We start from the raw sequence: 43,469 nt of genomic DNA, 5'->3' as shown, positions 1-43,469 counted from the left end.
CAGGCGGCGGCATGGGCGGCGGCATGGGTGGCATGGGCGGCATGGGTGGCATGGACGGCATGATGTAATGTCCTGCGGCCCGGCGCGCAGGCGACGGCGTCGCCGGGCCGCATATGCCGCGGCATGACGGACAGGCCAAAAGCTGTTCGTGCATCAGCGGCAGCCCCGAGAGCCACCTTCCACGGAAGGTGGCTTTTTTTCGTCTGTACACAATGAGTATGGCATCACCCGTGACGCCAACCATGTTGTCGGATTACGGCTTCGCCTAATCCGACCTACGCGGGATCGATGTGGGTGGCGCCGATTGCCGCCACCCCGGTTTTGCTTTACGATGGCCGCCATCCTCCACTCCTGCCTGCCATCATGCCGCCACGCGCTTCGTCTTCCAAAACCGCCATTACCGCCGGCATCCTGGCGGGCCTGCTGGCCGCCGGACTGGGCGCATACTACGTGTATAACCCGCCAGCGGGTACGCCGGCGACGCAGCAGGCGCCCGGGGCGCAGCCCGAAGACAGGGCGGTCGATGCGCTGATGGCGCTGCCGGAAATCAAGGCCTGGTCGGCGCATATCGAAAAAGCCTCGGGCGGTCGCTCGCATGGCGCCGTGATGGAGTCCGACCCGGAGCAGCGCCTGGTCGATGGCCAGGCCTATTTTCAGCTGAGTTTTTTTGAAAACGCGCCGGACGCGGCGCACCGCTGGGAGAGTTTCCTGGTCACGCCCGACGGCAAGCGCATCCTGGTCGAAGATATCGTCAACGGCGACTACATGAGCCTGGAACGCTGGCGCAAGGAAAGCAAGCCCATGGAGCGCGTCGGCAACTAGACTTTCGCCGGCAGCGCTGGCGCCATGCCACTCACGCGCGACGCCCACCACACCGTCAGCAGCGACAGGCCGGCCGCGATCCAGCCATTGATGCCATAGCCGCTGATATGGCCGGCCGCATCGGTATGCAGGGTCAGCCCGCCCAGCCAGGCACCGAGGCCATTGCCCACGCTTTGCAGCGCCGAGTTGGCGCTGAGGAATGCGCCGCGCTGCTGCGGCGCGGGTATCGTCGTCAGCAGCGCCTGCAACGGGATGGTGCGGCCCGATACGAACACCATAAACAGCGGAAACACCAGCATCAGCGCCAGCAGTGGCAGCTGCGGCAGATGCGTAACGAGCAGCATCGGCACGATGGAAAACAGCGCCATCCAGCGGTACACGGTCTGCTTGCCGGCACGGTCGGCCCAGCGCCCCACCATGCGCGCCGTCACCAGCGTGGCGCAGCCGCCTGCCAGGTAGACCCAGGTCACGTCGAGCGGGGCCAGGCCCTGGTTAGCGACCAGCATCGGCGAGATAAACGGAATCAGCAGCATGCCCGCCGCCATATTGACCACAGATAAAACAAACGCCTGCACATGGCGCGGTTCGCGAAACAGCGCCAGCAGGTTCGGCAGCACCTGGCGCAGCGGCGTGGGCGTGTTGGCCAGGTGGGCGGTCAGCGACGGCAGCACGCGCGCCGCGCCCAGCCAGATCAAGAGTGACAACACCACCAGCAGGAAGAACGGCGAAGCCCAGCCGAAATGCGCGGCCAGCACCACGCCGACCGGCACGCCGCCGACGGCCGCCATGGCAAACGAGGTCATGACGACACCGGTGGCCGCGCCGCGCCGCTCGCCTGGTATCACGTCGCCGATAATGGCCATCACGATCGCGCCCAGCACGCCGCCGGTCAGGCCGGCAAACGCGCGCGACCACAGCAGCACATGAAAATTCGGCGCCAGCGCGCAGGCCAGGTTGGACACGGTAAACAGGCAGAACATGGTCAGCAGCAGGCTCTTGCGATCGAAACGGTCGATATAGGTGGCTGCCAGCAAGCCGGACAGTCCCGCGCACCAGGCATAGGCCGAAACGGCGCCGGAAACCGCCGCCGGACCGATATTGAACGCCTGCATCAGCTGCGGCGCCAGCGGCATCATCACCATGAAATCCATGATGACCGTAAATTGCGTCAGCGCCAGCAGCCACAGCATCCAGCGTTCGCGCAGCGGATCGAGCAGGGGCGCGGGATGGACAGTGGCCGTCATGCCAGCTCCTCGATATCGCGCCGCGCCTGGCGCAGGATGGCGCGAATCGCGTCCAGCCTGGCCTGCCCGCTTTCCCCCGCATGCGCGCGCGTGATCACCACCGTTTTCAGTTCATGCATCAGGTGGCGCAGATCATCATCGTTGCCGGCAGGCCTGACCACGCGTGCGGTGATGGCGTCGACATAGGCGCGATTGGCGTCCAGGAACGCCAGCCCTTCAGGCGTAATGCTGTGCAGCTTCTTGTTGCCGTCCAGCGTAACGGCCACGTGACCCTGCCCTGCCAGGCCGCGCATCAGCGGATAGATGGCGCCCGGACTCGGCGCATAAGCGCCGCCGGCGCGCTGGGCAATTGCCTTGATGATGTCGTAGCCGTGGCGCGGCTTGTCGGCGATCAGTTGCAGCACCAGGTAGCGCAAAGTGCCGGCATCAAACATTTTCGGGCCGCGCGCGCTGGCGCCGGCGCCGCCGTCATCGCAGGCCTGGGCCGCCAGTACAGGGTATGGATGCAGCAAGGGAGACATGGCCGACCTTAAGATATATCGCAATAAGATATATCTTATTAAAACGGCGGCCATAGCGCAAGGTTTACTTTCCGCCAGCAACGCCCGATACTCATCGTCATGCCCATCCATCCAGTCCGCTCTCTCACTCCCGACGATGCGCCCGCCTACCGCGTGCTGCGCCTGGCCGGCATCGCCGAACTGCCGGCCGCCTTCTGCACCACCTACGCGCTGGAAAGCAGCTTGCCGCTGGCGCAGATGCGCCAGCGCCTGCAGCCCACGCCACTCCAAAGAATATTCGGAATTTTCGACGATACGCAGTTGATTGCCATGGCCGGCCTGCGCCGCGAACCGATCGCCGTGGTGCATGACAAGGCCAGCCTGTGGGGCGTGTATGTGGCCCCGCACGCGCGCGGCCAGGGGCTGGGCCGGCAACTGGTGCAGGCCGCCATCGGGCATGCCTGCGCCATCCCGGAACTGGCTACTGTGCGGCTGGCCGTGGCGCACGACAACCAGGCGGCGCTGACGCTGTACCTGGACTGCGGTTTCGTGTTGTCCGGCGAGGCCCGGCAGGACACGATGCTGCACCTGCAGTTGCTGCTGCCGCGCCCGGCTATAGCGGGTGCTGAAAGCAATGTCTTTATGAAAATCAATACCTTACAAATTCCTGCGAAATAGGGCAAAGGCCGTTTTTTCTGTTGCCAGCAAACGCGGCAGGCCTTAGCATCGCGGCTTATAAAAAATCACCTGGGAGAGCCAATGTCAACGGCCGAGACACAAACCGCCACGGGCAAGATGCCCCGGCAGATTCCGTACATCATCGCCAACGAAGGCTGCGAACGCTTCAGCTTTTATGGCATGCGCAATATTCTGACGCCGTTCCTGATCAGCACGCTGTTGCTGATGATCCCGATCGACCAGCGTACGGGCGAAGCCAAGCATGTGTTCCACACCTTTGTCATCGGCGTGTATTTCTTCCCGCTGCTGGGCGGCTGGCTGGCCGACCGCTTCTTCGGAAAATACAACACCATCTTCTGGCTCAGCCTCGTGTATTGCGCCGGCCATGCCTGCCTGGCCATCTTCGAGGACAGCGTCAACGGCTTCTATTTCGGCCTGTTCCTGATCGCTTTCGGCTCCGGCGGCATCAAGCCGCTGGTGGCTTCGTTTGTCGGCGACCAGTTCGACCAGACCAACAAGCACAAGGCCAAGCTGGTATTCGACATGTTCTACTGGATCATCAACTTCGGCTCGTTCTTCGCGTCCTTGCTGATGCCGATGTTCCTGCGCGACTACGGCCCGTCGGTCGCGTTCGGCATTCCCGGCGTGATGATGCTGGCCGCTACCGTCGTGTTCTGGATGGGCGCCAAAAAATACGTGCACGTGCCGCCGGCGCCGCCGAATCCCGATTCGTTTACCCGCGTCGCCCGCACCGCGCTGCTGGCCCGCGTCGAAGGCGGCTCGCGCCCCGGCCTGTACGTCGCCTATGTCGGCGTGCTCGGCGCCCTGTATGCGTTCTACAGCATTCCGGAATGGGGCTTCGTGATTTCGGCCTGTACCGCGCTGGTGCTGCTGCTGGCGTTCGGCAGCATCGGCACCGCCATGCAGCTCGAACGCGCGCGCGGCATCCACCCGGACGAAGCGGTCGAAGGCGTGCGCGCGGTATTGCGCATCCTCGTCATCTTCGCGCTGGTCACGCCGTTCTTCTCGCTGTTCGACCAGAAGGCCTCGACCTGGATCGTGCAGGCCAACACCATGGAAAAACCGAGCTGGTTCCTGCCGGCGCAGATGCAGGCGCTCAATCCGATGCTGGTGATGCTGCTCATTCCGTTCAACAACCTGGTGCTGTACCCGATGCTGAACCGCTTCGGCTGGGAAGCGACCGCGCTGCGCCGCATGACGGCCGGCATCGGCTTTTCCTCGCTGGCCTGGATCGTGATCGGCCTGTTGCAGCTGGCGCTCGACAGCGGCAGCGCCGTCTCCATCATGTGGCAGATCCTGCCGTATGCGCTGCTGACGTTCGGCGAAGTGCTGGTATCGGCCACCGGCCTGGAGTTTGCCTACAGCCAGGCACCCGTCTCGATGAAGGGCGCCATCATGAGCTTCTGGAACCTGTCGACCACGGTGGGCAACCTGTGGGTGCTGATCGTCAACCGCAGCGTGATGAACGAAGGCGTGATCGGCAAGATCGCCGAGAGCGGCATCAGCGTCACCGCCTTCCAGATGTTCTTCTTTGCCGCCTTTGCCGCGGTGGCCATGCTGGCCTTCGGCCTGTATGCCAAGCGCTACAAGATGGTCGACAATTACCGCAAGGCGGTGGTGCCGGGCAAGATGTAAGCCTTGCATGCGGCGCCGATTGTCGGGTTACGCCTGGCGGCTAACCCGACCTACGAGCGCATTTTTACATCGCAAGCAGGTCGGATTAGCCCGAAGGGCGTAATCCGACAACGCTGCTGACAATGTCATCGGATTATGCGCGGCGGTGCCACGCCAATCCGACCTGCGCGTCCTTTACGTCGTTACCGTCGGCGCATCGCGTCCCGTACGCTGCCTGATCTGCGCCAGTTGTTCGGCAATCGCGATCAGCCCCGCCAGCGCTTGCTGGGTCGGGATATCGTGCTGCGCCGGGTCGGCTTCATAGCGCTCCAGGTACAAGCGCAGGGTGGCCCCCTCGGTACCGGTGCCGGACAGGCGCAGCACGATGCGCGAGCCGTCCGTCATGATGATGCGCAAGCCCTGCTTGTGCGACACGGAACCGTCGACCGGATCGGTATAGCTGAAGTCGTCGGCCAGCGAGACTGTGTACTGCCCCAGCTGCTGTCCCGGCAAGCCGGCCAGCTGGGCGCGCACGGCGTCCATCAGCTGCGTGGCGGCGGCGCTGTCGATGCCTTCGTAATCGTGGCGCGAATAATAGTTGCGGCCATAGGTGGCCCAGTGCGCGCGCACGATCTCTTCCACCGACTGTTTTTTCGCTGCCAGCAGGTTAAGCCAGAACAGCACGGCCCACAGACCATCCTTTTCACGCACATGGTTCGAGCCGGTGCCATAGCTTTCTTCGCCACACAGGGTGGCCATGCCGGCGTCAAGCAGGTTGCCGAAAAACTTCCAGCCGGTCGGCGTCTCGAAGCTCGGGATGCCCAGCGCGGCAGCCACGCGGTCGGCCGCACCCGAGGTCGGCATCGAGCGGGCGATCCCTTTCAGGCCGGCGCGGTAGCCGGGCGCGACCGTGGCGTGCGCGGCCAGGATCGCCAGGCTGTCCGAGGGAGTGACGTCGAAACGGCGTCCGACGATCATGTTGCGGTCGCCGTCGCCATCGGACGCGGCGCCGAAGTCGGGCGCATCGTCTGCGGCCATGCGCGCAATCAGTTCGGCCGCGTTGACCGGGTTCGGGTCCGGATGGCCGCCGCCGAAGTCTTCCAGCGGCAGGCCGTTGATGACGCTGCCTTTTGGCGCACCCAGCCGGTCTTCCAGGATGGCCGTGGCGTACGGCCCGGACACCGCATGCATGCCGTCAAAGCAGATGCGCAGCCCGCCCGCGAACAGGGCGCGGATGGCGTCGAAGTCGAACAGTTCCTGCATCAGCTCCGCGTAGTCCGCCACCGGATCGATCACTTCCACCACCATCTGCTCGATGCGCACTTCGCCCAGGGCATCGAGGTCGATGTCGGCCGCGTCGCTGATGCGGTATTCGGTGAGTTCTTTGGTGCGCGCGAAGATGGCGTCGGTGATTTTTTCAGGCGCCGGGCCGCCGTTGGCGATGTTGTACTTGATGCCGAAGTCGCCGTCCGGACCGCCCGGATTATGGCTGGCCGACAGGATCAGGCCGCCGCTGGCGCCGCGCTTGCGGATCACGCAGCTGACGGCCGGCGTCGACAGGATGCCGCCCTGCCCCAGCAGCACGCGCGCGTAGCCATGTGCGGCCGCCATGCGCAATACCGTCTGGATCGCGGTGCGGTTGTAATAGCGCCCGTCGCCGCCCAGCACCAGCGTCTGGCCATGGCAGTCGCCGAGCGTGCCGAACACGCTTTGCACGAAATTTTCCAGGTATTGCGGTTCGCTGAACACGCCGACTTTCTTGCGCAGGCCCGACGTGCCCGGCTGCTGGCCGGCGATGGGCGCGGTATTGATGATTTGAATTGCCATTTTGCCTCCATATTGATGCGCCATGGTAGCCGAACCGGCGATGCGGGCAAAGCGCCGCACGACTGTCACCGTGCAACAGGTCGCACAGGACCGCTGATCTTTCCGCTACCAGGCAGATTGCTGCAAAAACAGTATGCAATTGCAACATTCATCGCTTGCACGGGCTGCAACGCCGCAATACAATAAGAATCGTTCTCATTTACATTCAGATTTTGACAGGACTCATGCCCTGCCCCTGCGCCAGATGATCCGATGATGCCTTGCCAGCTTGCCTCTCTGCCGGTATTCGCTCGCCCAACCACCATAACAACTAAACAAAAGGGATACACCATGACCATTGCTTCCATCGCACGCCTCTCCGTTCTCGCTACTGCCCTCATGGCCGGCTCCCTGCTGTCCGGCGCGGCCGGTGCCCATCAGATCTGGCTGGAACAGAACGACAAGGCCGCCAGCATCTATTTTGGCGAGTTCGGCGACAACCTGCGCGAAGCGTCGCCTGGCCTGCTCGACAAGTTCACCCTGAAAAACGTTACCTGGATTTCCGCTGGCAACAAGAAGCCGCTGCAGGCCAGCAAGACCGCCAGCGCCTTCGTGCTGAACGGCAAAGTCGCTCCTGGCGAAACCATCATCGTCGAGGAAACCGGCTATCCGGGCTGGGAAAGCAAGAAAGATGGCAAGGTGCTGTTCTCGATCTGGACCCCGGCCGCACGCATCGTTGCCGACCATAGCGCCCAGGCGCCGGCCCTGACGCTGGACCTGCTGCCGACCGGCACGCCGGGCCAGTTCAAGGTCACCTACCAGGGCAAACCGCTGCCGAAAGCCAAGGTCGGCGCCGTGGTGCAATCGGGCTGGATGCGCGAAGCGTACAGCGACGAGCAGGGCCTGGTCAGCTTCCCGCTGCCGTGGAAAGGCAGCTACGTGCTGGAAGTGCATCACGAAGACAAGACCGGCGGCGAGCGCGATGGCAAGAAATATGACAACGCAAGTTTCGTCACCACCCTGAGCCTGGTGCAGGCGCAAGGCGTGGCGCCATTGCCGGCCGCGCCTGCCGTGCCGCCTAGCAAAGATCACGGCTAACACCATGCAAGCGCCTGCCACCACTTTCAGAATGCCGCGCCTGCGGCTGTCCGCCGGGGCGATGTATCGCCTGGGTGTTGCCTCGCGCGGCGTGGCCGCGATTGTCGGCGGCTATGTGCTGGCGGCGCTGGTCACCATGCTGCTGTCGGTGAGCCTGCCGATGGCGCGCTCCGAAGCCGTCATGACGGCCACCTTGCTGTCGTTTACCATCTACACCTGCGCCGTGCTGTGGGTCTTCGCCACCGGTACGGCCCTGCGCGCCTGGCTGGGCCTGTTGATCCCGAGCGTCGCGATTGCCGCCATCCTGCAAGCGATGGGCGCCTTGTCCTGGAGTCTCGCATGAAAGAAGGTTTCCGCCAGTCGATGGCATGGCTGCACACCTGGTCGGGCCTGCTGGTGTGCTGGGTGCTGCTGCTGGTATTTTGCGGCGGCACGGCCAGCTACTACCGCAGCGAAATCACGCTGTGGATGCAGCCCGAACTGCACGCCGCCGCGGCCAACCCGGTCAGCAGCGTAGTGGCAGCCACCGCCGCCCAGGCCGCGATGACCGAGCGCGCGGCCGGCGCCACGCGCTGGTTCATCACCCTGCCCGACGAACGCAATCCGGCCACCCAGCTGGGCTGGAGCAAGCCGTCGAAGCCGGGCGAAAAAAAGAAAGGACGGCGCGGCAATTTCCACAGCGAGCAAGCCGATCCGGCCACCGGCGAGGTGCTGTCCAAGCCCCGCGAGACGCGCGGCGGCGAATTCCTGTACCGCCTGCATTTCGACCTGCACTACATGTCGGCCATCTGGGCCCGCTGGATCGTCGGCTTCTGCGCCATGTTCATGCTGGTGTCCATCATCAGCGGCATCATCACGCACAAGCGCATCTTCAAGGACCTGTTTACCTTCCGTCCCAAGAAGGGCCAGCGCTCGTGGCTCGATGCGCACAATGTGACGGCCGTGCTGGCGCTGCCCTTCCACCTGATGATCACGTATACCGGCCTGGTCACATTGATGTTCCTGTACATGCCGTCCGGCGCCACCGCTGCCTACAAGGGCGACAAGGATGCGTTTTTCTCCGAAGCGTTCCCGCGCGCGGAAGAGCGCAAGGCCGCCGGCGTGGCCGCGCCGCTGACGGCGTTCGCGCCGCTGGTGCGCCAGGCCGAACAGCAATGGGGCGGCAAGGTCGAACGCATTTCCGTCAACGCTCCCGGCGACGCCAATGCCATCATCAGCCTCTCGCGCGCGTCGGGGCGCGACATGTCGACCCGCCAGCCGTCGATGGATTTTGACGGCGTGACCGGCAAGCTGCTGTCGTCGAATGGCGAAGTGGTCCCGGGCGCCGCCGCCACGCAAGGCGTGATGATCGGCCTGCATGTGTCGCACTTCAGCGCGCCGCTGCTGCGCGCGCTGTTCTTCCTGTGCGGCCTGGCCGGCTGCGCGATGGTCGCGACCGGCGCCCTGCTGTGGGCCGTCAAGACGCGCCAGAAACAGGCCAAGGCGCTGGCCGCCGGCAAGCGCGCCAGCTTCGGGCTGCGCCTGGTCGAAGCGCTCAATATCGGCGCCATCGCCGGCATCCCGATCGCCTTTGGCGCCTACTTCTGGGCCAACCGCCTGCTGCCGGTGGTGATGGAAGAGCGTCCGAAAGAGGAAATCGCCTGCTTCTTCGGCGCCTGGGCGCTGGCCGCCATCGTCGCGCAGCTGCGCCCGACGCGCGCCATGTGGCGCATCGAGCTGACGGCCGGCGCGATCCTGCTGGCCGGCCTGCCGCTGCTGAACGTGTTTACCACCGATTCGCACCTGGGCGTGACGCTGTTGCTGGGCCGTGGCCCGGTGCCGGTGGCCGCCTTCGACCTGGTGGTGCTGTCACTGGGCCTGCTGCTGGCCTACGCGGCGTACAAGCTCAAGCCGCTGCCGTCGAAAGCGAAAAAGGCAGCACCAGCCGCCGAACCTGCCAATACCAACACCACGCTGCCGGGAGCCGCATGATGGAGCTGCTGTCCAACTTCCTTGTTTTCGCCCTCTCGTATGCGGGCCTGTCCTGCCTGTGCCTGGCGATGGACCGCCACTACGCCGACCTGCACGGCCGCGGCGCGGAGCCGCCACCGCAGCTGCGCCGCCGCCTGCAGTGGGGCGGATGGCTGGCGCTGGCGTTCGGCCTGGCCTGGGCCATGCATATCGCCGGCGCCGGCTACGGCACCGTGTTCTGGATCGGCAGCCTGACCGGCTGCGGCCTGCTGCTGATCTGGCTGCTGCCATATGCGCCGCACCAGGCCATGCGCCTGGCGCGCGTGGTGGGTGCCGCCGCGGCATTGGCAGCGGTGATGCTGGCCGTGCTGTAATGCAGCTGGAAAGCTGCTATGCCGCCTATCACCGCTGGCTGGCGCACTGGCTGCAACGGCGTCTCGGCAATGCCTTCGATGCGGCCGACCTGACGCAGGACACCTTTGCGCGGCTGCTGGCCGGCGCGCCCGCCGCGCCGCAAACGCCGGCCCTGCGCGCGCCCCGGGCCTACCTGGCGACTGTCGCCAAACACCTGCTGATCAATCATCTGCGGCGCCAGTCGCTGGAACGCGCCTGGCTCGATGTGCTCGCTGCCATGCCCGAACAGCAGGTGCCCTCGGCCCAGCAGCAGGCCGAGATGCTGCAGTCGCTGCAAGCGGTTGACGCCATGCTCGACGGACTCAAACCAAAGGTGCGCGCCGTCTTCATCATGGCGCAGATCGAGGGCCATACCTATGCGGACATCGCCGCGCGGCTCGGCATCGGCGAGCGCTCCGTCAAGCGCTACATGGCCGAGGCGCTGACCGAATGCGTGCTGCTGGCATGAATACGGCCAACCTGCCAACCCCACCGATACCAACTCCCCTGTCGCGCCAGATCGCACGCCAGGCCGTCGAATGGTTTTTGATCGAACAGTCGGGCCAGGCCACGCCGGACGAGCTGGCGGCCAGCGCACGCTGGCGCGCGCGCGACCCCGAACACCTGCGCGCCTGGCACAAGGTGCAGCAGGTCAGCGGCCAGCTGGAACATGCGGCGGCCCTGCTGCCGCCCGGCATGGCCGCGCCCGTGCTGCGCCGTCCGCAACGCCGCGCCGCCATGCAGGCGCTGCTGGCGCTGATGACGGTGCCGGCCGCCTGGATGCTGTACCGGCAGGACATGCTGGCAGATTACAGCAGCGCCATCGGCCAGCGCCGCGCGCTGTCCCTGCCCGATGGCGGCCGCCTGCTGCTCGATACCGACAGCGCCGTCGACGTGGCCTATACCCGCAACGAGCGCCTGCTGATACTGCGGCGCGGCGTATTGCTGGTGGAAACGCGGCCCGACCATGCGGGCAATCGCCCATTCATCGTCGCTACCCGGCATGGCCGCATCCGCGCGCTCGGCACGCGCTTTATCGTGCGCGTGGACGACGCAGGAAGCAATGTAACGGTGCTGGAACACGCAGTGCAGATCGCGCCGCGCGCACCTTCGGCCACCGTGCGCCGGGTCGAAGCCGGCTGGCAAAGCCGCTTCGACGCCGATCATGCCAGCCTGCCAGTGACGGCAAAGCCGCAAGCCGACGCCTGGACGCAGGGCATGCTGATGGCACAGGACATGCGGCTCGACACGTTTGCCGCCGAACTGGCGCGCTACCGCCCCGGCCTGCTGCGCGTCGAACCGGAGGTGGCGGGCCTGCGCCTGAGCGGCGCTTTCCGCCTGGACGATACCGACACTGTGCTGGACAACCTGGCGCGCATGCTGCCGGTCGATGTGCTGTACCGCAGCCGCTATTGGGTCACCATCGCCGCAGCAAAAAAATAACCTGTTGTTTCTGGCCCCTTTTTCATGAGTTGCCTGTCCTGTGGATGTCCGTCACTTCACTACACTGGAAAGTCACCATCATGCATCTGCATCATCCGCACCGCACTCCCCTCGCACGCGCCGTAGGCGGCGCCTTGCTGCTGCTGTCGCTGGCGCATGCGCCGGCCATGGCGGCCGAAACACAGGGCAGCACTCCATCGGCAGAGTACAGCGTGCCGGCCGGCGAGCTGTCCGCCGCGATCGCCGCCTTTGCCATCAACGCCAGGGTCAGCGTGGGCGCCGCGGCCGAACTGCTGCAGGGCGTGCGCTCGCCTGGCCTGCAGGGCAGCTACACGGTGCCGCAGGCGCTGGCGCAGCTGCTGGCCGGCACCGGGCTGGAAGCGGTGCCCGGCGCGGCAAACAGCTATGTGCTGCGCAAAAGCGCCGCAGCCACCGGCACGCCTGGCGCACCGATCGCCGCCACCCTAGGCGAAGTGGCCGTCAGCTCCAGCGCGCTGCGCGACGGCACCACCGAAGGCAAGCGCAGCTACGCGGGCCTGACCAGCGCCACGCGACTGAACCTGTCGCTGCGCGAGACGCCGCAGGCCGTCAGCGTCATCACGCGCCAGCAGATCGAAGACCAGGGCCTGCGCACCTTGCAGGAGGTGCTGGTGCAGTCGCCCGGCATCACGGTCGACCGCTCGTCGAGCACGCGCGAATACGACCAGGTGTTCTCGCGCGGCTTCGAAGTGACGTCCTACATGGTCGACGGCATCCCGGCCAGCAAGAACCTCGAAGCGCGCACCTATGATGCTGCCATCTACGACCGCGTCGAAATCATCCGCGGCGCCACCGGTTTGATCAGCGGCACGGGCAGCCCGTCGGCCGCCGTCAACCTGGTGCGCAAGCGCCCCGGCCGCACGTTTGCCGCGTCGGCCGGCGTGCAGGCCGGCTCGTGGGACCGCTACCGCATCGACGGCGACATTTCGACGCCGCTGAACCAGGACGGCAGTGTGCGCGCACGCGTGGTGGCGGCACACGAAGACCAGCACTCCTTCATCGAGCGCTACCGCCAGAAAAAAGACGTGCTGTATGCGATCGCCGAAGCCGATCTGTCGCCGTCCACCGTATTGAGCGCGGGCGTAAACTACCAGAAGGAAAAGCTGGACGGCGCCGGCCGCGAGTTTCCCGTCTTTTACAGCGACGGTACGCTGACCCGCTTCAAGCGTTCGATGAACGGCACCGCGGCGTGGAGCACGTATGACCGCGAACAGACCATGCTGTTCGCCACGCTCGACCATTATTTCGACAACGACTGGATCGCCAAGCTGGCCGTCAGCCGCAGCAGCAATCAGTACGATGCGCTGCAGGGCTTTGCCGGCAACGGCTATGCGGACCGCGTCAGCGGCGCCAACCTGAAGCTGTGGCTGGCCAACTGGCACAGCAAGCCGCAGCAAACCGCGCTCGACGCCTACGTCAGCGGACCGTTCCAGGCCTTCGGCCGCCAGCACGAACTGGTATTCGGCGTGAGCACCTCCGAACTTGAGACCAACAGCCCGATCTATCCGGGCTGGCGCCTCGACGGCTACGACTACAGCATCCCCGACATCAATGCCTGGAATGGCGCCATGCCGGTACCCGACTATCGCGGCACGCGCATGGGCACCTCGTACGACAAGGAGCGCGAAAGCGGCCTGTATTCGACGCTGCGCCTGCGTCCGACGGACGCGCTGTCGGTGATCCTCGGCGCGCGCCTGTCGTACTGGAAGCGCGATATCCGCAGCGACTACGATGCCGACACCGACCTGTACGACGCGATGCGCGAAAGCGGCAAGATCACGCCGTATGCGGGCCTGGTCTACGACCTGGGCCGGCACTGGTCCGCCTACGCCAGCTACACCAGCATCTTCACGCCGCAAAGCCAGCGCGACGTCAACAGCCGCTTCCTGCCGCCGCTGGAAGGCAAGAACTACGAGGCCGGCGCGAAGGGCGAATTTTTCAACGGCGCCCTGAGCACCAGCGCCTCGGTATTCCAGCTGCGCCAGGAAAACCTGGCCGAAGCCGATCCGGGCAATATCTGGATCATCGGCACCGGCGGCGGCTCGTACGCCTATCACACGGTGAAGGGCGCCACCACGCGCGGTATCGAAGCGGAAGTGTCGGGCCAGCTGCGCCCGGACTGGCAGCTGACGGCCAGCTATGCCTACAGCCGCATCCGCAACGCCGCCGGCGAACGCATCCAGACCAGCCAGCCGCAGGCCATGGCCAAGCTGTGGACCACCTATCGCCTGTCGCACGGCGTGCCAGGATTGACGCTGGGCGCCGGCGTGAACTGGCAGAGCAACATCTACATGGACGACCGCGGCCCGAACGGCGAGCGCTTCACCCAGCAAGCCTACGCGGTGGCCGGCCTGATGGCGCAATACCAGTTCGATCCGCGCCTGGTGGCGACCGTCAACGTCAACAACGTGTTCGACAAGCGCTACTACTCGACCGGCATGGGCGGCTACCATGGCGACCCGCGCAACGCCATGCTGTCGCTGCGCTACAAGTTCTGAGCCTGCGCACAATATGCGCCGAGCAGCGCCTCGACGCCATCGGGCGCCGTGGCGCGGCCCAGATGGTAGCCAAACGCCGCATCGCAGCCCATGTCCGCCAGCAGTTCGAGCTGGCGCGCGCTTTCCACGCCGCCGGCGATCGCGCGCAGCTTCAGGGTGTGGGCCATCGCCACCATGGCGCGCACCATGGCGCCGTCATCGGCCGATTCGCCCAGTTCGTCGATGAAGCACTTTTCAATCTTGACGGCATCGACCGGAAAACGATGCAGGGAATGCAGCGGACCGTCGCCGGTGCCGAAGTCGCTGATGCAAATCGCCATGCCCAGCTGGCGGAACTGGCGCAGGATGGCTACGCCATCGTGGCTGTGGTCGATCAGGGTGCCGGCCGCGATTTCCAGCTCGATGCAGGACCCCGGCACGCCCGCCGCCGCCAGCGCGGCGCCGACGTTGCGTGCGATATCGCGCTGGTAGAACTGGCGCGCCGACAGGCTCACCGTCACCGTCAGGCGGTGTCCCTGCGCGATCCAGTGCCGCGCCTGCTCGACGGCCGTGGCCAGCACCCAGGCGCCCACCGGCAGGATCAGCGCGCTTTCCTCCAGCACCGGCAGAAAATCGAGCGGCATCACCAGGCCCAGCTCCGGATGCTTCCAGCGCAGCAGCGCTTTCACGCCCGTGATGGCGCGCGTGGCCAGGTCCATGCGCGGCTGGTAGTGCAGCATGAATTCATTGCGTTCCAGTGCGTGGCGCAGCGCCGTTTCCAGGATGGTGCGCGAATACGATTGCGTCTGCATGCGCGGCGCGTAGCGCAGGCAGCTGCCGGGCGCGCGGCGCTTGGCCGCATACATGGCGAGATCGGCCTTTTCGATCAGGCCATCGACATCGTCATCGTCGTCCGGATACAGCGCCAGGCCGACGCTGGCCGCCACCGACAGGCTGTACTGGCCAATGACGAATGGCGATGCGACGGCGGCAATGATTTTCTCGGCCACGCGCTCGGCATCGTGCGCGTGATGCAGTTCGGTCAGCAGGATGATGAATTCATCGCCGCCCTGGCGCGCCACCGTGTCGACCTTGCGCACGCACTGCTGCACCCGGCGCGCAAACTCGGCCAGCACCTGGTCGCCCACGTCGTGGCCCAGACCGTCGTTGATGGCCTTGAAGCGGTCGATGTCGACAAACAGCACCCCCAGCAGCCCCTGGTGGCGGCGCGCATAGGCGATGCCGTGCTCGAAGCGGATCTGGAAATGCAGGCGGTTCGGCAGCCCGGTCAGGCCGTCGTGGTGGGCGATGAATTCGAGCTGCTGCTCGGCGCGGCGGCGCGCCGACACATCGTGCAGCACCAGTACCGCGCCATCGTGCGCCAGCGGCGCGCAGCTGAAATGCACGTCGATGCGCTTGCCATCGACTTCGCGCAGCAGCACCGCGCCGCGCGCCACTTCCACCACTTCCTGCTGCGCCACGCAGTCATGCACCTGGCGCGCCGCGTCGATGGCGGCGCCGTCATGGAACAGCGGCAGCAGCTGCGACACGCTGGCGCCCACGCCATGCGGCGGCGGCACGCCGCCCAGGGCCAGCGCGCGCGCATTGAGATACCGCACCATGCCATGGCGGTCGGTGCCGATCACGGCGGCCGGCAGCGCCTGCAGCAGCGCCAGCATTGGCGCCTGTTGCGCCAGCTGCGCCTGGCCTGCCGCATGGCGGCCGCGCCAGCGGCACAGCGCCTGCCACTGCGCCAGGAACAGCAGCACCAGCGACAGGGCCAGCAGCGCGCACAGCGCCAGCAGCAGCGCCGTCATGCATCACCACAAGAACACGGTTGAGAGATCACGGCTTTCCTTTATCGCAGTCTGCAAAAGATGCTGAAAGGAAATAATATAAGAATCCGCGACGGCTTTTTGCCTGTTCGGGGCGCGTTTGACTGGTGTCAAGCGCGCCCCCGGTCTCGGGTTTATACCGGGGCCGCCAGCCAGGCCGTGCGCGTGTCCGGCGATGCTGCGGCAGGTGCCGCATGCAGTTTGAAAATACTGACGGCGTCGGCCAGGCTGGCCGCCTGCTGCTGCAAGGCGTCGGCCGCAGCAGCAGCCTGCTCCACCAGCGCCGCATTCTGCTGTGTCACGCCATCCATCTGGCTGACGGCCATGCTGATCTGTTCGATGCCGTCGCGCTGCTCGACGCTGGCCAACGCAATCTCGTCGATGATGGCGTTCACGCGCTGTACGCTGGCCACCACCTCATCCATCGTCTGCCCGGCCTGGCCGGCCAGCACACTGCCCGCTGCCACCGTGCGCACCGAGTCGCCGATCAGCTGCTTGATCTCGCGCGCCGCTTCGCTCGACCTGTGCGCGAGGCTGCGCACCTCGGTGGCCACTACCGCAAAACCGCGTCCCTGCTCGCCCGCGCGCGCCGCCTCGACGGCCGCATTCAGGGCCAGGATATTGGTCTGGAAGGCGATGCCGTCGATTACGCCGATAATATCGACGATGCGTTTCGACGACGCGTTGATGGTGCCCATGGTCTGCACCATCTGCGCCACCGTCGCGCCGCCGCGCTGCGCCACATTCGAGGCGCTGCCGGCCAGCTGGCGCGCCTGGTCCGCGTTGTCGTGGTTCTGCCGCACGGTGGTGGTCAGCTCGATCATCGAGGCGGCCGTCTGTTCCAGCGAACTGGCCTGCTCTTCGGTGCGCGAGGACAGGTCCATGTTGCCGCTGGCAATTTCGCTCGACGCCGTGGCAATCGCCTCGGTGCCGTCGCGCACGCGCCCGACGATAGCCGCCAAGTTGGCGCTCATGGTTTTCAGGGCGCGCAGCAGGTCGCCGATTTCATTGCGGCCGCTGTCGGCTACCACGGCGCGCAGGTCGCCCGCCGCCACCTGGCGCGCAATGCCGACTGCCGCGGACAGCGGACGCGTAATGCTGCGCACCAGCCACCAGACGGTGACGCTGCCGATCAGCAGCGTCACCAGCACCGTCAACAGCATGGCCAGCGTGGCGCTGTGGTGCGCGGCCTCGTCCTGCTCCGTCATCTGCGTCATCAGGCTGTGCGACTGCTTGCCGATGGCGGCCACGATGGCGTCGATCTGGCGCGTCGGCTCGCGGTCCATGCCCTTGACCTGCGCATCGACGGCCTGCGCGCTGCCGGCGCGCGCGCCATCGTATTGTTGCAGCGCCGCCAGATAGGCGACGCCCAGCGCGTCATGCGCCTGCACGGCGCGCTCCACCGCTGCCGCATCGAGCTGCAGGCCGGTCATCAGCGCCTGCAGCTGTTTGAGTTCCTTGCGCGTCTGCGCGCCGCTGGCGACAAACGCCTCGCGGTAGCGCTGGAAGGCGGCCGCATCGCCGCCGCGCAGCAGGATGTTTTTCCATTCCTGTACCTGGATCTTGAATTCGACCTGGGCGCTGCGCGCCGTGTCGATCGCTTCGGTCAGGGCGACCGAGCGCTGCATGGCATGCGCGCTGCGCGCGCTGGCGGCGTCGAGCGCGCTCCAGCCGCGCAGGCCGACGATGACCAGCGCAAGAAAGAAAAAGGCGCCGAGCAAGGCCAGGCGGGCGGAGATTTTCAGGTTGGCAAGCTGCATGTGTTTTCCTTTGTATGACCGTGAGAAAAAACTATCGCATTCTCGCCGGACACACAAATGATGCGGCTCGCCTTGTCAAACACCAAGCAGGGCTTGCTCAGCCGTACGTCTTTCAACAAAGAAACAACAAATTACAGAGCAAGATTGACTGGATAGCCATGCCTTTTTCATCACAACATGGACAGTCAGGCAATTAACGCGCCGCTGCCGTCGCTCCTGCAAACTCCTCGCGCAGCAGCGGATACAGGCGGCGGTAGCGCGCCAGGCGATCGTCGAGCACACCCGAGCTTTGCGGTGCGATGCTCTCCTGTACCGCCGGGCGCGTGCACACTTCGGACGGCGGCAAACCGGTAACGGCCATCTGCGCCAGGCGCGCCGCGCCCATGGTGCCGCCCGCCACGCCGTGGTCGTGGCGCAGCACGTTCAGGCCCGAGGCGCTGGCGCACAATTGCGCCCAGAAGCGGCTGCGCGAGCCGCCGCCGACGAACGACGCTTCCGTCAGGTGCGTGCCGGCGCTGCGCAGCGCCGCGTTGCCGTCGGCCATGGCAAACGCCACGCCCTCCATCGCCGCATACGCCAGGTCGGCGCGGCCGTGCTCCGTCGACAAACCGAAGAACACGCCGCGCGCGGTGGCGTCGTTGTGCGGCGTGCGCTCGCCGCTCAGGTAAGGCAAAAAGATCGGCGCCTTGCGCGCGTCGACCTGTTCGGCCAAATTGGCCAGCTCGCCGATGTCGCTCGATTGCGTCAGCTGCGCCACCCAGGCAAGGCTCGATGCCGCGCTGAGGATCACGCTCATCTGGTGCCAGCGCTCGGGCAGGCAGTGGCAGAACGCGTGCACGCCCTGGCCGGGATTGGGCGCATAGCCGTCGCTGCCGGCAAACAGCACGCCCGAGGTGCCCAGCGACAGCAGGCCCGCACCCGGTTCGACCACGCCCAGGCCGACTGCCGCCGCCGCATTGTCGCCGGCGCCGCCGGCCAGGATGACCGGATGCGCGATGCCCCATTCCTGGCACAGCGAGGCGCGTACCTGGGCGGCCGGTGCGCTGCCTTCGACCAGGCGCGGCATGTGTTCGCGCGTCAGACCGGTCGCCGCCAGCATGCGCTCGGACCAGTCGCGTTTGGCCACGTCCAGCCACAAGGTACCGGATGCGTCGGACATGTCGGATACGCACTCGCCCGTCAGGCGCAGCGCCACATAATCCTTGGGCAGCAGCACGGTGGCGGTGGCGCGAAACAGCGCCGGCTCGTATTTCTGCAGCCATAGCAGCTTGGGCGCCGTAAAACCCGGCATGGCCTGGTTGCCCGTGATGGCGCGCGATTCCGGCACCAGCGCTTCGAGCTCCACGCATTCGGCAAACGAGCGCGTGTCGTTCCATAACACGGCCGCGCGCAGCACGTGCTGCTGCTTGTCGAGCAGGGTGGCGCCATGCATCTGGCCCGACAGGGCGATGCCGCGCAGGCCGGAAAACGCCACCGGCTGGGCGGCGCGGATGGCCGCGATCACGTCCAGCGTGGCGTGCCACCAGTCCTCGGGATTCTGCTCCGACCAGCCCGGATGGGGGCTCGACACGCGCAGCGCCACGCCGCTGCTGGCGAGGATGGTTTGCGCGTCATCGGTGAGGATGGCCTTGACTTCGGAAGTGCCGATATCGATACCGAGATAAGTCATGTAGTTCCAGGTAAGAAGGTTAAAAACGGCCGTCAGGCTGACGGCTCGGCCATGTTCATCAACAGGCAGGAGCGGAACTTCGACGGCGACATCTGCTTGTGCGCCAAAAACTGGCGGTTGAAATTGGAGAGATTGTTGAAGCCCGTGCGGTAGCAGATATCGGTCACCTTCAGATCCGTGTTCATCAGCAGTTCGCACGCCAGCGCGATGCGTTCCTGGTTCACGTACTGGATGAACGAGGTGCCCGTGTGCTTGCGAAAGAAGCGCGTGAACTTGAGCGTGTTCATCTCGGCCACGTCCGCCACATCCTGCTCGCAAAAGTCGAGCGTGATGTTCTGCTTGATATATGCCAGCACCTGGTTGATGGTGGACGACATGTAGCGCCCCGCCTGCGCCATGTAGGTGACGCTGGCCAGCTGGCGCCGTTCGCGGCATGCGCACAGGGTGCCGAACAGGCGCGCAAACAGCTCCACCCGGCGCAGCCCCTGCGCCGTGGTCAGTTCCTGCATCAGCGGCACCAGGCGCAGGCCCAGCGAATCGGGAAACTGCAGCCCGCGCGACGCTTCGCCCATCAGCGACTTCAGTGGCGCCAGCTCGGGAAACAGCAGGATGCAGCGCTCGATGAAATCGCTGGAAAACTGCAGCACCAGGTCGCGCTCGGGCAGCACCACGCCTTCGGGCAGCTCGCTGACCCAGTTGTGCGGCAGGTTCGGGCCCGTCAGGATCAGGTTGCCCGGGCCATAGCTGCCGATATGGTCGCCGATAAAGAACTTGCCGGTCGAGGTGATAATGAAGTGCAGTTCATACTCGGGATGAAAATGCCATTTCGCCACCGTATGCGGAAAGCCGTGCGCCCACGCACGGAACGACTCGTAGAGCGGTTTATGGATCACTTCCAGGTCTGGCGTCACGGCATTTCCCCTGCACGGTCTCGATGGCGATATTCTAACGGTTTGGCGCCAGCGCCAAGCCGTTTTCGGCGTCGAACAGGTGGATATGTTCTTCGTCAAACGCCAGCGCCAGCGACTGTCCGATTTGCGCCACGCTGTTGGCGGCATTGGCCGGCAGCAGTGCCGACAAAGTCAGCTCGCCGCACTGGAAACTGGTCAGCGCTTCCGCCCCCAGCAATTCCACCAGGTCGATGGTGCACGCCAGGCCATGGCTGGCGCTGCCCTCCTCCCGGTCCTGGGCGGTAGCGCTGCGCAGGTGGTTCGGGCGCAGGCCGAATACCACCTTGGTGCCGGCCACCAGCGCGGCAAAGCGTGGCGACGCCAGGGGCCAGCGGTAGCCGGCGCAGGCCAGCACCGGCTGGGCGCCCTCCTGCTCGATCACGCCATCGATGAAATTCATCGCTGGCGTGCCGATAAAGCCGGCCGCAAACAGGGTGCGCGGATGGTTGTAGAGTTCCGCTGGCGTGCCGATCTGCTCGATATGGCCGCCCTTCATCAGCACCACGCGGTCGGCCAGCGTCATCGCTTCGAGCTGGTCGTGCGTCACGTACAAAGTGGTGGTGCGCAGGCGCCGGTGCAGGCGCTTGATGTCGGCGCGCAGCTGCGCGCGCAGCTTGGCGTCCAGGTTCGACAGCGGCTCGTCGAACAGGAACACCTGCGGCGTCTTGATCATGGCGCGCGCAATTGCCGTGCGCTGCTGCTGGCCGCCCGACATGGCGCGCGGCTTGCGCTCGAGCAGGCTGTCGAGGCTGAGGATGGCCGCCACCTCGCGCACGCGGCGCTCGATTTCATCGTCCGGCACCTTCAGCCGGCGCAGGCCAAAGGCGATATTGTCGTACACCGTCATGTGCGGATACAGCGCGTAGTTCTGGAATACCATCGCCACATTGCGCGCACGCGCCGGCAAGTCGTTGACGACGGCGCCTGCTATGTGCAGCTCGCCGCCGCTGATGTCTTCCAGCCCGGCGATCATGCGCAGCAAGGTCGACTTGCCGCAGCCTGAAGGCCCGAGCAGGACGATGAATTCGCCGTCGTCGATGTCCAGGTCGAATGGCTGCAGCACGGCCGTCTTCTGGTCATAGGTCTTGTACAGCTGCCTGCAGGCGATATTTGCCATGTTCAGTCTCCGGCCAGTTCGATCTGAATCTTGACGTCCTGCGGGTGGCCCTGGGCCGCTTCCTCGAACGCCTGTACGCCATCGGCAAAGCCGAAGGTACGCGAGATGAACGGTTTCACGTCGATCTTGCCCGAGGCAAGCAAGGCGATCGCGCGCGGGAAAATGTTCGCGTAGCGGAATACGGATTCGATGCGCACCTCCTTGGCCTGGATCGCGACGATATCGAACGGGACTTTATCGGGCGGCATGCCGACCAGCACCAGGCAGCCGTTGGGGCACAGCAGGTCGACGATATGGTCGTAGGCGCGCATGCTGCCGCTGGCCTCGAACACGATATCGGCGCCCCAGCCGTCAGTCAGGTCGCGCACGGTGTCCGCCAGATTCACCTGGCGTACGTCGACCGTGGTGACGGCCGGATTGCCGGCAAATAGCGCCAGCTTTTCCGGCACCAGGTCGGCCAGGATCACGCGCGAGCAGCCCCCTGCCAGTGCCGCCAGCGCAGTCATCGCGCCGATGGTGCCGGCGCCAACTACCACCGCCACGTCGCCCGGTTTGATGGCCGCTTTTTTCGCCGCCTGCAGGCCGATCGCCAGTGGCTCGACAATGGCGCCTTCGCCGAAGCTGACGTTGTCGGGCAGCCTGAACGTAAACGCGGCCGGATGCACCACGTACGGCGTCAGGCAACCGTGGATCGGCGGCGTGGCCCAGAAGCGTACGGCAGGGTCGAGGTTGTACAGGCCGCGCATGGTGGCGGGCGAATCGAACTGCGGCACGCCCGGCTCCATGCAGACGCGGTCGCCCACTTTCAGGTGCGTCACTTCCGCGCCCACTTCGTCCACCACGCCCGACGCCTCGTGGCCCAGCACCATCGGCGCTTCGACCGCGAACGGGCCGATCCGGCCATGCTTGAAGTAGTGCACGTCACTGCCGCAGATGCCGACCGTGTGGATCTTGATTTTTACGTCGCGCGGGCCGACGGCGAGCGCGATATCGATGTCGCGCAAGGTGATGGTGTGCGCCTGTTCCAGTACGAGAGCTTGCATGATGCTTCCTTTATTTGTGTTTGAGCATGGAGTTGAGCAGCCGGCCCAGGATGCCGACGAACAGCAGCGGCGGCAGCGCCAGCAGCACGGTGGAGGCATTGACCACACCCCACGGCACTTCCTGGCCCATCGACGTAAATGCCGAGGCGATCACCGGCAAGGTGACGCTCTTGGACGAGGTCAGCGCCAGCGCGATCATCAGTTCGTTCCAGACCAGCACGAAGCTGAAAACGATGCCGCCCATCAGGGTTTTCGACGCCACTGGCAGTGCCACTTTCCAGAACACCTGGTAAGGGCCATAGCCATCGAGCGCGGCCGCCTCCTCGATCTCTTTCGGGATGCGCGCAAACGCAGGGATTGACAGCCAGATAATGGTCGACAGGGTCACCAGCAGATAGGTCACCACCATCGACAATCGCGAGTCGTACAGGCCGAGGTCGATCCAGATCGAGATCAGCGGAATCGCCACGGCCACCGGCGGCAAAAAGCGCAAGGAGAGCAGGAAGAACTGGATATCCTTCTTGGCCGGCACCGGATAGCGGGCGATCGCATACGCGGCCGGCACGCCCAGCACGGCGCCGGCAAGCACCGCGATGCCGACGATGGCCACGCTGTTGCCCAGGCCCGTGAGTACCTCGGGACTGGCCAGCACATGCCGGTAGTTGGCCAGGGTCGGGCTGAAGACAAAGCGCGGCACTGGCGTGACGATGTCCATCAGCTCCTTGAAGGAGTTGAGCACGGCCCACAGGATGGGAAACAGCGCCACCAGCACGATGGCGGTGGTGATCGCGGTGGTGGCGACGCGGTCCGCGCCGCGCTTGAGCGTCAGTTTTCCCATTTGGCGACCCGTTTCCAGAGCAGGGTAAAGATGATGGTGGTGGCGAGCATCATCAGCACGGCCATGCTCGACGCGTACGAGATCTTGCCCATCAGGCCAATGCCCTGTGCATATGCGTACATGTCCAGCGTTTCGGTGGCGATGCCGGGGCCGCCCTTGGTCATCACGTAGATCAGGTCGAACGAGCGCAGCGACTCGACCATCTTGATGAACACCAGGCTCATGATCGGCACCTTGAGCATGGGCAGCGCGATATGCGCATACACCTGCAAGGTGCCGGCGTAATCGAGGCGGGCCGCTTCCAGCGGTTCGGGCGGCAGCGTTTCGAGCAGTTTCAAGATCACGGCGCCGAAAAACAGCCCCCACTGCCAGATATCGACCAGCGCCACCGCATGCAGCGCCGTGGCCGGATCGGACAGCAGCGCCGTGCCACCGAGGCCCACGCATTCCAGCAGCCAGTTGAGGATGCCCATCAGCGGCGAATACATGAACTTCCAGATAAACGCGGCCGACACGCGCGGCAGCAGCACCGGTACGATCAGCAGCAAGGCGATCACGTCACGCGTGCGGCCCTTGATCTTCTCGAACAGGAACACGGCCAGCAGCACGCCAACGATCAGCGAGCCGGCCACGGTGACCACCTCCCACACGGCTGAAACCTGCACCGCGTTCAGGAAGCGGCGGTCGCCGAACAGGCGAATGAAATTGGCCAGCCCCACATAGTCGCTGTCGCTGTAGCGCAGCACGCGGTTTTGCAGGGCCAGGTTGATGGCGGCAATGGTGGGCACCAGGCCCAGCACCACGAGGACCAGCAGCGGCAGCGTCAGGAAGACGGCCGGCAGCCAGGTGTGGCGCTTTTTTTGGATGGAGTGCGGCATAAGACAAGCTTTCAGGCACGTTAGCGTAAATCAGGGGGCAGACCTGGCGGGGGAATGCGCCCCGGTGGGCGTACTCCGATCGCGAAGCGACTGACGCCAGCTCTTTCGCCGTTGGGTGGAATAACGTTATCGCCTTACTTGCGTTTTTTGGCCCGCGCCACCACCTCGGTCGCATACTCGTTCGCCTCATCGAGCGCGCTTTGCACATCGCCGCGCGTGCCGGTAAATACCTCTTCCAGCACCACGCCCAGGTTGTCGCCAATGTCCGGCCATTCGGGGCTGGGCCAGATGGTGACGCGCGAGACCGGCGTGGTGTCGGTCAGGCCGGCCTGGATCTGCGGTTTGACGTGCTTGCGGAAGTAATCGCTGTTGATGGTGCTGGTGCGGTTGTAGTCGCTGAAGACGTTGTCCTTCAGGCGCGCCTGTTCCTGCTCCTTGCCGGTGGCAAAGGCGATGAATTTGCCGGCTGCCTGGCGCGTGCATTCGTCTTTCGCGCCCGAGGTGGAAATGGCCAGGCCGTGGCCATACGCGGCCGACGCCAGCGGCGACGGCGGACGCACATAGCCGACCTTGTCGACTACCGACGATTTTTTCGGGTCTTCCATCCAGTCGGCAAACGGCGTCGATTCGATCATGAAGGCCACCTTGCCCGACCTGAATGCTTCGAGCGCATTGCTCCAGTCATACGTGGCGCCACCGGGCGGCGCATACTTGAACAGGTCGCGGTACAGGGAGGTGGCTTTCACGGCCTGCGGCGAATTGAAGCTCGGCACGCCGTTGTTTTCCCACTTGCCGCCAGCCGCCAGCATGAACGGCGCCCAGCGCCACACATTCATGCCCGAACCGCGCTGGCCGCGCGCGGCCCAGCCGTAGACGTTCGGTGGGCTATGCATTTTTTTCACGGCTGCCACCAGTTCGTCCAGCGTTTTCGGCACGGCAATGCCGGCCTTTTCCAGCAGGTCGCGGCGGTAGAACAGGAAGTCGCTGCCGCCGATCAGCGGCGCGAAATAGGCCACGCCGTTGTACGAGGCAACGGCGCGCCGCCCCGGCAGGAAGTCGTCGTAGTCGGCCTCCTTCGGCAGATACTTCAGCAGCGGCACGACCCAGCCGGCGGTGGCAAATTCGGCCACGTTGGCTTCGTCGATATAATAAATCTGGTAGGAGCCGGCCCTGGTGGATGCGTCGAGCCTGGCCTTGGAGCGGCGGTCGTTTTCGCCGAAATAGCTGATTTGTACCTTGGTGCCGCTGGTCTTTTCATAATCGGCCAGGGTCTTTTCCATCACGGTGAGGCCCAGGCTTTTCTGCGCCAGTACCTTGAGTACCGGCACCTTGCAGCCTTGCGCCGAGGCGTCGGCAAAGCCGGCGGACATGAGGGTGCCCCATGCGATAGCAGTCATGATTTTCATAACACGTCTCCATTTTTATAGTCCGGCGGTTTTCCACCGGTAGAACCACTATAAAAACAAAGACTGCCCGCCACCACTGCAAAAGCGGCGAATTTTCAAATACTATTTTTCAGCCGGGCGGCCGCCATGCCGGCCGCCCCATGCTGATATTTTTCGGCCAGAACAATATATAAAGCCGCTTGATTTATTAATTAGGCAAGCGTATATTTGGCTCGGGTTACCGCGTTTCGCGGCTACCCCCAGGCCAAGGCATACGCCCTGCCGGTAAAAAATAAATAGATTCTGGAGACAACACAATGAACGTCAAACAATGCATCGCACTGGCTATCCTGACTGCAACCGGCGGCGCCGCCATGGCCGATGAACCGATCGTCGGCCTGATCACCAAGACCGATACCAACCCCTTCTTCGTGAAGATGAAAGAAGGCGCGCAGCAACGCGCAAAACTGAAGGGCGCCAAGCTGTTGACGGCGGCCGGACGCGCCGACGGCGACAACGCCGGCCAGGTCACGGCGATTGAAAACATGGTGGCCGCCGGTGCCAAGGCGATCATGATCACCCCGAGCGACTCGAAAGCCATCGTGCCGGCCATCAAGAAGGCGCGCGCCGCCGGCGTGCTGGTGATTGCCCTCGACAGCCCGACCGAGCCGCAGGAAGCGACCGACGCGCTGTTCGCCACCGACAACTACAAGGCCGGCTTGCTGATCGGCCAATACGCCAAGGCGGCCTTCGCCGGCAAGCCCGCCAAGATCGCCATGCTGGACTTGTTCCCGGGCCATCCGGTGGGGATTGCCCGCCACAACGGTTTCCTGGCCGGTTACGGCGCGCCGGGCATCAGCGCCAAGACGGTCGAGCCGGCAAAAACCGCCGACGTGGTATGCATGGCCGACAGCTTCGGCGACCAGGGCAAGGGCCAGACGGCGATGGAAAACTGCCTGCAGAAAAATCCCGACATCAACCTGGTGTACACCATCAACGAGCCGGCCGCCGCCGGTGCCTACAAGGCGCTCAAGGCCCTGGGCAAGGAAAAGAACGTGATGATCGTGTCGGTCGACGGCGGCTGCGCCGGCGTGCGCGACGTCAAGGCAGGCGTCATCGCGGCGACCTCGCAGCAGTACCCGCTGAACATGGCGGGTCTGGGCGTCGAGGCCGGCGTCGAGTACGCCAAAAACGGGAAGAAGGCCAGCGGCTACGTCGACACCGGCGTCACCCTGATCAGCGACAAGCAGCAGCCGGGCGTCGCGAGCCGCGACACGGCGTTCGGCCTGAACGCCTGCTGGGGTAAATAAGCCCACGCCGGCGGCCGCGTTCGGCAAGGCTGCCTGCCTTGCCGGCGCACGGCCGCCTGCGCGTCTCCTTTTCCCCTTTTGAATATGGATAACAGATGAGTTCCACCGTCCCGACCTTTATGCCGCCGCTCTCGAAACTGGGCCCGGTCATTGCCCTGCTCGCCGCCTGCGCATTCTTCGCGTCGCAGAGCGACCGCTTCCTCAGCAGCCAGAATTTTTCCCTGATTTTGCAGCAAGTCATGGTCGTCGGCATCATCGCCATCGGCCAGACCCTGATCATCCTGACCGCCGGCATCGACCTGTCGTGCGGCATGGCGATGGCGCTGGGTTCGGTCATCATGACCAAATTCGCCGTCGACCTCGGCATGAATCCCTATCTCGCGATAGGGTGCGGCATCGCCATTACCGTGCTGATCGGCTTCATCAACGGCGCGCTGGTCACCTCGATCAAGCTGCCGGCGTTTATCGTCACGCTGGGCACGATGAACATCGCCTTCGCCGTCACGCAGTTGTACTCGCAGGCCCAGACCGTCACCGGCCTGCCGGAAGCGATGGGTTTTTTCGGCAACACCTTCCAGCTTGGCCAGGCCACCTTCACCTACGGCACCGTGCTGATGCTGGCAATGTACGTGCTGACCTGGCTGTACCTGCGCGAGACCGCGCCAGGCCGCCACCTCTACGCCGTCGGCAACAATCCGGAGGCCGCGCGCCTGACCGGCATCGCCACCAATAAAGTTTTGCTGGGCGTCTACATGATCGCCGGGATGTGCTACGGCATCGCCGCGCTGATGTCGGTGGCGCGCATGGGCGTGGGCGACCCGCAGGGCGGCCAGACCGACAACCTCGACAGCATCACCGCGGTCGTGCTCGGCGGCACCAGCCTGTTCGGCGGGCGCGGCTCGATCATGGGCACGCTGGTCGGCGTGCTGATCGTCGGCGTGTTCCGCAACGGCCTGACCTTGATGGGCGTGTCCTCGGTGTACCAGATCCTGGTGACGGGCATCCTGGTCATCCTGGCCGTGGCCACCGATCAACTGACACACAAGAAGGGTTGATTCATGAAAAATCATGTGCAGCCGGTATTCCAGGCCCGCGGCCTGGTCAAGCGCTACGGCAGCGTGACCGCCCTGGACGGCACCGATTTTGATTTGCTGCCAGGCGAGATACTCGCCGTAATCGGCGACAACGGCGCCGGCAAGTCCTCGCTGATCAAGGCCCTGTCGGGCGCCCTGGTACCTGATGAGGGCGAGATGCTGCTCGACGGCAAGCCGATCCATCTCAAGTCGCCGATCGACGCCCGCCGCTATGGGATCGAAACCGTGTACCAGGACCTGGCGGTGGCGCCGGCCATGACGATCGCCGAGAACCTGTTCCTCGGCCGCGAACTGCTGCGCAAAGGCATGCTGTCGAGGTTGCTGCGCCTGATCGACAAGAAGAGCATGCTGGCCGAGGCGGAAGCCCATATGCGCGATCTGAAAATCGGCATCCGTTCGATGAAGCAAGCCGTCGGCACCCTGTCGGGCGGCCAGCGCCAGGGCGTGGCCGTGGCACGCAGCACGGCGTTTGCCAAGCACGTCGTGATCCTCGACGAACCAACCGCCGCGCTCGGCGTAAAGGAAGGCAATATGGTATTGGAACTGATACGCAATGTGCGCGACCGCGGCCTGCCGGTGATCTTGATCAGCCACAACATGCCGCATGTGTTCGAAATCGCCGATCGCATCCACGTGCAGCGCCTGGGCAAACGCGTCGCCGTGCTCGACCCGAAACATATCAGCATGTCCGACACCGTGGCCGTGATGACGGGCGCGAAGAGCGCTGCGGAATTTCCGGAGGAAGCCCATGCTTAAGGGAATCGATCCGCTGCTCAGCCCGGAATTGCTGAAGATCCTGTGCGAAATGGGGCATGGCGAGGAAATCGTGCTGGTCGACGCCAACTTCACCAGCCAGACTTTGGGCCAGGGCAAGCCGCTGGTGCGCCTGCCCGGCATCGACCTGCAGCGCGCCAGCGCGGCGCTGCTGTCGGTGTTTCCGCTCGACGCCATGGTCGACCAGCCGGTCTCCTTCATGAAGGTATGCAACACCGCCGACGGCTATCTGTCGGCGCTGCAGCGCACCATGCTCGAGCAGATCGCCGCCACCGGCGCCGCCACGCCGGCGCAATGCGAGGCCGTCGAGCGCTTCGCCTTCTATGAACGCGTCAAAGGCGCCTACGCCATCGTGCAGACCGGCGAAATGCAACCGTACGCCAATTTCCTGTTCAAGAAGGGGGTGATCAGCGATCCGCTGGCACGCTGAGCAACCTGCAAGAAACACATCCCCCGATTCGGACGCACCTGGCAGTATTGGCGCGGGGATGTGCACGCCAGAATAAAATACAAATATAAAGGAGACATCATGTCGTACCACCTTCCGGTTCTCGCCTCCTGTCTTGCCACCCTGCTGGTGGGCTGCAGCAGCGGCAACAACAGCGACAGCGAAGCGCCCCAGTCCAAGTACCTGGAAACCTATCGCCCCCAGCTCTCGTACACCGCCGCCAAAAACTGGCTGAACGATCCCAACGGACTGGTCTACCACGATGGCGAATACCACCTGTTCTACCAGTACAACCCGAACGGCAATACCTGGGGCGACATGTCCTGGGGCCATGCCGTCAGCACCGACCTGCTGCACTGGAACGAGCTGCCCGTCGCCCTGTCGGCCGAAAAAGACGCTGGCGGCAAGCTCACGCAGATGTTCTTCTCCGGCAGCGTGGTGGTGGACACCAACAATACCAGCGGCCTTGGCAGCGCCGGCAAGCCTGCCATGGTGGCCGTCTACACCAGCGTGTACCCGCAAGGAAAAACCCTGGCCAACGGCCAGGTGCTCGCCCCCAATGCCCAGGCCCAGTCGATCGCCTACAGCCTGGACCGGGGACGCACCTGGACCCAGTACGCAGCCAACCCGGTGATTCCCGTGCCACCGGCGCCGTTTGAAAACGAGGGGCAAAATTTCCGCGACCCCAAGGTATTCTGGTATGCACCGGAGCAAAAATGGGTCATGGTGGCCGTGGCCTCGGAGCGGCACCAGGCGCTGCTGTTCTCGTCCAAGAACCTGCGCGAGTGGACCTACATGAGCGCCTTTGGCCCGGCCAACGCGGTCGGCGGCATCTGGGAATGTCCCGACCTGTTCGAGCTGCCCGTCGATGGCGACGCCAGCAAACGTAAATGGGTGATGAACATCAACATCAATCCCGGCTCGGTGGCTGGCGGTTCAGGGGCGCATTATTTTGTGGGGCAATTCGACGGCAAGCAGTTTGTAGCCGACGCCAACAGCGTGATCGACAAGAAGCCCCCTGCGGGCACCGTCTACCAGGACTTCGAAGCGGCCAGCTTCGATGCCACCGGCTGGACCTCGACGGGCGACTTTGTCGGCAAGCCGCCCGTAATCCCCTCGCATGGCGTGGCCGACAACCAGGGCCGCCAGTTGCTCGACACCTACCGGCTGGGCAAGGACGACGCGGCCATGGGCACGCTCACTTCGCCCGCCTTTACCGTCACCAGCAAGTACATCAATCTGATGGTCGGCGGCGGGCGCCATCCGCGCGTGCCCGATGCGGGCGACGGCACGGTCCCTGCGGGAGCCTTGCTGTTTCCGGGCGCCGGTTTTGAAGGCCCGGCCAATGCCACCTACGCCGACCTGGGCTGGACGCCCGCCGGCGACGTGGTGGGGCAAAAGGTTGCCGCCGGCAGCGACGCCGACCGGCAGGCGGCAGCCGGCAAGCTCGGCGCGGGTGTGTTCAATTCCCTCATCGGGGCCGGTGACGTGTCCAAGGGCAGCCTGACGTCGCCCACCTTCACCATCTCCAGGGCCTATATCAACTTCCTTGTCGGCGGCGGCAACCATCCCTACAGCAGTCCCAATCCCACGGCGGTGGTGCTCAAGATTAACGGCAAGGTGGTGCGCAGCGCCACCGGGGCGGACTCCGAACTGAACTGGACAAACTGGGATGTGCGCGAGTTCGCCGGACAGCAGGCCCAGATCGTCATCATCGACGACAACGACGGCGCCTGGGGACACATCGTTGCCGACGTGTTCGAGGCATCGGACCAACCGGCCAAGCCCGTCAGCTATGAAACGACGGTCAACCTGCTGGTTGACGGCCAGGTGGTCAAGAGCGAGACCGGGGCCAATGCCGAAACCCTGAACTGGCGCAACTGGAACGTGGACGCCTACCGGGGCAGGAGCGCACAGATCCAGGTGGTGGACAAGAACACCGGCGGCTGGGGCCATATCCTGGTCGACCATATCGTCTTTTCGGACAGTGCCAAGGAAGAAGCCAACTGGCTCGACTACGGCGCCGACTTTTATGCCGCCGTGACCTGGAACGGCATACCCGATGGCAAGCGCATCGGTCTGGGCTGGATGAGCAACTGGGACTACGCCGGCAACACGCCCACCACCCCATGGCGCAGCGCGCAAACCTTCGCCCGGGAATTCACGCTGCGCACGATCGGCGGCCAGGTGCGGCTGGTGCAGCAGCCGGTGGACAACTTCAGCACACTGCGCAACAAGGCGCTCTACAGCGCCAAGGACCGTACGGTGTCAGCCGGCGTGCAAAAGCTCGATATCGCGCCCGCCCCGGGCCAGGCGCTGGACATCGTGGCCAGGTTCCAGCCCGGCGGTGCCAGCGGTTTTGGCCTGAAGGTGCGCACCGGCACGAATGGCGAAGAAACCGTCATCGGCTATGACGCGGTGGCCGGCGAGGTCTACCTCGACCGCAGCAAATCGGGCGACGCCAGCTTCAACGCCAGCTTTGCCGCCCGCCATACCGCCCCGCTGCCGCTGCGCACCGGCACAGTGGACCTGCGCATCGTGGTCGATACCTCGTCGGTGATGGTCTTTGCGGGCAACGAGGTGGTGTTGACCGACCAGATCTTTCCGCAACCGTCCAGCAATGGTGTCGCGCTGTTCGCCGTGGGCGGCGCGGCAACCCTGAAAGAGCTGACAATATGGCCGTTGAAGTCGATCTGGGCCAACCACTAACGTGCACGGGAGCTCCAGTCATCGGGAGCTCCAAGCCGGGGACAGGCGGGGCGTCGGATCTGTAATAAAATGTCCTTCTTTTACGCCTGTAGAAATCGGACCCGCCCCACCATGTCAGACAGCTTTACCGAAGAAGCGTGCGCGCCGCAAGCGGCCATCGACGATGCGCCATGGCTGCAGCCGCGCGGCTCGAACCAGATGGGCATGAGCCAGTTCAACGAGCGGGTGGTGTTGCAGGCGGTGCGCTTGCACGGCAGCATGCCGAAGGCCGACCTGGCCCGGCTGACCAACCTGAGCACGCAAACGGTTTCCCTGATCATCAACCGCCTGCTTGAGGAGGGCCTGGTCAGCAAGCGCGCGCCGGTGCGCGGCAAGGTCGGCCAGCCGTCGGTGCCGATCATGCTCAATCCGGACGGCGCCTTCTCGATCGGCATCAAGATCGGCCGGCGCAGCCTCGACGTATTGCTGGTCGATTTTGTCGGCAAGACGCGCGAGCGCCTGTCGTGGCCCTATCCCTTTCCCGTCGCCGACACCGTGTTCGGCCAGATCGAGTCGGCGCTGCACAGCATGGCCGGGCTGCTGGGACCGAAGTTGCTGCCGCGCCTGTGCGGCATCGGCATCGCCGCGCCGCTGGGCCTGGGCGGCTGGCAGAATCTGCTCGAGATGGCGCCAGAGCAAGCCAACGAGTGGGACCGCATCGATATCCGCCAGCGCGTGCAGGCGATGACGGCATTGCCGGTCGAGTTCGCCAAAGACACGTCCGCCGCCTGCGTCGCCGAACTGGTGCTCGGGCGCGGGCGCAGCATCAAGAATTTCTTGTACGTATTCGTCGACATCTTCATCGGCGGCGGCCTGGTCATCAACAGCCATTTGCACGGCGGCCTGCACGGCAACGCCGGCGCGGTCGGCTCGTTGCCGCTCGGCATGGCCACGGCCGGCGCAAAAAACCCGCCGGGCCAGTTGCTGGGCGACGCCTCTCTGTTCAATCTCGAGCAATTGTTCACCCTGGCCGGGCTGGACCCGGCGGCCGCCCACGACGGGCGCGCGCTGCAGGAACCGTTCGTCACGCACACCGCAGCCTGGCTCGACGACGCGGCGCGGGCCATTGCGCTGAGCATCAACAGCGCCACCTGCCTGCTCGACCTGGAAGGGGTGATTATCGACGGCTCCTTCGACCGCGGCCTGCTCGATCAGTTGCTGGCCCAGGTCGAGCGCGCGCTGGAATGCTATAGCTGGGAGGGCATCGCCCGACCACAGGTGCTCGGCGGCACCGTCGGCTCCGACGCGCGCGCCGTCGGCGGCGCCTTCCTGCCCCTGTATGCGCATTTCGCGCCGGACCGCGACCTGTTCCTCAAGTAAAGGTTCTGACGCGCCTAAAAAAAACTCCGGCGATAGATATTGATATCCTTGCCAACGATGGGCTGGCGCGAAAAACGTTCGAAGCGCAGACCGAGCTTGTTGATCAGATTGATCGACGGCTGGTTCTGCGGCGACACCAGGCCATACACCGCAGGCAGGTCCAGCACGTCGCGCGCGTGGCGCAGCACGCCGGACGCAGCTTCCCACGCCAGGCCCTGGCCACAGTAAGCGGGCAGCAGCGCGTAGCCGATATCGGGCGCCGGCATGGTGGCGCGCTTGATCAGGCCGCACATGCCGATCGGGACATTGTCAGCGCGGTGGTCGACGATATAGAAGGAGTAGCCCAGCTCCTTCTGCTGCGCGATGGGCCCCGTTTCCAGCGCCGCGCGCGCCGCGCCCAGGGTGTGGATATTGCGGTCGCCGATGGTGGCCAGCCAGGTCGGTTCATTGACCAGCTGCAGGAAGAACAGTGCATCGCCGACGCTGGCGGTACGCAGGCGCAAACGCGGCGTCTCGATCACCGTCACGCTGTGGCTCATTCGGGCCACTGCATCGGATCGCTGAGCAGCTGGTGCATCACATACGCGTCGACATAGCCGAGCTGCGCATGGCGGTACGCCATCGGCAAGGTGCCCACCACCGTGAAACCGAGCTTTTTCCACAGGGTGACGGCGGCCAGGTTGGTGCTGACGACAAAGTTGAACTGCATCGCCAGGTAGCCGGCGCGGCGCGCCTCGTGCAGGCAGTGCACGCCCAGCATGCGGCCCACGCCGACGCCCTGCGCAGCCGGGTCGACCATGAACGAGGCATTGGCCACATGGGCGCCGTGGCCCACCTGGTTCGGGATCAGCTTGTACATGCCCAGCAGGCGCTCGTCGCCCATGGCGGCGACAAAGCTCTGCACGCCTTGACCGAACCAGTAGTCGTGGCAGGTTTCACGCGTGGTATCGGCGTCGAAGGGATAGCTGTCGCCGTTGGCCACCAGCGTGTGGAAAATGCTCCACATGGCCTCGAAGTCAGCTTTGGTGGCCGGACGGATGTCGATTTCTTTCAAGATAATGCTCCCCAGGGCGAGTGATGGACGATTGTATCAGCGACCCAGGCGGAAGTTGACGCTATCTGGGCGGCCCGGCAGCTGCAGGCGGGCGCCGGCGCGCGGCGACTCGCTGACCACCCGGCCACGGCGCAGCACCAGCCGGCGCGCCGCGCGCAGGCGCAAGGCTTCCACGGTGGAGCCGCAATCGAGGATCACCAGGTCGGCGTGGCAACCGGGGGCGATGCCGTAGCCGTCCAGGCCCAGGATGGCGGCCGGCGTTTCGGTGACGGCCAGGAAGCAGTCGTGCATCGCCTGCTGCCCCGTCATCTGCGCCACGTGCAGGCCCATGTGCGCCACTTCCAGCATGTCGCCCGAACCCAGGCTGTACCACGGATCCATCACGCAGTCGTGGCCGAACGCGACCGGGATGCCGGCGGCCAGCATTTCGGGCACGCGCGTCATGCCGCGCCGTTTCGGATAGGTATCGTGCCGCCCCTGCAGGGTGATGTTGATGAGCGGGTTGGCAATCGCCGCCACGCCCGCCTCGCGGATCAAAGGCAGCAGCTTGCTGACATAATAATTGTCCATCGAATGCATGGAGGTCAGGTGCGAACCGGTCACCCTGCCCTGCATGCCCAGACGCTGTGCATGAAACGCCAGCGTTTCGATATGGCGCGACATGGGATCGTCCGATTCGTCGCAATGCATGTCGACCATCAGTCCCTGCTCGCAGGCGAACTCGCACAGCAGGCGCACGGACTCGGCGCCGTCCGCCATGGTGCGCTCGAAATGCGGGATGCCGCCCACCACATCGACGCCCATGGCAATCGCGCGTTTCAGGTTGTCGAACGCGCCCGCGCTGCGCAGGATGCCGTCCTGCGGAAACGCCACCAACTGCAAATCGAGATACGGCGCGACCTGGCGCTTGACGTCGAGCAGCGCTTCGACCGCCAGCAGGCGCGGATCGCAGATATCGACGTGCGTGCGGATGGCCAGCAGGCCGCGCGCCACGGCCCAGTCGCAGTACTGCAGCGCACGCTCGACCAGCGCCTGCTGGGTCAGGTCCGGTTTCAGCTCGCCCCACAGGGCGATTCCTTCCAGCAAGGTGCCGGACGCGTTGACGCGCGGCAGGCCATAGCTGAGCGTGGCGTCCATATGGAAGTGGGCGTCGACAAACGGCGGCGTGACCAGGTCGCCTTCGGCGTCGATCTCCCGCGCGCCCTGCACCGGCAAGGAATGGCCGACGGCGGCAATGCGGCCCTGGGCTATGGCGATATCGATGGACTGGCGCCCATCGGGCAAGCTGGCGTTGCGAATGACAAGGTCCATGGTTTTCCTGGCAAGAGAGTCGAAGCGGAGATAAAAATGTTGCACTGCACGAATATAAAGTAAAACTGCATCTGGAACATAACGTTACAACAAGCATTTTGCGCCGTCACAAATACGCTGCAAAAAGCAATCGGCCAAGAAATCCGGCGGCTGCACGAGCACAGCACGATTCGAAATAGCTTTCAACCAACACGATTCGCCGCTAGAATATTCATATTGCGTTGCATCAAAATACTTGTCAATGACGCTGACACGACTGATATTTCCACAAAACGCGGCCAGGACAGGTATCGCGGCAAGCGTTTTGCCAGCATTTTAATCCGCACCAAGGAGTAAACATGTTTCCGCTTCCACAACAACTTTCCGATGCGGCCAAATCGCAATGGGAATCGCAGCTGGACATCTTTCATGCGCTGAGCAATAAAGTATTCGACAGCACCGACAGGATCATCGCCCTGAACCTCGACACCGGCAAGGCAGCCCTGGCCAGGAGCACCGAGACGGCGCAGCAGTTGCTGGCCACGCAGGACGCGCGCGACTTCCTCACTTACAGCACCAGCCAGGCCCAGCCTGCTATCGAAAGCATACTCGCGTATAGCCGCCAGCTGTTCGGTATTGCGTCCAGCACGCAGGCCGAACTGCTGGCTGCGGCCAAGGCCAGGCTCGATGCCGGCGCACCGGCGGCGGCACCAGCAGCCCAAGCGGCCAGCGCGCCGGTCCAGGTGGAAGCCATCGTCGACGTTCCTGCCGCTGCACCTGCTGCACCTGCTGCCGCTGCCGCCTCTGCCCCTGAGCCAGAGCCAGAGCCCGAGCCCGAACCGGCCGCGCCTGCCGCCGCCGCCACGCTGGCGCCCGTCGCCGAACCAGAGCCCGCAGCACCGGCACCGCTGCCATTGGCCGCCACCTTGCCGATCGCCGCCTCGGCGCCGGTCGAGCTCGAAGCTGACATCAAGCCGGTCGTGCAGGCCGCAGTCAAGGCCTCCCCGGCCAGCAAGCAAAACGGCCCCAGCACCGCCAGCAAGGCCGTGGGCAAGCCGGCTTCGCGCGGCAAGCGCAAATAAGCCGGCGGCAGTTCCGCCGCACTGAACCACAACGGGCTGCGGCCCGTTTTTTGCGCGCTTTCCACACGCTTGCCTTGCTGGCGTGAGCAGCGCCTTTTCCCGCCTTGTTGTATCCTGTGCGTACTTTTCGTCCGCGCGCCCCTTCCGTCCGCCCCGCGACACCCCGCTAACAAACACTACAAGGTAACCATGAGTTTATCGAGGCTTATCGCCGGCTTCGTGCGCCAGCATTGGCCGGCCTACGCCACCGCCGCCGTCATGCTCACCGGCGTGGCCGCCCTGACCGTCTGGATTCCGCGCCGCGTCGGCGCCATCATCGATGCGCTGGCGGCCCACCGGATGAGCGCATCACAGTTATGGATCGAGCTGCTGACCCTGCTCGCCGTCGGCGTCGCCATCTATTTCCTGCGCGTCGGCTGGCGCATCACGCTGTTCAAGGCTGCCTACCAGCTGGGCGTGATGCTGCGCACGCGCTTCTATACGCGCATGTCGCAGCAGGGCGCCTCGTTCTACCAGGGCCAGCGCACGGGCGACCTGATGGCGCTGGCCACCAATGATATCGACGCGATCGAAATGGCGGCCGGCGAAGCGATGCTGGCCGGCTTTGACGGCACCCTCACCCTGTTGATGGTGCTGGGCATCATGCTGCTGGGCGTGGACTGGCGCCTGGCCTGCATCGCCCTGCTGCCGTTTCCGCTGATGGGCTTGGCCTTCTGGCGCATTTCCAGCCATATCCATACGGCTTCGACCGATTCGCTGAAACGCTTTTCGGCGCTGAACGACCATGTGCAGGAATCCGTGTCGGGCGTGCGTACCCTGCGCGCGCTGGGCCTGGAACAGCGCAGCAGCGCGCAGTTTTCCACCCTGGCCGGCCACGCGGCCGATGCCAGCCTGACGGCGCAGCGCTGGGAAGCGGCGTACGAGCCGGCCGTCGGCCTGACGCTGACGGCCGCCACCGCGCTGACGCTGGGCCTGGGCGGCTACCTGGTGTGGCACGACCAGCTGACGATCGGCGCGCTGACCAGCTTTTCCATGTACCTGGGCCAACTGATCTGGCCGATGTTTGCCGCCGGCTGGGTGCTGTCCCTGATCGAACGGGGCCGCGCCGCCTGGCAGCGCCTGCAGCCGATGCTGGACGCGCCGCTGGCCATCGATGACCATGGCAGCATTGCCGAAGTCGCGCCCGGGCCGCTCACGCTGGAACATGTCGGCTACGCCTATGCCGGGCAGTCCACGCCGGCGCTGGCCGATATTACCCTGCGTTTGGCACCGGGCCAGACCGTGGGGCTGGTCGGCCCGACCGGCAGCGGCAAGTCGACCCTGCTGCGCGTGCTGCTGCGCCAGGTCACGCCACAAGGCGGCAGCGCCACCTGGAGCGGCCAGCCGCTGGACGCATACACCCTGCATGCGCTGCGCGCGGCGATCAGCTGGGTGCCGCAGGAGTCGTTTTTATTTTCCGCCACGATCGCCGACAATATCGCGCTGGCCCGCCCCGGCGCCACCCGCGCGGAAGTGGAACAGGCGGCGCAGCTGGCCGATATCCACGCCGATATCCTGCAGTTCCCCGATGGCTATGAAACCCATGTGGGCGAAAAAGGCATTACCCTGTCCGGCGGCCAGCGCCAGCGCGTGGCAATTGCCAGGGCCCTGCTGGCCGACAACGGCCTGCTGCTGCTCGATGATGCGCTGTCGGCTGTCGATACGGGCACCGAGACGCGCATCCTGCAGCACCTGGAACAGCTGCGCCAGCGCCGTCCCGAGCGCAGCGCCATTATCGCCAGCCACCGCCTGAGCGCCGTCGTCAACGCCGACCAGATCGTGGTACTGCGCGATGGCCGCATCACGGAAGCGGGCAACCACGAACAACTGCTGCAACTCGATGGCTGGTACGCCAGCCAGTGGCGTTATCAACAACTGGAGGCCAGCCTTGACGCCAACTGACACCGCGCAAGCGGATAGCACCGAACACACCGTGCGCCGCCAGGCGCGGCAGGCGATCGCCCTGCTGCGCCGCGCCGCCGCACCCGACCTGCGCCACCTGTACTGGGCCACCTTCTGGCTGATTATCGCCGCCGCGCTGGAAGTGACGGGGCCGATCCTGGGCAAGGCGCTGATCGACCAGCATCTGCTGCCGCGCAATCTGGACTGGACGCGCATGTCGCTGCTGCTGGGCGGCTGCCTGCTGACGGGCTGGGTCGCTTCCGGCCTGCGCTACCTGCAACTGGTGCGCTTGTCCGGGCTGGCCATGCGCTCGGTGCAGCGCCTGCGCGAAACCGTTTACCAGCACGTGTTGCGCCTGCCGATGGCGTTCTTCGACCGCGCCATCACGGGCCAGCTGGTCAGCCGCGTCACCAACGATACCGAAGCGGTCAAGTCGCTGTACGTGCAGGTGCTGTTCGTGATCCTCGACAGCTCGATCGTGCTGATCGGCACCATGGCCGCCATGGCCTTCCTCGACTGGCGATTGATGCTGATCGTGCTGGCGCTGCTGCCGGCCGTGCTGGTGATCGTGTTTCTGTACCAGCGCTGGAGCGCGCCGGCCGTCACGCGCGCGCGCGCGCTGCGCAGCGAGATCAACGGCCAGGTAGCCGAATCGATCGGCGGCATGAGCGTGCTGCAGGCGAACAATGCCGAGCGCCGCTTCGGCCAGCGCTTCAAGGGCATCAACGAAGAGCACTACACGGCACGCATGCATGAGCTGCGCGCCAATGCCTGGCTGCTGCGCCCGGCGCTCGACATGCTCAATATCGTGCTGCTGGCGGTGGTGATTTTCAGCTTCGGCCGGCGCGAAATGGGCGCCGTCGAAGTGGGCGTGCTGTATGCGTTCATCAGCTATATCGCGCGCGTGATCGAGCCGCTGATCCAGATCACCATGCAGTTCAGCCAGCTGCAGCAGTCGGTGGTGGCCACCGCGCGCGTCTCGGCCCTGCTGGACGAGTCCCAGGCGCTCGAACATGCGCCGGGCAAGGCGGCCGGCAGCACGCGCGATAGTGCAGTCCCTGCCGGCACGCCGGCGGTGGCCATCGAGCACCTGACGTTTGCATATGTCGAGAACCAGCCGGTGCTGCACGATCTGTCGCTCACCATCCCGCAAGGGGCGTTCTTCGGCATCGTCGGCCATACCGGCAGCGGCAAGTCGACGCTGCTGTCGCTGCTGCTGCGTTTTTATCCCGTGGCGCAGGGGCGCATCGCCATCAACGGCATGCCCCTGGACGGCATCGACAACGAGCAGTTCCGCGCCGACGTGGGGCTGGTGCCGCAGGACCCGTTCCTGCTGGCCGCCTCCGCGCGTGAAAATATCGACATGGGCCGCGGCTATACGCAGGCGCAGATCGAGGCGGCCGCGCGCGCCGCGCATGCGCATGACTTTATCGCCGCGCTCGAACATGGCTACGATACGCCGCTGGGCGAAGGCGGCTCGCGTCTGTCGTCAGGCCAGAAGCAGCTGATCGCGATTGCCCGCGCACTGGCCGGCCAGCCGCGCATTTTGCTGCTCGACGAGGCGACTTCGCGTATCGACAGCCAGACCGAGCAGATCGTGCAGCTGGCGCTGAACGAATTGCGCGGCAAGGTGACCATCATCGCCATCGCGCACAGGCTGTCGACGATCCGCGACGCCGACACCATCATCGTGCTCAACCATGGCCGCATCACGGAAGCGGGGCCGCACGAGCAACTGATGCAGGTGGAAGGCGGCTTGTACCAGCGACTTTATCTTCTGCAACAATTAGCACAGTAAGCATTTCTCTGTCGATAGCGGAAGTGTGCACTTCGGAAAAAATCTGCACACGCCATGAAATTTCTTGTTTGCAACAGAATATAATCGGTTGCAAGCATGGGGCAGACGCAGGGGCAGCGCAGTGGCGGGTACATACAGGTGGGCAGCATGGCAAGGCGGTCGGCGCGCAGCACAGTGGCTGCTGGCGCTGGGCTGCCTGTTGCCCGCGCTTGCCGAGGCTTCTTCCGATTTGCAGCAGCGCCTGGAAGCCGTGCGCGAGGACGGCCGCTTCGTGCCCGACCGCGCGCTGCAGCGCCTGAAAGAGATCGAAACCGAAGCGCTCGGCGCGGCCCTGCCGCTGCGCGCCGAATTCATGACCCAGCTCAGCAACGCACACATGCGCCTGGGGCAGAACGATATCGCACTGCAGCTGGCCGAAGACCTGATCGCCTACGCCCATCAGCACCACAGCGACGTGGCGCTGGCCAAGGGTGTGCTCAACAAGGCCTATATCAGCTTTGCGCTGAATGAACCGCACACTTCCCACCTGCTGGCGTTCGAGGCGGAAAAGATCGCCAACCGCACCCAGGACCTGCCGGTGCGCGTGCAGGCCACCATCAGCGCCGGCCAGTCGTGGGCCGAGGAAGGCAACTTTCCTGCGGCGCTGGGCAAGCTGCAGGCGGCCGTCGAGATGGCGCGCCTGGGCAGCTCGCAGACCGACCTGGCGGCGGCGCTGAACGCCCTGACCCTGCTCCACACGCAGATGCGCGACTACGACAAGGGTTTCAAGGTGCTCGGCGAATTGCTGGCGGTGGCCGGCAAGCTGGAGTCGCCGGGCCGCCTGGCGCAGGCCAGGAACACGGAATACGGGCTGGCGCTGGACGCCAGCCAGCCGCGCCGCGGCCAGCGCGCACTGCTCGAAGCGCTGGCCCTGGAGCGCCAGCTGGGCGCCCGCGCCATGATCGCGCCCACGCTGGTCAACCTGTCGGACAGTTATCTGAAGCAGGGCGACTTCCACAGCGCGCTGCGCCATGCCAACGAAGCCATCAAGGCCGCGCGCGTCATCAGCAACGACCAGGTGGAAGCGACGGCGCGCCTCAATATCGGCCAGGCCCTGATCGGCCTGGGCCGCCACGAGGAAGGCAAGCTGAGCGTGGAAACAGGTCTTGCCTATTACGAGCAGATGAACAACTTGCCGGACATGCAGGCGGTGCTGCTCGAATATGGCGTGGCGCTGGAAAAAGCCGGCGACATGAAAGCCGCAGTAACGGCCTATCACCGCGAACGCAAGATTTCCAACCTGCTGTTCCAGAAGCAGCGGCAAAAAGCCGTGTACGAGCTGCAGGAAAAATACGAGACGGAAAAGAAACAGCGCCAGATTGAACTGCTGAGCCGTGAAAACCAGGTCAAGAGCGCCGAACTGGACAACCGCCGCCTGCAGCAGCGCGTCTGGTGGCTGCTGGCGCTGGTGATGGCGCTGGCGGCCATCATCGTCGGCCTGCTGTACCGCAAGGTGCGCCACGCCAACGTGCAGCTGAAGGAAAAAAACCTGGAACTGGCGCACCAGAGTTCGCGCGATCCGCTGACCAGCCTGTATAACCGCCGCCACTTCCAGGAATTCATGCGCCGCTATTCCGGCACGCTGCCGCCCACCCTGCCGGCCGGCCTGCCAGCGGACGGCGACATGGTGGGCGCGCTGTTCCTGCTCGACGTCGATCATTTCAAGCTGATCAATGATCAATACGGCCATGCCGCCGGCGACCTGGTGCTTACCACCATTGCCACCACCCTGCACGATGTACTGCGTGAAACGGACATGATCGTGCGCTGGGGTGGCGAAGAATTCCTGGCCTTTTTGCCGGCCGTCACGCGCGGCAGCCTGGACGATATCGCCAGGCGCGTGCTCGACGGCGTGGCCGCGCAGCGCGTCAGCTACCAGGACCAGGCCATCCGTGTGCACGTCTCGATCGGCTTTGCGCCCTACCCGCTGGCGCCGCTGGGCCAGCCGCTGTCATGGGAGCGCAGCGTCAACCTGGTCGACATGGCCTTGTACCTGGCCAAGGCGCACGGACGCAACCGCGCGTATGGCGTGCGCGGTTTTCACGGCATGGAAGGCACGACGCTGGAAGCGGTGGAGCAGGACCTGGAGCGCGCCTGGCGCGACGGCTTTGTGGAATTGCACGTGGTGCAGGGGCCGCATGAGGGCTTGCCGCGCGCGGCTGCCTGAACAGCACACGTAAAAATGGCCGGCAAGCCGGCCATTGTCTCGATCGATGCTTGACGCTCAGTTTTTTGCCGATTCTTGCATCTTCTCGCCGGCGCGTTCCACTTTCTTGCCGACCGCATCGGCCGCTTCGTTCATTTTCTGGCTGGCGTCGGCGCCGACCTGGTCCATCTTGGCGCTCGTATTGGCAGCAGCCTGGTCCATCTTGGCGTCCGCATTCGCGGCAGCAGCCTTGATGTCGGCCTCGGCCTTGGCGGCGGTAGCGTCGATTTGCGCGCCTGCCGTCTCGGCTGGTCCCTTGGTCGACATGTCATCCTTTTTCTGGCAGGCGGCCAGCGCTACCACCATCATGCCGGTGGCACACAGAGTCATCAGGTGTTTGCTTGGTTTCATTATCAGTCCCTTTCCTTGTTATTAAAATCAACAGATCAGGCTGCAATATACACCCGGCGATTTTTTTCCAGCGTACGCCAACGCACATAAGAATCGGCATTTTGACAGCAGTTTGTAAGCAATGGTTTCAACCTTGCAGGCTCGCTCAGCGCGGGGTTTCGCCGTCCAGCAGCGCGCTTTCCAGCAGTTGCGACAGCGACCCGCGCAGCGCTTTCACACGCGCCGCCAGTTCGGGCCGCTTGTAGCGTTCCGCAGCCACCAGGCGCTTTTCCACGCATGCATGATCGCGCCTGGCCAGGCAGGCATCGGCGGCATCGAGTTCACGGCTGGCCTGCGCCACCTTGATGCGGGCATCGAGTTCCATCGTATCGGCATCCTCGCCCCAGCGCTTGACATACGCCGCCAGACGCGTGGCCGCCTGCTCGGGCTTGCCCGCATCAAACGCCTGGCCGCT

The 43,469-nt window shown here is 64.9% G+C and carries 36 protein-coding genes and 1 pseudogene; 20 read left to right on the top strand and 17 right to left on the bottom strand.

Annotated features, from left to right (window positions below; all coding sequences use genetic code 11):
• Positions 1-363: 363 nt before the first annotated feature.
• A complete protein-coding gene (locus RTQ46_RS23970) occupies positions 364-822 on the top strand; it encodes a hypothetical protein (RefSeq protein WP_312440105.1) in 459 nt (152 codons plus the stop codon).
• Here RTQ46_RS23970 and RTQ46_RS23965 read toward each other — a convergent pair.
• Positions 819-2,066, bottom strand: coding sequence for an MFS transporter (locus RTQ46_RS23965; RefSeq protein ID WP_312440104.1), 1,248 nt, complete (start codon positions 2,064-2,066; stop codon positions 819-821). The two genes, RTQ46_RS23970 and RTQ46_RS23965, sit on opposite strands and share 4 nt — an antisense overlap.
• A complete protein-coding gene (locus tag RTQ46_RS23960) occupies positions 2,063-2,587 on the bottom strand; it encodes a PadR family transcriptional regulator (RefSeq protein ID WP_312440103.1) in 525 nt (174 codons plus the stop codon). Before RTQ46_RS23960 ends, RTQ46_RS23965 begins: the two co-directional genes overlap by 4 nt.
• Positions 2,588-2,686: 99 nt before the next feature.
• Here RTQ46_RS23960 and RTQ46_RS23955 point away from each other — a divergent pair, with 99 nt between their 5' ends.
• Positions 2,687-3,244 (top strand): GNAT family N-acetyltransferase, encoded by a 558-nt coding sequence (locus RTQ46_RS23955; RefSeq protein WP_312440102.1) that lies wholly within the window; start codon positions 2,687-2,689, stop codon positions 3,242-3,244.
• Between the two features lie 81 nt (positions 3,245-3,325).
• Entirely contained in the window at positions 3,326-4,900 is a 1,575-nt protein-coding gene (locus RTQ46_RS23950) for an oligopeptide:H+ symporter (protein WP_312440101.1), read from the top strand.
• Positions 4,901-5,074: 174 nt separating this feature from the next.
• On the opposite strand, the gene RTQ46_RS23945 is transcribed toward RTQ46_RS23950, so the two are convergent.
• Complete coding sequence (locus RTQ46_RS23945; protein WP_312440100.1) at positions 5,075-6,706, bottom strand: alpha-D-glucose phosphate-specific phosphoglucomutase; 1,632 nt, start codon at positions 6,704-6,706, stop codon at positions 5,075-5,077.
• Between the two features lie 330 nt (positions 6,707-7,036).
• Between RTQ46_RS23945 and RTQ46_RS23940 the strand changes: the two genes are divergently transcribed.
• From RTQ46_RS23940 to RTQ46_RS23910, 7 genes are all read left to right on the top strand, one after another.
• Entirely contained in the window at positions 7,037-7,783 is a 747-nt protein-coding gene (locus RTQ46_RS23940) for a DUF4198 domain-containing protein (RefSeq protein WP_312440099.1), read from the top strand.
• A gap of 4 nt (positions 7,784-7,787) precedes the next feature.
• Positions 7,788-8,126 carry a DUF3649 domain-containing protein gene (locus tag RTQ46_RS23935; RefSeq protein WP_312440098.1) on the top strand — a complete coding sequence of 113 codons (339 nt, stop codon included), beginning with the start codon at positions 7,788-7,790 and terminating at the stop codon, positions 8,124-8,126.
• Positions 8,123-9,754, top strand: a complete 1,632-nt coding sequence (locus RTQ46_RS23930; protein WP_312440097.1) for a PepSY-associated TM helix domain-containing protein — start codon at positions 8,123-8,125, stop codon at positions 9,752-9,754. Before RTQ46_RS23935 ends, RTQ46_RS23930 begins: the two co-directional genes overlap by 4 nt.
• Positions 9,751-10,107 carry a DUF3325 domain-containing protein gene (locus tag RTQ46_RS23925; RefSeq protein WP_312440096.1) on the top strand — a complete coding sequence of 119 codons (357 nt, stop codon included), beginning with the start codon at positions 9,751-9,753 and terminating at the stop codon, positions 10,105-10,107. The genes RTQ46_RS23930 and RTQ46_RS23925 overlap by 4 nt, the downstream gene beginning before the upstream one ends.
• A complete protein-coding gene (locus RTQ46_RS23920; protein ID WP_312440095.1) occupies positions 10,107-10,595 on the top strand; it encodes a sigma-70 family RNA polymerase sigma factor in 489 nt (162 codons plus the stop codon). Before RTQ46_RS23925 ends, RTQ46_RS23920 begins: the two co-directional genes overlap by 1 nt.
• On the top strand, positions 10,592-11,569 hold the full coding sequence (locus RTQ46_RS23915; RefSeq protein WP_312440094.1) for a FecR domain-containing protein: 978 nt from the start codon (positions 10,592-10,594) through the stop codon (positions 11,567-11,569). Before RTQ46_RS23920 ends, RTQ46_RS23915 begins: the two co-directional genes overlap by 4 nt.
• A gap of 80 nt (positions 11,570-11,649) precedes the next feature.
• The gene (locus RTQ46_RS23910; RefSeq protein WP_312440093.1) at positions 11,650-14,106 is read left to right on the top strand and encodes a TonB-dependent siderophore receptor; all 2,457 of its coding nucleotides are present in this window, start codon (positions 11,650-11,652) and stop codon (positions 14,104-14,106) included.
• Here the strand turns inward: RTQ46_RS23910 and RTQ46_RS23905 are convergent.
• The 9 genes and pseudogenes from RTQ46_RS23905 to RTQ46_RS23865 form a co-directional block, all read right to left on the bottom strand.
• Positions 14,094-15,902, bottom strand: a complete 1,809-nt coding sequence (locus RTQ46_RS23905) for an EAL domain-containing protein (RefSeq protein ID WP_312440092.1) — start codon at positions 15,900-15,902, stop codon at positions 14,094-14,096. The two genes, RTQ46_RS23910 and RTQ46_RS23905, sit on opposite strands and share 13 nt — an antisense overlap.
• Positions 15,903-16,054: 152 nt before the next feature.
• Positions 16,055-17,680 (bottom strand): methyl-accepting chemotaxis protein, encoded by a 1,626-nt coding sequence (locus RTQ46_RS23900; protein WP_312440091.1) that lies wholly within the window; start codon positions 17,678-17,680, stop codon positions 16,055-16,057.
• 193 nt (positions 17,681-17,873) lie between these two features.
• A complete protein-coding gene (xylB, locus tag RTQ46_RS23895) occupies positions 17,874-19,349 on the bottom strand; it encodes a xylulokinase (protein WP_312440090.1) in 1,476 nt (491 codons plus the stop codon).
• A gap of 32 nt (positions 19,350-19,381) precedes the next feature.
• Entirely contained in the window at positions 19,382-20,260 is an 879-nt protein-coding gene (locus RTQ46_RS23890; protein WP_312440089.1) for an AraC family transcriptional regulator, read from the bottom strand.
• A gap of 58 nt (positions 20,261-20,318) precedes the next feature.
• A pseudogene (locus tag RTQ46_RS23885) lies at positions 20,319-21,416 on the bottom strand (ABC transporter ATP-binding protein); the annotation flags it as partial.
• A gap of 2 nt (positions 21,417-21,418) precedes the next feature.
• Complete coding sequence (locus tag RTQ46_RS23880) at positions 21,419-22,459, bottom strand: NAD(P)-dependent alcohol dehydrogenase (protein WP_312440088.1); 1,041 nt, start codon at positions 22,457-22,459, stop codon at positions 21,419-21,421.
• Between the two features lie 10 nt (positions 22,460-22,469).
• A complete protein-coding gene (locus RTQ46_RS23875) occupies positions 22,470-23,297 on the bottom strand; it encodes a carbohydrate ABC transporter permease (protein WP_312440087.1) in 828 nt (275 codons plus the stop codon).
• Positions 23,285-24,175 carry a sugar ABC transporter permease gene (locus RTQ46_RS23870; RefSeq protein WP_312440086.1) on the bottom strand — a complete coding sequence of 297 codons (891 nt, stop codon included), beginning with the start codon at positions 24,173-24,175 and terminating at the stop codon, positions 23,285-23,287. Before RTQ46_RS23870 ends, RTQ46_RS23875 begins: the two co-directional genes overlap by 13 nt.
• A gap of 134 nt (positions 24,176-24,309) precedes the next feature.
• Positions 24,310-25,572: a sugar ABC transporter substrate-binding protein gene (locus RTQ46_RS23865; RefSeq protein ID WP_312440085.1), complete on the bottom strand. Its 1,263-nt coding sequence runs from the start codon at positions 25,570-25,572 to the stop codon at positions 24,310-24,312.
• A 305-nt stretch (positions 25,573-25,877) separates the two neighbouring features.
• On the opposite strand from RTQ46_RS23865, the gene RTQ46_RS23860 reads away from it, so the two are divergent.
• The 6 genes from RTQ46_RS23860 (at position 25,878) to RTQ46_RS23835 (ending at position 33,254) form a co-directional block, all read left to right on the top strand.
• Positions 25,878-26,870: a sugar ABC transporter substrate-binding protein gene (locus RTQ46_RS23860; protein ID WP_312440084.1), complete on the top strand. Its 993-nt coding sequence runs from the start codon at positions 25,878-25,880 to the stop codon at positions 26,868-26,870.
• Positions 26,871-26,965: 95 nt separating this feature from the next.
• A complete protein-coding gene (locus RTQ46_RS23855; protein WP_312440083.1) occupies positions 26,966-27,925 on the top strand; it encodes an ABC transporter permease in 960 nt (319 codons plus the stop codon).
• Positions 27,926-27,928: 3 nt separating this feature from the next.
• Complete coding sequence (locus RTQ46_RS23850) at positions 27,929-28,720, top strand: ATP-binding cassette domain-containing protein (RefSeq protein WP_312440082.1); 792 nt, start codon at positions 27,929-27,931, stop codon at positions 28,718-28,720.
• Complete coding sequence (locus RTQ46_RS23845) at positions 28,713-29,168, top strand: RbsD/FucU domain-containing protein (protein ID WP_312440081.1); 456 nt, start codon at positions 28,713-28,715, stop codon at positions 29,166-29,168. Before RTQ46_RS23850 ends, RTQ46_RS23845 begins: the two co-directional genes overlap by 8 nt.
• Before the next feature lie 99 nt (positions 29,169-29,267).
• Positions 29,268-31,895 carry a GH32 C-terminal domain-containing protein gene (locus RTQ46_RS23840; protein WP_312440080.1) on the top strand — a complete coding sequence of 876 codons (2,628 nt, stop codon included), beginning with the start codon at positions 29,268-29,270 and terminating at the stop codon, positions 31,893-31,895.
• 111 nt (positions 31,896-32,006) lie between these two features.
• Positions 32,007-33,254: an ROK family transcriptional regulator gene (locus tag RTQ46_RS23835; RefSeq protein WP_312440079.1), complete on the top strand. Its 1,248-nt coding sequence runs from the start codon at positions 32,007-32,009 to the stop codon at positions 33,252-33,254.
• Positions 33,255-33,268: 14 nt separating this feature from the next.
• Here RTQ46_RS23835 and RTQ46_RS23830 read toward each other — a convergent pair whose 3' ends face one another.
• From RTQ46_RS23830 to RTQ46_RS23820, 3 genes are read right to left on the bottom strand one after another with little or no spacing between them, the layout of a single operon-like run.
• The gene (locus RTQ46_RS23830) at positions 33,269-33,793 is read right to left on the bottom strand and encodes a GNAT family N-acetyltransferase (protein ID WP_312440078.1); all 525 of its coding nucleotides are present in this window, start codon (positions 33,791-33,793) and stop codon (positions 33,269-33,271) included.
• Complete coding sequence (locus tag RTQ46_RS23825; protein WP_312440077.1) at positions 33,790-34,308, bottom strand: GNAT family N-acetyltransferase; 519 nt, start codon at positions 34,306-34,308, stop codon at positions 33,790-33,792. Before RTQ46_RS23825 ends, RTQ46_RS23830 begins: the two co-directional genes overlap by 4 nt.
• Before the next feature lie 36 nt (positions 34,309-34,344).
• The gene (locus RTQ46_RS23820; RefSeq protein WP_312440076.1) at positions 34,345-35,619 is read right to left on the bottom strand and encodes an amidohydrolase family protein; all 1,275 of its coding nucleotides are present in this window, start codon (positions 35,617-35,619) and stop codon (positions 34,345-34,347) included.
• Positions 35,620-35,957: 338 nt separating this feature from the next.
• Between RTQ46_RS23820 and RTQ46_RS23815 the strand changes: the two genes are divergently transcribed.
• The 4 genes from RTQ46_RS23815 to RTQ46_RS23800 all read left to right on the top strand — a co-directional run bounded on the left by RTQ46_RS23815 (position 35,958) and on the right by RTQ46_RS23800 (position 42,625).
• Positions 35,958-36,680 (top strand): phasin family protein, encoded by a 723-nt coding sequence (locus tag RTQ46_RS23815; protein ID WP_312440075.1) that lies wholly within the window; start codon positions 35,958-35,960, stop codon positions 36,678-36,680.
• A gap of 189 nt (positions 36,681-36,869) precedes the next feature.
• Positions 36,870-38,621, top strand: coding sequence for an ABC transporter ATP-binding protein (locus RTQ46_RS23810; protein WP_312440074.1), 1,752 nt, complete (start codon positions 36,870-36,872; stop codon positions 38,619-38,621).
• A complete protein-coding gene (locus RTQ46_RS23805) occupies positions 38,608-40,419 on the top strand; it encodes an ABC transporter ATP-binding protein (protein WP_312440073.1) in 1,812 nt (603 codons plus the stop codon). The genes RTQ46_RS23810 and RTQ46_RS23805 overlap by 14 nt, the downstream gene beginning before the upstream one ends.
• A gap of 199 nt (positions 40,420-40,618) precedes the next feature.
• Positions 40,619-42,625, top strand: a complete 2,007-nt coding sequence (locus RTQ46_RS23800) for a tetratricopeptide repeat-containing diguanylate cyclase (RefSeq protein ID WP_312440072.1) — start codon at positions 40,619-40,621, stop codon at positions 42,623-42,625.
• Positions 42,626-42,682: 57 nt separating this feature from the next.
• Here RTQ46_RS23800 and RTQ46_RS23795 read toward each other — a convergent pair whose 3' ends face one another.
• Both RTQ46_RS23795 and RTQ46_RS23790 read right to left on the bottom strand, forming a co-directional pair.
• Positions 42,683-43,015, bottom strand: a complete 333-nt coding sequence (locus RTQ46_RS23795; protein ID WP_312440071.1) for a hypothetical protein — start codon at positions 43,013-43,015, stop codon at positions 42,683-42,685.
• A 145-nt stretch (positions 43,016-43,160) separates the two neighbouring features.
• Positions 43,161-43,469, bottom strand: a 309-nt coding sequence (locus RTQ46_RS23790) for a hypothetical protein (RefSeq protein WP_312440070.1), incomplete at its 5' end; no start/stop codon positions are given.

The organism is Janthinobacterium sp. (assembly GCF_031995485.1).
Classification (GTDB): Bacteria; Pseudomonadota; Gammaproteobacteria; order Burkholderiales; family Burkholderiaceae_D; genus Janthinobacterium.
This window is presented reverse-complemented; position numbering and strand designations above follow the sequence as displayed.

What these genes read in the sequence shown, in the direction of transcription:
- RTQ46_RS23870 (WP_312440086.1), bottom strand. Translation starts at nt 24,175, where the DNA reads ATGCCGCACTCCATCCAAAAAAAGCGCCACACCTGGCTGCCGGCCGTC.
- RTQ46_RS23950 (WP_312440101.1), top strand. Translation starts at nt 3,326, where the DNA reads ATGTCAACGGCCGAGACACAAACCGCCACGGGCAAGATGCCCCGGCAG.
- RTQ46_RS23965 (WP_312440104.1), bottom strand. Translation starts at nt 2,066, where the DNA reads ATGACGGCCACTGTCCATCCCGCGCCCCTGCTCGATCCGCTGCGCGAA.
- RTQ46_RS23835 (WP_312440079.1), top strand. Translation starts at nt 32,007, where the DNA reads ATGTCAGACAGCTTTACCGAAGAAGCGTGCGCGCCGCAAGCGGCCATC.
- RTQ46_RS23795 (WP_312440071.1), bottom strand. Translation starts at nt 43,015, where the DNA reads ATGAAACCAAGCAAACACCTGATGACTCTGTGTGCCACCGGCATGATG.
- RTQ46_RS23945 (WP_312440100.1), bottom strand. Translation starts at nt 6,706, where the DNA reads ATGGCAATTCAAATCATCAATACCGCGCCCATCGCCGGCCAGCAGCCG.
- xylB (WP_312440090.1), bottom strand. Translation starts at nt 19,349, where the DNA reads ATGACTTATCTCGGTATCGATATCGGCACTTCCGAAGTCAAGGCCATC.
- RTQ46_RS23850 (WP_312440082.1), top strand. Translation starts at nt 27,929, where the DNA reads ATGAAAAATCATGTGCAGCCGGTATTCCAGGCCCGCGGCCTGGTCAAG.
- RTQ46_RS23880 (WP_312440088.1), bottom strand. Translation starts at nt 22,459, where the DNA reads ATGCAAGCTCTCGTACTGGAACAGGCGCACACCATCACCTTGCGCGAC.
- RTQ46_RS23930 (WP_312440097.1), top strand. Translation starts at nt 8,123, where the DNA reads ATGAAAGAAGGTTTCCGCCAGTCGATGGCATGGCTGCACACCTGGTCG.
- RTQ46_RS23925 (WP_312440096.1), top strand. Translation starts at nt 9,751, where the DNA reads ATGATGGAGCTGCTGTCCAACTTCCTTGTTTTCGCCCTCTCGTATGCG.
- RTQ46_RS23820 (WP_312440076.1), bottom strand. Translation starts at nt 35,619, where the DNA reads ATGGACCTTGTCATTCGCAACGCCAGCTTGCCCGATGGGCGCCAGTCC.
- RTQ46_RS23810 (WP_312440074.1), top strand. Translation starts at nt 36,870, where the DNA reads ATGAGTTTATCGAGGCTTATCGCCGGCTTCGTGCGCCAGCATTGGCCG.
- RTQ46_RS23915 (WP_312440094.1), top strand. Translation starts at nt 10,592, where the DNA reads ATGAATACGGCCAACCTGCCAACCCCACCGATACCAACTCCCCTGTCG.
- RTQ46_RS23875 (WP_312440087.1), bottom strand. Translation starts at nt 23,297, where the DNA reads ATGGGAAAACTGACGCTCAAGCGCGGCGCGGACCGCGTCGCCACCACC.
- RTQ46_RS23860 (WP_312440084.1), top strand. Translation starts at nt 25,878, where the DNA reads ATGAACGTCAAACAATGCATCGCACTGGCTATCCTGACTGCAACCGGC.
- RTQ46_RS23840 (WP_312440080.1), top strand. Translation starts at nt 29,268, where the DNA reads ATGTCGTACCACCTTCCGGTTCTCGCCTCCTGTCTTGCCACCCTGCTG.
- RTQ46_RS23865 (WP_312440085.1), bottom strand. Translation starts at nt 25,572, where the DNA reads ATGACTGCTATCGCATGGGGCACCCTCATGTCCGCCGGCTTTGCCGAC.
- RTQ46_RS23955 (WP_312440102.1), top strand. Translation starts at nt 2,687, where the DNA reads ATGCCCATCCATCCAGTCCGCTCTCTCACTCCCGACGATGCGCCCGCC.
- RTQ46_RS23935 (WP_312440098.1), top strand. Translation starts at nt 7,788, where the DNA reads ATGCAAGCGCCTGCCACCACTTTCAGAATGCCGCGCCTGCGGCTGTCC.
- RTQ46_RS23970 (WP_312440105.1), top strand. Translation starts at nt 364, where the DNA reads ATGCCGCCACGCGCTTCGTCTTCCAAAACCGCCATTACCGCCGGCATC.
- RTQ46_RS23905 (WP_312440092.1), bottom strand. Translation starts at nt 15,902, where the DNA reads ATGACGGCGCTGCTGCTGGCGCTGTGCGCGCTGCTGGCCCTGTCGCTG.
- RTQ46_RS23960 (WP_312440103.1), bottom strand. Translation starts at nt 2,587, where the DNA reads ATGTCTCCCTTGCTGCATCCATACCCTGTACTGGCGGCCCAGGCCTGC.
- RTQ46_RS23830 (WP_312440078.1), bottom strand. Translation starts at nt 33,793, where the DNA reads ATGAGCCACAGCGTGACGGTGATCGAGACGCCGCGTTTGCGCCTGCGT.
- RTQ46_RS23855 (WP_312440083.1), top strand. Translation starts at nt 26,966, where the DNA reads ATGAGTTCCACCGTCCCGACCTTTATGCCGCCGCTCTCGAAACTGGGC.
- RTQ46_RS23940 (WP_312440099.1), top strand. Translation starts at nt 7,037, where the DNA reads ATGACCATTGCTTCCATCGCACGCCTCTCCGTTCTCGCTACTGCCCTC.
- RTQ46_RS23900 (WP_312440091.1), bottom strand. Translation starts at nt 17,680, where the DNA reads ATGCAGCTTGCCAACCTGAAAATCTCCGCCCGCCTGGCCTTGCTCGGC.
- RTQ46_RS23920 (WP_312440095.1), top strand. Translation starts at nt 10,107, where the DNA reads ATGCAGCTGGAAAGCTGCTATGCCGCCTATCACCGCTGGCTGGCGCAC.
- RTQ46_RS23815 (WP_312440075.1), top strand. Translation starts at nt 35,958, where the DNA reads ATGTTTCCGCTTCCACAACAACTTTCCGATGCGGCCAAATCGCAATGG.
- RTQ46_RS23845 (WP_312440081.1), top strand. Translation starts at nt 28,713, where the DNA reads ATGCTTAAGGGAATCGATCCGCTGCTCAGCCCGGAATTGCTGAAGATC.
- RTQ46_RS23910 (WP_312440093.1), top strand. Translation starts at nt 11,650, where the DNA reads ATGCATCTGCATCATCCGCACCGCACTCCCCTCGCACGCGCCGTAGGC.